The organism is Micromonospora sp. CPCC 205561 (assembly GCF_036906775.1).
Lineage (GTDB): Bacteria > Actinomycetota > Actinomycetes > Mycobacteriales > Micromonosporaceae > Micromonospora.
In genome coordinates this window covers 1-55,937 of record NZ_JBAKHV010000022.1, presented here as the reverse complement: position 1 = coordinate 55,937, position 55,937 = coordinate 1, and the positions used below count along the sequence as shown (strand labels likewise).

53 protein-coding genes and 2 pseudogenes (1 of these 55 running past the window's edge) are annotated in these 55,937 nt (G+C 75.5%); 29 read left to right on the top strand and 26 right to left on the bottom strand.

Annotated features, from left to right (window positions below; all coding sequences use genetic code 11):
- The 3 genes from V6V16_RS14165 to V6V16_RS14155 form a co-directional block, all read left to right on the top strand.
- Window positions 1–721: the 3' portion of an ABC transporter permease gene (locus V6V16_RS14165; protein WP_334562480.1), read on the top strand. Its footprint begins 17 nt before the window's first position; the window shows 721 of its 738 coding nt (coding positions 18–738); its start codon lies off the left edge, out of view; the stop codon is at window positions 719–721.
- A gap of 251 nt (window positions 722–972) precedes the next feature.
- Window positions 973–1,218, top strand: coding sequence for a DUF5988 family protein (locus V6V16_RS14160; RefSeq protein ID WP_334562479.1), 246 nt, complete (start codon window positions 973–975; stop codon window positions 1,216–1,218).
- Window positions 1,219–1,238: 20 nt separating this feature from the next.
- The gene (locus tag V6V16_RS14155; RefSeq protein WP_334562478.1) at window positions 1,239–1,619 is read left to right on the top strand and encodes a VOC family protein; all 381 of its coding nucleotides are present in this window, start codon (window positions 1,239–1,241) and stop codon (window positions 1,617–1,619) included.
- Between the two features lie 211 nt (window positions 1,620–1,830).
- Here the strand turns inward: V6V16_RS14155 and V6V16_RS14150 are convergent, their stop codons facing one another.
- The 7 genes from V6V16_RS14150 to V6V16_RS14120 form a co-directional block, all read right to left on the bottom strand.
- Window positions 1,831–3,561: a hypothetical protein gene (locus V6V16_RS14150; RefSeq protein WP_334562477.1), complete on the bottom strand. Its 1,731-nt coding sequence runs from the start codon at window positions 3,559–3,561 to the stop codon at window positions 1,831–1,833.
- Window positions 3,562–3,567: 6 nt separating this feature from the next.
- Entirely contained in the window at window positions 3,568–5,019 is a 1,452-nt protein-coding gene (locus V6V16_RS14145; RefSeq protein WP_334562476.1) for a VWA domain-containing protein, read from the bottom strand.
- A 32-nt stretch (window positions 5,020–5,051) separates the two neighbouring features.
- Window positions 5,052–7,259 carry a serine/threonine-protein kinase gene (locus V6V16_RS14140; protein ID WP_334562475.1) on the bottom strand — a complete coding sequence of 736 codons (2,208 nt, stop codon included), beginning with the start codon at window positions 7,257–7,259 and terminating at the stop codon, window positions 5,052–5,054.
- A complete protein-coding gene (locus V6V16_RS14135; protein WP_334562474.1) occupies window positions 7,256–8,125 on the bottom strand; it encodes a hypothetical protein in 870 nt (289 codons plus the stop codon). Before V6V16_RS14135 ends, V6V16_RS14140 begins: the two co-directional genes overlap by 4 nt.
- A gap of 13 nt (window positions 8,126–8,138) precedes the next feature.
- Entirely contained in the window at window positions 8,139–9,224 is a 1,086-nt protein-coding gene (locus V6V16_RS14130; protein ID WP_334562473.1) for a transporter substrate-binding domain-containing protein, read from the bottom strand.
- The gene (locus V6V16_RS14125) at window positions 9,221–10,630 is read right to left on the bottom strand and encodes a hypothetical protein (RefSeq protein WP_334562472.1); all 1,410 of its coding nucleotides are present in this window, start codon (window positions 10,628–10,630) and stop codon (window positions 9,221–9,223) included. Before V6V16_RS14125 ends, V6V16_RS14130 begins: the two co-directional genes overlap by 4 nt.
- A 246-nt stretch (window positions 10,631–10,876) precedes the next feature.
- On the bottom strand, window positions 10,877–12,115 hold the full coding sequence (locus tag V6V16_RS14120) for a PucR family transcriptional regulator (RefSeq protein ID WP_334562471.1): 1,239 nt from the start codon (window positions 12,113–12,115) through the stop codon (window positions 10,877–10,879).
- An 84-nt stretch (window positions 12,116–12,199) separates the two neighbouring features.
- Here V6V16_RS14120 and V6V16_RS14115 point away from each other — a divergent pair, with 84 nt between their 5' ends.
- The 4 genes from V6V16_RS14115 (at window position 12,200) to V6V16_RS14100 (ending at window position 17,852) form a co-directional block, all read left to right on the top strand.
- On the top strand, window positions 12,200–13,291 hold the full coding sequence (locus tag V6V16_RS14115) for a ferredoxin reductase (RefSeq protein WP_334562470.1): 1,092 nt from the start codon (window positions 12,200–12,202) through the stop codon (window positions 13,289–13,291).
- Between the two features lie 14 nt (window positions 13,292–13,305).
- A complete protein-coding gene (locus V6V16_RS14110; RefSeq protein WP_334562469.1) occupies window positions 13,306–14,448 on the top strand; it encodes a fatty acid desaturase family protein in 1,143 nt (380 codons plus the stop codon).
- A 255-nt stretch (window positions 14,449–14,703) separates the two neighbouring features.
- Window positions 14,704–15,876 carry an alanine--tRNA ligase-related protein gene (locus V6V16_RS14105; RefSeq protein ID WP_334562468.1) on the top strand — a complete coding sequence of 391 codons (1,173 nt, stop codon included), beginning with the start codon at window positions 14,704–14,706 and terminating at the stop codon, window positions 15,874–15,876.
- 158 nt (window positions 15,877–16,034) lie between these two features.
- Window positions 16,035–17,852, top strand: a complete 1,818-nt coding sequence (locus V6V16_RS14100; protein ID WP_334562467.1) for an acyl-CoA dehydrogenase — start codon at window positions 16,035–16,037, stop codon at window positions 17,850–17,852.
- 39 nt (window positions 17,853–17,891) lie between these two features.
- Here the strand turns inward: V6V16_RS14100 and V6V16_RS14095 are convergent, their stop codons facing one another.
- Window positions 17,892–19,583 carry a long-chain-fatty-acid--CoA ligase gene (locus V6V16_RS14095; RefSeq protein WP_334562466.1) on the bottom strand — a complete coding sequence of 564 codons (1,692 nt, stop codon included), beginning with the start codon at window positions 19,581–19,583 and terminating at the stop codon, window positions 17,892–17,894.
- Window positions 19,584–19,694: 111 nt separating this feature from the next.
- Between V6V16_RS14095 and V6V16_RS14090 the strand changes: the two genes are divergently transcribed.
- Window positions 19,695–21,323, top strand: coding sequence for a glycosyltransferase 87 family protein (locus V6V16_RS14090; protein ID WP_334562465.1), 1,629 nt, complete (start codon window positions 19,695–19,697; stop codon window positions 21,321–21,323).
- Window positions 21,324–21,390: 67 nt separating this feature from the next.
- On the opposite strand, the gene V6V16_RS14085 is transcribed toward V6V16_RS14090, so the two are convergent.
- Entirely contained in the window at window positions 21,391–22,104 is a 714-nt protein-coding gene (locus V6V16_RS14085; RefSeq protein WP_334562464.1) for a spermidine synthase, read from the bottom strand.
- A 292-nt stretch (window positions 22,105–22,396) separates the two neighbouring features.
- Between V6V16_RS14085 and V6V16_RS14080 the strand changes: the two genes are divergently transcribed.
- From V6V16_RS14080 to eccB, 3 genes and pseudogenes are all read left to right on the top strand, one after another.
- Window positions 22,397–23,284, top strand: a complete 888-nt coding sequence (locus V6V16_RS14080; protein ID WP_334562463.1) for a hypothetical protein — start codon at window positions 22,397–22,399, stop codon at window positions 23,282–23,284.
- 126 nt (window positions 23,285–23,410) lie between these two features.
- Window positions 23,411–23,671 (top strand): annotated as a pseudogene (locus tag V6V16_RS14075) (alcohol dehydrogenase catalytic domain-containing protein); the annotation flags it as partial.
- Between the two features lie 263 nt (window positions 23,672–23,934).
- On the top strand, window positions 23,935–25,320 hold the full coding sequence (gene eccB, locus V6V16_RS14070; RefSeq protein WP_334562462.1) for a type VII secretion protein EccB: 1,386 nt from the start codon (window positions 23,935–23,937) through the stop codon (window positions 25,318–25,320).
- A gap of 28 nt (window positions 25,321–25,348) precedes the next feature.
- Here the strand turns inward: eccB and V6V16_RS14065 are convergent, their stop codons facing one another.
- The 4 genes from V6V16_RS14065 to V6V16_RS14050 form a co-directional block, all read right to left on the bottom strand.
- Window positions 25,349–25,954 carry a class I SAM-dependent methyltransferase gene (locus V6V16_RS14065; RefSeq protein WP_334562461.1) on the bottom strand — a complete coding sequence of 202 codons (606 nt, stop codon included), beginning with the start codon at window positions 25,952–25,954 and terminating at the stop codon, window positions 25,349–25,351.
- A 125-nt stretch (window positions 25,955–26,079) separates the two neighbouring features.
- Window positions 26,080–26,946: a carbohydrate ABC transporter permease gene (locus V6V16_RS14060; protein WP_334562460.1), complete on the bottom strand. Its 867-nt coding sequence runs from the start codon at window positions 26,944–26,946 to the stop codon at window positions 26,080–26,082.
- Window positions 26,946–27,905: a carbohydrate ABC transporter permease gene (locus V6V16_RS14055; RefSeq protein ID WP_334562459.1), complete on the bottom strand. Its 960-nt coding sequence runs from the start codon at window positions 27,903–27,905 to the stop codon at window positions 26,946–26,948. The genes V6V16_RS14060 and V6V16_RS14055 overlap by 1 nt, the downstream gene beginning before the upstream one ends.
- Window positions 27,902–29,296, bottom strand: a complete 1,395-nt coding sequence (locus V6V16_RS14050; RefSeq protein ID WP_334562458.1) for an ABC transporter substrate-binding protein — start codon at window positions 29,294–29,296, stop codon at window positions 27,902–27,904. Before V6V16_RS14050 ends, V6V16_RS14055 begins: the two co-directional genes overlap by 4 nt.
- Window positions 29,297–29,412: 116 nt before the next feature.
- Between V6V16_RS14050 and V6V16_RS14045 the strand changes: the two genes are divergently transcribed.
- From V6V16_RS14045 to V6V16_RS14035, 3 genes are read left to right on the top strand one after another with little or no spacing between them, the layout of a single operon-like run.
- Window positions 29,413–30,453, top strand: a complete 1,041-nt coding sequence (locus tag V6V16_RS14045; protein WP_334562457.1) for a zinc-binding dehydrogenase — start codon at window positions 29,413–29,415, stop codon at window positions 30,451–30,453.
- Entirely contained in the window at window positions 30,450–31,268 is an 819-nt protein-coding gene (locus tag V6V16_RS14040; protein WP_334562456.1) for a sugar phosphate isomerase/epimerase family protein, read from the top strand. Before V6V16_RS14045 ends, V6V16_RS14040 begins: the two co-directional genes overlap by 4 nt.
- A complete protein-coding gene (locus tag V6V16_RS14035; protein WP_334562455.1) occupies window positions 31,265–32,662 on the top strand; it encodes an MGH1-like glycoside hydrolase domain-containing protein in 1,398 nt (465 codons plus the stop codon). Before V6V16_RS14040 ends, V6V16_RS14035 begins: the two co-directional genes overlap by 4 nt.
- 22 nt (window positions 32,663–32,684) lie before the next feature.
- Here V6V16_RS14035 and V6V16_RS14030 read toward each other — a convergent pair whose 3' ends face one another.
- From V6V16_RS14030 to V6V16_RS14020, 3 genes are read right to left on the bottom strand one after another with little or no spacing between them, the layout of a single operon-like run.
- Complete coding sequence (locus tag V6V16_RS14030; protein ID WP_334562454.1) at window positions 32,685–33,092, bottom strand: arsenate reductase ArsC; 408 nt, start codon at window positions 33,090–33,092, stop codon at window positions 32,685–32,687.
- 13 nt (window positions 33,093–33,105) lie between these two features.
- The gene (gene arsB, locus V6V16_RS14025) at window positions 33,106–34,215 is read right to left on the bottom strand and encodes an ACR3 family arsenite efflux transporter (RefSeq protein ID WP_334562453.1); all 1,110 of its coding nucleotides are present in this window, start codon (window positions 34,213–34,215) and stop codon (window positions 33,106–33,108) included.
- Between the two features lie 51 nt (window positions 34,216–34,266).
- On the bottom strand, window positions 34,267–34,641 hold the full coding sequence (locus V6V16_RS14020; RefSeq protein ID WP_334562452.1) for an ArsR/SmtB family transcription factor: 375 nt from the start codon (window positions 34,639–34,641) through the stop codon (window positions 34,267–34,269).
- A gap of 117 nt (window positions 34,642–34,758) precedes the next feature.
- Here V6V16_RS14020 and V6V16_RS14015 point away from each other — a divergent pair, with 117 nt between their 5' ends.
- The 5 genes from V6V16_RS14015 (at window position 34,759) to V6V16_RS13995 (ending at window position 39,282) form a co-directional block, all read left to right on the top strand.
- A complete protein-coding gene (locus tag V6V16_RS14015) occupies window positions 34,759–35,256 on the top strand; it encodes a GNAT family N-acetyltransferase (protein ID WP_334562451.1) in 498 nt (165 codons plus the stop codon).
- Window positions 35,257–35,324: 68 nt separating this feature from the next.
- The gene (locus V6V16_RS14010) at window positions 35,325–36,713 is read left to right on the top strand and encodes an NAD(P)-binding domain-containing protein (RefSeq protein ID WP_334562450.1); all 1,389 of its coding nucleotides are present in this window, start codon (window positions 35,325–35,327) and stop codon (window positions 36,711–36,713) included.
- 112 nt (window positions 36,714–36,825) lie between these two features.
- Window positions 36,826–37,212 carry a DUF2267 domain-containing protein gene (locus V6V16_RS14005; RefSeq protein WP_334562449.1) on the top strand — a complete coding sequence of 129 codons (387 nt, stop codon included), beginning with the start codon at window positions 36,826–36,828 and terminating at the stop codon, window positions 37,210–37,212.
- Window positions 37,213–37,473: 261 nt separating this feature from the next.
- On the top strand, window positions 37,474–38,235 hold the full coding sequence (locus V6V16_RS14000; protein WP_334562448.1) for a thioesterase II family protein: 762 nt from the start codon (window positions 37,474–37,476) through the stop codon (window positions 38,233–38,235).
- 93 nt (window positions 38,236–38,328) lie between these two features.
- Window positions 38,329–39,282, top strand: coding sequence for a TauD/TfdA family dioxygenase (locus V6V16_RS13995; protein ID WP_442934083.1), 954 nt, complete (start codon window positions 38,329–38,331; stop codon window positions 39,280–39,282).
- Between the two features lie 16 nt (window positions 39,283–39,298).
- On the opposite strand, the gene V6V16_RS13990 is transcribed toward V6V16_RS13995, so the two are convergent.
- Window positions 39,299–40,552 carry a hypothetical protein gene (locus tag V6V16_RS13990; protein WP_334562447.1) on the bottom strand — a complete coding sequence of 418 codons (1,254 nt, stop codon included), beginning with the start codon at window positions 40,550–40,552 and terminating at the stop codon, window positions 39,299–39,301.
- A gap of 133 nt (window positions 40,553–40,685) precedes the next feature.
- On the opposite strand from V6V16_RS13990, the gene V6V16_RS13985 reads away from it, so the two are divergent.
- Window positions 40,686–41,264, top strand: coding sequence for an AAA family ATPase (locus V6V16_RS13985; RefSeq protein ID WP_334562446.1), 579 nt, complete (start codon window positions 40,686–40,688; stop codon window positions 41,262–41,264).
- Here the strand turns inward: V6V16_RS13985 and prfH are convergent.
- The 5 genes from prfH to V6V16_RS13960 form a co-directional block, all read right to left on the bottom strand.
- Window positions 41,257–41,949 (bottom strand): peptide chain release factor H, encoded by a 693-nt coding sequence (gene prfH, locus V6V16_RS13980; protein ID WP_334562445.1) that lies wholly within the window; start codon window positions 41,947–41,949, stop codon window positions 41,257–41,259. The genes V6V16_RS13985 and prfH overlap by 8 nt on opposite strands.
- Complete coding sequence (locus tag V6V16_RS13975; protein WP_334562444.1) at window positions 41,946–43,121, bottom strand: RNA ligase RtcB family protein; 1,176 nt, start codon at window positions 43,119–43,121, stop codon at window positions 41,946–41,948. The genes prfH and V6V16_RS13975 overlap by 4 nt, the downstream gene beginning before the upstream one ends.
- Before the next feature lie 269 nt (window positions 43,122–43,390).
- The gene (locus V6V16_RS13970; RefSeq protein ID WP_334562443.1) at window positions 43,391–43,765 is read right to left on the bottom strand and encodes a bleomycin resistance protein; all 375 of its coding nucleotides are present in this window, start codon (window positions 43,763–43,765) and stop codon (window positions 43,391–43,393) included.
- A gap of 24 nt (window positions 43,766–43,789) precedes the next feature.
- Window positions 43,790–44,746 (bottom strand): class D beta-lactamase, encoded by a 957-nt coding sequence (gene blaOXA / locus V6V16_RS13965; RefSeq protein ID WP_334562442.1) that lies wholly within the window; start codon window positions 44,744–44,746, stop codon window positions 43,790–43,792.
- 94 nt (window positions 44,747–44,840) lie between these two features.
- The gene (locus V6V16_RS13960) at window positions 44,841–45,446 is read right to left on the bottom strand and encodes a DUF4291 domain-containing protein (RefSeq protein WP_334562441.1); all 606 of its coding nucleotides are present in this window, start codon (window positions 45,444–45,446) and stop codon (window positions 44,841–44,843) included.
- 87 nt (window positions 45,447–45,533) lie between these two features.
- Here V6V16_RS13960 and V6V16_RS13955 point away from each other — a divergent pair, with 87 nt between their 5' ends.
- Window positions 45,534–46,016: a type II toxin-antitoxin system PemK/MazF family toxin gene (locus V6V16_RS13955; RefSeq protein WP_334562440.1), complete on the top strand. Its 483-nt coding sequence runs from the start codon at window positions 45,534–45,536 to the stop codon at window positions 46,014–46,016.
- Between the two features lie 3 nt (window positions 46,017–46,019).
- Here the strand turns inward: V6V16_RS13955 and V6V16_RS13950 are convergent, their stop codons facing one another.
- Window positions 46,020–46,670: a flavodoxin family protein gene (locus V6V16_RS13950; RefSeq protein WP_334562439.1), complete on the bottom strand. Its 651-nt coding sequence runs from the start codon at window positions 46,668–46,670 to the stop codon at window positions 46,020–46,022.
- Between the two features lie 76 nt (window positions 46,671–46,746).
- Window positions 46,747–47,397 (bottom strand): GGDEF domain-containing protein, encoded by a 651-nt coding sequence (locus tag V6V16_RS13945; RefSeq protein WP_334562438.1) that lies wholly within the window; start codon window positions 47,395–47,397, stop codon window positions 46,747–46,749.
- A 261-nt stretch (window positions 47,398–47,658) separates the two neighbouring features.
- Here V6V16_RS13945 and V6V16_RS13940 point away from each other — a divergent pair, with 261 nt between their 5' ends.
- The 6 genes from V6V16_RS13940 to V6V16_RS13915 all read left to right on the top strand — a co-directional run bounded on the left by V6V16_RS13940 (window position 47,659) and on the right by V6V16_RS13915 (window position 53,101).
- Window positions 47,659–47,898 (top strand): DUF397 domain-containing protein, encoded by a 240-nt coding sequence (locus tag V6V16_RS13940; protein WP_334562437.1) that lies wholly within the window; start codon window positions 47,659–47,661, stop codon window positions 47,896–47,898.
- Between the two features lie 129 nt (window positions 47,899–48,027).
- Entirely contained in the window at window positions 48,028–48,915 is an 888-nt protein-coding gene (locus tag V6V16_RS13935) for a helix-turn-helix domain-containing protein (RefSeq protein ID WP_334562436.1), read from the top strand.
- Between the two features lie 107 nt (window positions 48,916–49,022).
- Window positions 49,023–49,871 (top strand): SAM-dependent methyltransferase, encoded by an 849-nt coding sequence (locus V6V16_RS13930; RefSeq protein ID WP_334562435.1) that lies wholly within the window; start codon window positions 49,023–49,025, stop codon window positions 49,869–49,871.
- Between the two features lie 325 nt (window positions 49,872–50,196).
- Window positions 50,197–51,252 (top strand): LacI family DNA-binding transcriptional regulator, encoded by a 1,056-nt coding sequence (locus V6V16_RS13925; RefSeq protein WP_334562434.1) that lies wholly within the window; start codon window positions 50,197–50,199, stop codon window positions 51,250–51,252.
- A gap of 2 nt (window positions 51,253–51,254) precedes the next feature.
- Window positions 51,255–51,458, top strand: a complete 204-nt coding sequence (locus V6V16_RS13920) for a hypothetical protein (protein ID WP_334562433.1) — start codon at window positions 51,255–51,257, stop codon at window positions 51,456–51,458.
- An 86-nt stretch (window positions 51,459–51,544) separates the two neighbouring features.
- A complete protein-coding gene (locus V6V16_RS13915) occupies window positions 51,545–53,101 on the top strand; it encodes a serine/threonine-protein kinase (RefSeq protein WP_334562432.1) in 1,557 nt (518 codons plus the stop codon).
- A 5-nt stretch (window positions 53,102–53,106) separates the two neighbouring features.
- On the opposite strand, the gene V6V16_RS13910 is transcribed toward V6V16_RS13915, so the two are convergent.
- Entirely contained in the window at window positions 53,107–53,934 is an 828-nt protein-coding gene (locus tag V6V16_RS13910) for an MOSC domain-containing protein (protein ID WP_334562431.1), read from the bottom strand.
- On the bottom strand, window positions 53,931–54,065 hold the full coding sequence (locus V6V16_RS13905) for a hypothetical protein (protein WP_334562430.1): 135 nt from the start codon (window positions 54,063–54,065) through the stop codon (window positions 53,931–53,933). Before V6V16_RS13905 ends, V6V16_RS13910 begins: the two co-directional genes overlap by 4 nt.
- 138 nt (window positions 54,066–54,203) lie before the next feature.
- Between V6V16_RS13905 and V6V16_RS13900 the strand changes: the two genes are divergently transcribed.
- A complete protein-coding gene (locus tag V6V16_RS13900) occupies window positions 54,204–55,016 on the top strand; it encodes a DedA family protein (RefSeq protein ID WP_334562429.1) in 813 nt (270 codons plus the stop codon).
- Between the two features lie 715 nt (window positions 55,017–55,731).
- A pseudogene (locus tag V6V16_RS13895) lies at window positions 55,732–55,937 on the top strand (hypothetical protein); the annotation flags it as partial.

Genomic DNA, 55,937 nt, shown 5'->3' with positions numbered 1-55,937 from the left:
ACTGATCGCCGTGGAGGCGAAGCTGTTCCTCCGGGAACCGGTGTCGTTGTTCTTCGTCTTCGCCCTGCCGATCGGCCTGATGCTCGTCTTCGGGCTGCCGCAGCGCGCCGGTACGGCCGCCGACACGGGGCAGCACGCCGAGCAGACCTTCCTGCCGTCGCTCGCGCTGGCCCTCACCATCGGCATGCTCGCGCTGTTCACCCTGCCGATGGCGCTCGGGATCTACCGGGAGCGCCGGGTGCTGCGCCGCCTGGCGACCACCCCGGTGCAGCCCGGCCTCCTGCTGGTGGCCCAGGTGGTGGTCAACCTCGTGATGGGCGTCCTCGGGGCGGTGGTCACCGCGATCGCCGTACGCTTCCTGCTGGATCAGCCGGCACCGGCCAACGTTCCCGGGTTCGTGCTGGCCTTCCTCCTCGGGGTGGCGTGCCTCTTCGCCGTCGGCCTGCTGATCGCGGCGCTGGCGCCGTCGGCCAGGGCGGCGCAGTCGATCGGGCCCGCGCTGTTCTTCCCGCTGCTCTTCCTGGCCGGCGCCTGGCTGCCGCGCGACCGGATGCCGGCCGCCCTGGCCGCCATCGCCGACTACTCGCCGCTGGGTGCCACTGTGGACACCCTCGGTGCGGCGTGGGCGGGCGCCAACCCCGAGCTGCCGCAGCTGATCGCCCTGGCGGTGACGGCCGTGGTCGGCTCCGCGGCGGCCACCCGGTTCTTCCGCTGGGAGTGAGCTGTCACACCTGTGTGGTCGGCACGGGGAGCATCGTCGCTGCCCAGGGCCATTCCTAGGGGTGGCCTAAGGGTGTTCGGTGAATGTGATCTGGATTACCTTCGGAGCAGAACGGGCGGCCGGTCACCGGACAAGGACGTTCGACCGTGAAGCGTCCGTTCACCCGGCAACGGGTGTCGTCAGGCCTGGTGGACGGGTGCCGCCGCGCGGCGGTTCGTCCGAGGTGTGCGGAATGCGACGGAGGTCGTGCCATGAAGGACGTTTCGCAAGCTGATCCGGTCGCCCGGGACGCCGCCGGCGTCATCGAGGTCGTCCTGGAGGGCGGCCCGGTCGATCTGCCGGCCGACCTGCGTAACCGCCGGGTGGCCAAGGCGGAGGAAAAGATCAAGGTCCTGCACTACGGCGGGTACGAGCACTTCGAGCGGGGCTCCACCCCCGGGGCGCTCGACCTTCCGGTGGTCTTCCGCTGGACCGGTCGGACCCGGATCGCCGAGTAGGGGAAGGGCGCAGCAGTTTCATGAGGGCACAGGACCACCGGCCGGGGCCGCATCTGACGGTCAGCGACACGAACGAGGCCATCGCCTTCTACACGGACGTCTTCGACGCCGTCGCGATCGAACGAGAGTGTCTGCTCGACGGGCGCGTCCTGCACGCCGAGCTGGCCGTCGGCGGCCACCGCCTGACCGTCAGCGAGTGGTACGAGGCGGGTGCGCCGTCGACGGCGGAGGGCCGCGACGACGTGTTGACCATCGAGCGGACGGACCCCGAGTCGGTGCTGCGGCGGGCGGTGGCCGCCGGTGCCCGCGTCGAGACGCCGGCTGATCCGTCGTGCCAGGTGACGCTGCGCGATCCCGCCGGCCTGTGCTGGGCCGTCGTCGGCCCACAGCGGGCGGCGTAGGCGCACAGCGGGGCGGCGTGGGCGCACCTCACGCTGCGGCGGTCCGAGCCGCGTGGAAGGCCCGCGCTCACCGGGCGCGGGCCCTCCCGGCGCCACCGTCGCCCCGCCGCGGCACCAAGGCCGGGCCGGACGGCGCAACCCGGCGCGCCATCCCCGCCGTTCTCCGGCGTCACCGCCCCGGGCGGAACGATGACCGTCGCGTTGCCCGCGGTCATCCCCGCGCCCGGGCCCGCTGGGCGTCGCGGGTGCGTACGGCGAAGAAGAGCGCCGCGGCCCGGCGGACGTCCCCCGGCCGCCGCGGATCCGTGGCGATCTCGTGCAGCAGGTCCCGGTGCGTCCGCTCCGCCGCCAGGGTGGTCAGCAGCGAGAAGCACTCCCGCGCGCCGTCCCGCCCGGCGGCACCCGCCGGGCCTTCGGACCAGTGGGTGAGCAGCGCCGCCAGCACGTCCGCCCGGAACGCGGGCGCGCCGACCCCGGCGGTGCCGGGGGCGGCGAGCAGGTGGCCGGCGGCGATCGCCCCCCGCGGCTGCGTCAGCCGCGCGCGCAGGAAGGCCGGCGCGACGGCGGCCCGACTGATCGCCTGCAACGCGACGAAGCGGGCGGAGCCGGTGTTCATCAGCGTCACCCACTCGTCGGGCCGCCAGTCGCGGGCCAGCGGCCCGGCCGCGAGGTATTCCACCAGGCTGGGCCAGACCGAGGTGAGGCCCTGCCGATCGGCCCGGAAGAGATCGGTGTCGAGCAGCACCTGCCGCACGCGCGCGGGCCAGTCGGGCAGCACCCGCGCCGGGGCAGCGGGGGCGTGGGTGGCCGACCAGTCGACGACCGCCGCCACCGGGTCGCCGCCGGCGACGGCGGCGGTCGCGGCCACCTCGACCAGGTCGGCGTGCCGGGCGCGGAGCCAGTCGGCGGTCGCGCCGCCCCCGGACGGATGGTGCCGCAGCTCCTCGCAGGCGGCGTCGAGGCTGTCCCGACCGCCGCGCAGCAGGGCGCGGACGAACTCGTCGAGCAGGGCGGCCGGGCCCGGCTGCGGCGCCGCGCCCGCCTGCCCGCTCTCCCAGACCAGCACGGCGACGGTGGCGGTGAGCGGGTTGTGCACCGGCCCGGTGATCCGCTGGGCGTGGGTCCAGTCCAGGAACCTGCGGGCGGTGGCGCCGTCGGCGAACCAGCGCGCCGCCAGCAGCGCCACGTCCGCGTCGGTGAAGTGCGCGAGGTGGTACGCCTGGTAGCCGTCGCTCAACACGGCCAGCTCGTCCTCGGCCAGGTGCCGCGTGGTCACCAGCAGCCGCCACGGCCTCGGCTCGGCCGCCCGGTCGCCGGCGCGGGCCAGCTCGGCGAGGCGGTTGAGGACGACGGCCCGCTCGTCGGGGTCGGCGACCGCGTCGAGCGCGTCGACGCAGACCAGCCACCGCCGGCCGGGGGCGGGCGGCTGCTCGACGTCGAGCGGGCCGTCCTCCCGGGGGTACGCCTCGGCGAGCGCGGCGGGCAGCGGCTGGCGTACCAGGGCGGCGGCCGGCAGGCTCACCAGCACCGGCCCGGGCGGGCAGCGCCGTCGCCGGCCGCGCGCGGCGAGCCAGGCCCGCGCCGAGCGGGCGCTCTCGTAGCGGATGAGCGCGGTCTTGCCGCTGCCCGGCTCCCCGATCAGCAGCACGTCGTCGACGCCGGTGAGCAGGTCCGCCGCGTCGACGCCGTCGTTGCTCGGGGCGAGCCGGGGCACCGCGCGGCGCGGCACGTACACCTCCGAGAGCGGCTTGACGTACCCCCCGAAGCGGTGCGGGTGGACGATGCCGGCGTCGACCTCGTCGCGCCACACCGGTCGCAGCGAGGCCCACCACCCGCGGCGGCCCCGCTCCTGGGAGTGGCGCCGCACGGCGACGATCGCGCCGGCGAGCGCCAGCGTGCCGCTGACGACGCCGGCGACCTTGTCGGAGAAGTCCAGGACCATCGGCGCTCAGGGCCGGCCGGCGCCGGGTCGGTCCGGCGTCAGGTGGTGGGCGCCGCAGCCCTCGCAGTACGCGCCGGTCTGCTCCTCGCCGCAGTGCCGCCAGGGCGCCGCCGGCCCGGTCGGCGCGGCCCGCTGCGCGGGCGGCTCCTGTGGGCCCCACCGCGACGTCTGGTGCGCCACGACCAGGGAGGACTGCGTGAGTCGGACGTCGACGTCGGGCTTGAGGCGGACCCGCCCGCCGGCGGCGTCCAGGACGTCCACGACGCGGGCGAGCAGGGCGATGTCGTCGCCACGGCCCGCGGAGTGGGCCAGCGCGACCGCGCGCCCGAGCTGCTCCTCGGCCTCGCCGGCCCGGCCCGCCCGGGCGGCCGCCAGCCCGCGCTGCACGGCCGCCGCGTAGTCCTGCTGCCGGGTGTAGTACGCGACGCTCTCGTTGATCTCGGAGTAGCAGAGCGCGTCCTCGGTCCACTCCACGGTCAGCGGCGCCTCGACCGCCCCGGCGTCGTCGCCGGCGTGGACGCTCAACCAGCCGATCCGCCGGCGCGCCCCCGGAGCCATCGCGTCGACCTCCAGGGCGACGTGGTAGTCCCGCTGGTCGTGCGGGCTCCACGCGCCGACCGGGTAGTCGGTGGTCAGCTCGCCGGCCGGCTCGCCGCGCCCGCTCAGGTCGGCGATCGCCGGGTGCACCTGCTTGACGAAGCGGACCCGGGTCAGCCCGGTGGTGCGGACCCGCAGCCGGACGTCGGCCACCCGTCGGGACATCGCGCGGGCCAGCACCCCGCGAAACTCGTCGGCGAGCCCGGCTAGGTCCTCCACCGGCACGACGGGGTTGGCGCCCAGCGCCTCCGCGATGCCCAGCAGCTCCGCCGCGTCCCAGTCGTGCACGCCGTCGGCGGAGCCGATGGCGCGGCAGTCGACGGTGAACCGGCCCACGCACTCGTCCACCGCCGCCTTCAGGTCGGCGGGGCGCTGGGACTCGTTGCGCCCGTCGGTGAGCAGGACGACGTGCCCGATCGCGTCGGGTCGGGTGCCGAGCAGCCGCCGCGCCAGCAGCAGCCACGTACCGATGGCGGTGCCGCCGTGCGGCGCCAGCTGCCGCACGGCGGCCCGGGCCGCGGCGCGGGTGCTCTCGTCGGCGACCGCCAGTCGCCGGTCGCCGGGGTAGACCATCGTCGCGTGGGCGGTGCCGGAGACCACCGCGAACGCGACCCCGTCGGGCAGCGCGTCGACGGCCGCGGCGGCGGCCTGCCGGGCGGCCCGCATCTTCGCCTGGGGCGCCCCCATGGAGCCGGAGGAGTCGAGCAGGATCACCTCGGCCAGGCCGTCGTGGCGTACGTCGGCGTCGGCCGGTTCCACGCCCCGGACGGTGGCGACCACGTCGAGGACCGCCCCGTCGGCGGGCACGTACTCGGTGTGGTGCACGCTGAGCCGCAGCGGCAGATCGTTGGCGGGGAGCACGGGGGACCTCTTTCCGTCGGGGCCGGCCGGGATCACCACCACGTCACCGGCCGGTACGCGTTGGCCAGCTCGACGAGGGCGATCCGTTCGCGCCGGTCGGCGGTGCGCCGGGCGCGCGAGCGGCACCGGTGCTCGAACGCGCGGCGCAGGGCGTCCTCGTCGAGCGGGTGGCCGAACAACCGCCGCCCGCCGTGCCGCCCCTCGGCCAGGTCGCAGTCGAGCGCGATCCGCAGGATGTGCGCCTCCACCTCCTCGCGTTCGCCGAACGGCGGCAGCTTGTTGACGATCGCGGCGGCGTCCAGCGCGGTGTCGAGCCGGTGCCCGTCGTCCGGCGCGTCGAGCAGGATCCGCACCGCGCGGGTCACCGCCGCCGTCGAGGCGCGGGAGGACTCCGGCACCCGCAGCAGGGCGTCGGCGGCGCTGCGCGCGTCGGCCGTCTCCAGCAGGCAGCGGGCCAGCCCGAACGCCGCGGCCACCACGCCCGGGTCGGTGTCCCAGACCCCCCGGTAGTGGTTCGCGGCCGTCCGTGGGTCGCCGTCGAGTTCGCAGGCCACCGCGTACGCCAGCCGGGTGGAGACCTCGCCGGGCAGCCAGCCGTAGACCTGCTCGAAGCGGCGCCGCGCGGTGCCGGCGTCCCGCCCCACCAGCGCCACCAGGCCGCGGTGCCACCACAGCGACCAGTCCCGCAGCTCCTCGGGGAAGTCGGCGAGCAACGAACCGGCCTCGGCCACCCGCCCGGCGGCGAGGTGGGCGCGGACCGTCCGGTAGGTGACCTGCGCGGTGCGCTCCGGGGCCGTCTTCAACAGCTCGATCAGCTCGGCCGGATCGGCGGTACCGAGGGAGGCGAGGAACCCGGCGGCCGGGTCGGAGCCGTCGACCAGGGGGACGGGCAGGCCGAGCATGATCTCCACGACGTCGAGGGCGTCGCGGTCGGTGTGCAGGGCGAACGCGCACGCGGACGGGCTGAACAGCGTGGAGCGGGTGGGTCGCGGCACGCCGTCGGTCGCCGAGCCGACCTGACGCCGCACGCCCCGTACCTGCTCGCGCATCTCGGCGGCGGAGCCGAACCGGTCGTCGGGTTCGGCGGCGGTGGCGCGGGCCACGAGGCGCAGGAACGGGTCGAGCCGCGCCGGTACGGGCAGCCGCAGCAGGTCCTGCCCCGGCGGGATCCTGGTGACCTCGATGGAGCGGGGCACCAGGGTCAGCGCGGCCAGGGTGCGGCCGAGGGTGTAGAGGTCCGAGCGCACGCTGGGGCCGGCCGGGCCGAGCCGTTCCACCTCGGGGGCCGTGAAGCCGGCGGTGCCCCAGGCCGGGCTGACCCGGTTGTCGATCCGGCGGGCCGCCCCGAAGTCGACCAGCTTGATCGGGTCGGCGGCACCCTGACCGCCGACGCGCATGACGTTCTCGGGCTTCAGGTCGCAGTAGAGCCAGCCCTGGTCGTGCAGGTACTCGAAGGCGTCGAGGATCTGCGCCGCGTAGCCGAGTGCCTGCGCCACGTCCACGGCGGAGGAGCCGCCGTCCGGGCCGGCGGTGCTGCGCGCCTCCTCCAGGGTGCCGCCGTTGACGTACTCCATCACCAGGTAGCCGGCGTCCCGGTCGGACTCGGGCCGCAGCGCGTGGGTGATGGTGACGATCCTCGGGTGGTTGAGCGCGATCAGCGCCTGCCGTTCGGCGACGAACGCCGCGATGGCCTCCCGGTCCTCCGGGTTGCGCTGCCCCTTCAGCACCCGCCAGGCGCCGTCCATGTCCTCGTCGCGGGCGAGGAACACCCAGCCGACCCCGCCGTTGCCCAGGCAGCCCTCGATCCGGTAGCGCCCGGCGCGCAGGTCGCCGTCGGCCAGGGGCGGGGTGAAGGAGTACCGGGTGCCGCAGGCCGGACAGAAGCCGGCCACCCGCGACAGCCGCCGGCGGCAGGTCGCCTCGGCGCAGTAGCGGGAGTGCTCGGGCACGACCGGCTGCGACACCACCGCCGTCAGCGGGTCGTGCGGCCGCGCGGTCGGCAGCACAGCCGGCCGCTCCCACGGCCGCGACGTCGTGCGCGGCGACCACCGCCCGGGGTCCGGATCGCGGACCGGCCCGGCCCCGGCGGCGTCCGCGCCCGCCCCGGCGCCCGCGTACGCGTCTGGTGCTCCGGGGTCGGCCCCCGCCCCGGCGCACTCGTGGCCCCACAGCCGGCAGAACCCGTCCGGGTCGACCGTGCCGGGGCAGTTGCGCTCCGCGCAGCCGCGACCCGCCGTCATCGCGTACCCCCGTTCACAGCCCGCTGGTAGGCCCGTACCGCCCGGCTCGCGTCGGGCACCGTGAAGGCGCCGGGACGCAGCGCGGCCAACGCCTCCCGGTAGGTCCGCTCGACCTCGGGGTCCTCGGCCAGGCCCTCGTCCGCGGCCTTCTGCCGGTACGCCTCCAGCCGCCCCGTCAGCTCCACGTGGCAGCCCCGGCGCAGCCGGCGCCGCGCGGTGTCGGTCCGTTCGACGGCCCTGTCGACCTCGACCTCCAGCGAGCCGTCGTCCCGTCGCGGCGGGACGTCGCCCCGCCACCACTGGCCGCGCCCGGCCACGTCGGCCGCGCCGAGCCGGTCCAGCACCACGTCGACCGAGAGCGGCGCCACGGGATCGGTGCCGTCGCCCAGCCCCTCGGCGGCGGCCTGCGCCGCGAGCTGGCGCAGCCGCTCCACCGAGGAGCGCAGCCGCCGGGCGCGGACCGCCAGCCGGTCCCGGCCGTACGTGTCGACGATCCGGCGGATGCGGGCCACGTGCTCGCGGGCCGCGACCAGGATCTCCTGGACGCTCATCGCCTCCACCCGCACCGGCTCGCCGGTGGCCGCGGTGAACCGGACCTCGCACGGGTCGCCCAGCAGCCGGGCCAGCGCCTCCTCGCCGACGCCCGTCGAACGGCCCACGCCGTCCAGGTCGTCCACGCGCCGGTCCAGGGCCAGCGAGAGGCAGCCGAGCCGGTGCAGCAGGTCCCGGGCCTCCTGGGCGGGCACCGCGGCCGCGCCGCCCGGCTGCCGGAAGGCGTCGGTGACCAGCTGCTGCGTGTCCAGCAGGTGCTCGCAGACCCAGGTGTGGGCGGCCAGGGTGGCGTCGAGGCGCTCCCGCGCGGACATCAGCGCGCCCCCGTCAGTCGGCCGGCCGGGTGGCACCCGGCGCGGGATCGGGGGGCGGCCAGGCCGTCGTCGCCGGCCCGGGCGACGGCATGCCCCGGTCCCGGTGCCCGGCGAGCCACCGGTCGTGGGCCTCCTGCCACACCTTCGCGGTGCCCGGCCGCGCCAGTACGTGGTTGACGAACGCGACCAGTTCCCGGCCGTCGGTCAGGCGGAACGCGAAGGCGTGCGGCTCGTCGGTGAACCAGGTGCAGTTCTCGTCCCGGTGGTACGCGCAGGACCGCCGCTCCGGCCGGGGCGGTTCGGTCACCAGGGTCGTGTCCGGGGCCATCTGGGTGAAGCCCAGCAGGATGTTGTCGTCGGTGCTGACGCCGTCCACCTGGCCCTGACGAAGCATCACCAGGCAGTCGATCGGGTGCGGGGCCTGCACCGGGACCGGTCGCCGGCCGCCCGCGGTGCGGTAGCCGGCGATCATCGCCAGTGAGGTGGTGTTCGCGGCGGCGCAGACCCGCCGGCCGCCGAGCTGCTCGATCCCCGCGAACTCGGGCGTGCCGTCGGCGTGCCTGCGCACCAGCACCGTCTGCCCGGAGTCGAGGTAGTCGTTGGAGAACAACACCCGCCTGGCGCGCTCGCAGGAGGCGGTCAGCGAGGTGGCGACGACGTCGATCTCGCCGTTCTCCAGCATCGTGAAGGCGCCCTGGCCGGGCGGTACCGCCTTGAAGGTGAGCCGGTCGCGCGGTTCGTCGCCGGGCCAGAGGGCGCGGGCCACGGCGAGCATCAGCTCGATGTTGAAGCCCTCGAACCGCTGGGTGCGGGCGTCCCAGTGGCTCATCGTGGCGTCCGACGGGTCGACGCCCGCGACCAGTGCGCCCTTGGCGACGATCCGGCCCGGGGGCGTCGGGGCCGGGGGGAGGCTGCGCCGCACCGGGCAGACCCCGCCGCTCGCGTCGGTGGTCGGCACCGTGGCCACCCCCGGCGGCCGGGGCGGGGGCGGGGAAGTGGGCCCCGCCGGCGCGCCGCACCCGGCCAGGCCCAGCAGGAGCGCGGCGAGCGACGCGGTGCGGCGCCGGGTGCGCGTCGGCGCCCGCCGGGAGGTCCTCACTGGTACTCCAGGTACCGCCGGCGCAGACCGGCGACCACACCGGCGGCGGCGAGCAGGGTGACCCAGGCGGCCCCGCCGCCCAGGTGGCGGCGCGACTCGGGCAGCTCGGCGACCATCCGGGAGACCTCCTCGTTGCGGGTGGTCAGTTCGCTCAGCAGGTGCTCCTCGGCGGCGACGAACGCCCGCCCGGCCGAGCCCTCGGCGAGTACGGTCTCCACCGCGCCGCGGAAGGCGTCCGGCGTCCTGCTCTGCCGGGCCGGCCAGACCGTCCGTTCGAGGGCGGTGCAGTCGATCCGGTCCTTCGCCTCCCCGCCCCCGCCGGGGCCGAGGCAGAGGTCACGGCCGTCGAAGTCCGCCTTGTGTCCGGCCGGGTCGACGCTCGCGCCGAGTCCCAGGTAGACGTCGGCCCGGCCGGCCAGCAGGCTGCCGAGCCGCTGCTGGGTGGCGCTCTGCGCGTCGATCGCCCGTTCCAGTTCGGGGAGCTCCCGTTCGGCGTGCGGCCAGTGCCACCACGACGAGGCCAGCATGGCCAGCACGGCCCCGGTGCACACCGAGGCGAGCAGCAGGCCCGCGTTCAGCCGGCGTCGGGTCCGCCGGCGCAGCCACACCTGCACCGCCACCAGGGCGGCGAGGGTGGCCAGCGGCACCAGGACGGACGCGGCCAGCCAGGGACGGGCGTCGGCGCGGGCGTCGAGCAGCAGCCTGGTGTCGTAGTTCCAGAGGGCCTGCGCCGCGGTGAGCAGCTCGGTGGACATGTAGTGCGACGCCTGGCGCGCGTAGGCCGAGGCGAGCACCGCGCGGGCGGCCGCGTGCTCCGAGCGGATCCCGCCCGTCGCCTGCGCGGCCGGGCAGGGGCTCCGGTTCCCCGGGGCCACCGCGGGGAGCGGGCCCGTCGCCCGCAGGGCGGCGCACACCACCTCCCTGTAGACCCGCAGCCGGGCGGCGATCGTCGCCAGCCGGGTGAGGCGGTCCGGGTCGCCGACGGCGTTGCCCATCGAGTCGGTCAGCGTGCGCTCCACCTCGTGCACGGACGCGTCGTAGGCGGTCACCAGCGAGGCGCGCCGGCTCTCCGCGGGCGGGAGCAGGAACACGGCGCTGGCGGCCACGTCGGCGTCGGCGAGGCCCTGGTAGATCTCCCGCGCGGTGGTGCTGGTGCCCACGGCGGTCGCCGCCGAGCGCTCGCCCAGGGTGGTGGCCGACGCGCGGGACTGGACCGCGACGGACCCGGTGGCGGCGAGCGCGGCGACGAGCACCGCGCCGCCGAGCACGATCAGCGCGGGTGTGCTCCGCAGCGCGCCGCGCAGCCCCTCCGTGCCGCGCAGCCGCCGCGCGCCCCCCGGGCGCAGCGGCCCGGACGCCGGGGTCGAGCGGTCGGCCCCGGGTTCGTCCCCCGTGTGCGACGCCATCCAGGTCCTTCCGCTCGCCGGGGCCCTGCCGGCGGCCTCCTGGCGGAAGGCGTCGCGGGACCGGAGGTGCCCGTCCGTCCCGCCACGTGGCCCGCGACCCGCCTCCCGGGTGGGTCGGCGGCCGGATCGGGTGATCGCGGGGCGGGGAGGAACCAGGGTGACATCTCCGCTCGCCCCGGGGCAGGCGTCTGTCCGGTATCCGACCTCAGCGTGATCGCGCGGACACGCACCGGGTGGGCGGGCCGCTCAGGCCGGCGGCCCGTCGGGCGCGACCCGGGGCGGGAAGGCCAGGGCGAGGGTGAGGTCGAGGACGGTCGCCGGATCGGTCAGGCGCTCGCCGTACAGCTCGCGGAGCTTGCCCATCCGGTAGCGGACCGTCTGCGGGTGCACGAAGAGGCTGGCGGCGACCTCGTCACGCCGGCCCTGGTGCAGCAGCCAGGAGCGCAGCGTCTCGGCGAGGCGGTCGGCGGTGCCGGGCGGCAGCGACGCCAGCGGCGCCAGGACCCGCGCCCGCAGGTCCGCGAGGCCTTCCGGGTCGGTGCTCAGCACCAGCTCGGCGAGGTGCTCCTCGGTGTCCAGGGCCGCTCCGTCCTCGCCGGGGCGCAGGCCGAGCGCGAGGGCCCGCACCGCCCGCTGGTAGGAGGAGGCGACCTGGACCCAGGGCCGGGCCGGGCCGAGCACCGCGCGGCGCCCGTGCAGCACCCGGGCGAGCTGCCGGCGCCGGTCGCCGTGCGTGTCGGGCACCAGCAGCACCGCCAGCTCCTCGCCCGTGCCGGCCGCCGGCGGGTCGTCGCCGCTCTCCAGGGTGTGCGGGTGCAGGCGGGCCAGCGCCGCCCGCAGGTTGGCCCGTGGCAGCAGGACGACGGTGAGGGTGTGCGGCGGCGGCCAGTCGGCCCGCTCGGCGCTGCGCAGCAGCGCCTCCTCGGGCTCGCCGGCGAGCAGCCGCTGGGAGAGCCGCTCCAGGTTGCGCCGCCGGGCCCGCCCGGCGCTGGCCAGTTCGTCGGCGTGGCCGGCGACGCTGGCCGCGGAGAGCTCGTCGATGTACGCGAACATCAGCTCGGCGAACTCGGCGACGGTGGCGGCGGACGACCCGCCCTGCACGGTGGTGGTGGACATCTCCCGCCAGGAGACCCGGGCCCCGACGCGGTACGCGGCGAGCAGGGCGTCCATGCTCCGGCCGGAGCGCGCCTCGCCGCTGCCGAGGGCGTACGCGGCCTCCAGCGCGCCGACGAGCGGGATGCTCGGGTCGCCCCCGTGCGAACGCCCGATGAGCTGGAGGAACGTGCCGAGGGCGAGCTGCACCGCCGTCTCGATCTTCTCGCGCATCTGGCCGGTCAGGGTGCCGGAGTAGCTCGGCACCTCGGCGGTGATGGCGGTGATGGTGCGCTCGGCGAGCAGGGGCAGCCGGTCGTGCAGCTCGCCGGCGACCCGGACGTCCAGTTCGAGGCGTGCCGCGCGGCGGGTGGCCTCCGAGCGCTCCGACACGTTTGTTCCCTCCGCACAAAAAGCCTCGTCCGGTTCACCTTCGTAGGTCAAGATTTTATGCCATTCTGCCGCGACCATCGAATCATGACCACCACCGTCCCGCACCCCTCCGGGAAGGCGGCCCTGCGGGGCCGGATCCTCCGGCTGGCCGCGTCGGTCACCACCCCGCTGCTGCCCGACGACTACCTCGACATGGTCGCCCCGCTGCGCTCCGGCGCCGACCTGCGCGGCCGGATCCTCGACGTGCGTCCCGAGACCGCCGACGCGGCGACGCTGGTGATCCGGCCCGGCCGCGACTGGCGCGGGCACGTCCCCGGGCAGTACGTCCGCCTCGGCGTCGACGTCGACGGCGTACGGCAGTGGCGGGCCTACTCGGTCACCTCGGCCCCGCGGCGCCGCGGCGGGCCGATCTCGATCACCGTGAAGGCGATCCCCGACGGGGTGGTCAGCAACCACCTCGTCCGCCGGGCGCGGCCCGGGACGCTGGTCCGGCTCGACCAGGCCCAGGGCGACTTCGTGCTGCCGGCCCGGCCACCGGCCCGGGTGCTCTTCGTGACCGCGGGCAGCGGCGTCACCCCCGTGATGGGGATGCTGCGCGCCGGCGTGCCGGCCGGCGTCGACGTCGTCGTGGTGCACTCGGCCCCCACCCCGGCCGACGTGATCTTCGGCGCCGAGCTGCGGGACCTCGCCGCGCGGGGCGCGCTCCGGCTGGTCGAGCGGCACACCGCCGTCGACGGCCTGCTCACCGTCGACGAGCTCGACCGGCTCGTCCCCGACCACCTGGACCGGGAGACCTGGGCCTGCGGTCCGGTCGGGCTGCTCGACGCGCTGGAGCAGCACTGGAGCGCCCAGGGGCACGGGGGGCGGCTGCACACCGAGCGGTTCCGGCCCACCGTCATCTCGCCCGGCGAGGGCGGCGCCGTCACCTTCGCCCGCTCGGCGGTGACCGTCGACGCGGACGGCGCCACCCCGCTGCTCGACGCCGGCGAGAGCGCCGGGGTGCTGATGCCGTCGGGCTGCCGGATGGGCATCTGCTTCGGCTGCGTCCTGCCGCTGCGTGAGGGCGCGGTTCGTGACCTGCGTAACGGGGAACTGACCACGGCGGTGCCCGGCGACGGCGTGCTCATCCAGACCTGCGTCTCGGCCGCGGCCGGCGCCTGCGACATCGACCACTGACCGGAGTACCTGACGTGACCATGATCCAGAACAAGCCCGTGAACCCGATCGCCCACCTCACCGCCGAGGACATCGAGATCATCGGCAAGGAGCTCGACGCGATCCGCGACCGGGTGGTCGCCGACCGGGGCGAGCGGGACGCCGCGTACATCCGGCGGGTCATCTCCACGCAGCGCAAGCTGGAGCTGGGCAGCCGCGTGGTGCTGCTCTTCTCCCTCTTCCCGCCGGCCTGGATCGTCGGCACCGCCGGCCTGACGGTGGCGAAGATCCTGGAGAACATGGAGGTCGGCCACAACGTCCTGCACGGCCAGTGGGACTGGATGCGGGACCCGAAGATCCACTCCACCACCTGGGAGTGGGACCACGTCTCGCCGGCCGACCAGTGGAAGCACTCGCACAACGAGCTGCACCACACGTACACGAACGTCCTCGGCAAGGACAACGACCTCGGCTACGGCATCATGCGGGTCGACGAGGACCAGCGCTGGCACCCGTTCCACCTGGGCCAGCCGCTGTGGAACTTCATCAACGCCTGCTTCTTCGAGTACGGCATCGCCGCGTACGACCTGGAGCTGGGCCGCAACCTGCGCGACGGCCGGCACAAGGACCCGCAGTTCCGGGCCCGGGCCCGGGCGGTGGGCCGCAAGATCCGCCGCCAGGTACTCAAGGACTACGTGCTGCACCCACTGCTCTCCGGACCCTCGTTCCTGCACACCCTGGCCGCCACCTTCACCGCCAACCTCCTGCGCAACCTGTGGAGCCACTCGGTGATCATGTGCGGGCACTTCCCGGAGGGCGTGGAGACCTTCTCGAAGCGCTCGATCGAGGGCGAGACCCGCGGCGAGTGGTACCTGCGGCAGATGCTCGGCTCGGCCAACATCAGCGGCAGCCGGCTGATGCACATCATGACCGGCAACCTGTCGTTCCAGATCGAGCACCACCTCTTCCCGGACCTGCCCAGCAACCGCTACCAGGAGATCGCCCCCGAGGTGCGGGCCCTGTTCGACCGGTACGGGCTGAAGTACACCACCGGCTCGCTGCCCCGGCAGGTCCTCTCCGCGTGGACGAAGGTCGTGCGGCTGTCGCTGCCGAACCGGAGGGCGCCCCGCCGGGCCGACGACCGCCCCGCGCCGGCCCTCGCCGCGTCCGGGGCCTGATCCGCCGCCGACGCCGCCGCCCGACGCGAAACGCGCTCGGCGGCGGCGTCGCCGTCCACGTACAGTAGGGGGCATGGAGATCAGGCACTTCTTCGCCGCCGCGGCCGCGCGAGCTTCGCGCTCGTCGGTCGCCGCCGCCTGACCCACCACATCCCGCCGGCGACCGGAAACGGTCCGCCGGCCTCTCCGTCCCGGCAGTCCACCGGCGCCCGGTGGCTGGCCCTTTCCGGTCGTCCACCCGGAGAGGCCACCGCCATGACGTACGACCCGATCAGCCGCACCTTCCTCGACTTCTTCCGCGAGCGCGGCCACGAGCCCGTGCCCGACTGCTCGCTGATCCCGCCGCCGGGCGACCCGGTGCTCTTCACCACCTCCGGGATGCACCCGCTGACCCCCTACCTGGAGGGGCGCCCGCACCCGCTGGGCCGGCGGCTGGTGAACGTGCAGCGCTGCCTGCGCACCACCGACCTGGACGAGGTCGGCGACGCGACCCACCTGACCATGTTCCGGATGCTGGGCTCCTGGTCGCTCGGCGACTACGACCTGCCGCGCAGCCTGCGCTGGGGATACGAGCTGCTGCGCGACGGCTTCGGCATCGCCCACGACCGGCTGCACGTGACGGTCTTCGGCGGCGACGACCGGACCGGCCCCGACGAGCCGTCCCTGCGCGTCTGGGGGGAGCTGGGGCTGCCCGTGGAGCTGACCGCGGAGGAGAACTGGTGGTCCAACGGCCCGACCGGGCCCTGCGGACCCGACACGGAGATCTTCGTCTGGACCGGCGACGGCCCGCCGCGGGGCACCCCGGGCACCGACGACGGGTGGATGGAGGTCTGGAACCACGTGGGGATGCGCTATCACCGGCATCCCGACGGCCGCCTGTCGCCGCTGCGGCAACCCAACGTGGACACCGGGATGGGCCTGGAACGGCTGGAGATCGTGCTGCGCGGGCAGCGCTCGGTCTTCGAGGGCGAGGGGCTGCGCCCCTGGGTGGACGGCGTCCGGGCGACGTGGGGCCCGGGCGACGAGCCGCGGCGCGTGGTCGCCGACCACCTGCGCTCGGGCGTGGTGGTCGTCGGCGACGGCGTACGGCCCTCGAACACCGGCCGCGGCTACGTGTTGCGCCGGCTGCTGCGTCGCTCGCTCACCACCCTCTGGCGCGACGACCCGTCCCGCAGCCTCGCCGATCTGCCCACCGGGCCGGTGCGGCACACCCTCGACGCGTTCCGGCAGCGGGTCACCGCCGAGGAGGTGCGCGACGTGTTCACCGGCGAGGAGCGGCGGTTCCGGGAGCTGCTGCGGCGCGGACGGCCGCTGGTCTCCCGACGCCGCGCGCGCGGGCCGCTGACCGACGACGACTACCGGGACCTGCACGAGACCCACGGGCTGCCCCGCGACTTCGTCGACGGCCTGCTCGGCGACCCGGCCTGAGCCGCGCCTGCCGCGCCCGCCCGTCGCGCCGCGCCCGCCGCGAACCGGGGGCGCGACGGGTGGTGCCCGGCCGGTCCGATCAGTCAGGATGACCTGCGCGAGGGGCGTCGCCGGGCCGCGCCGCGGCAGACGGCGGGCCCACCGGCGGAAGGAGACCCGTGTCGTCCACCCTGCTCTCCCGTCGTGACCTGCGCTTCCTGCTCTACGACTGGCTGGAGGTGACCCGGCTGACCGGGCGGGCACGCTACGCCGAACACTCCCGGGAGACCTTCGACGCCGCGCTGGACCTCGCCGAGCAGGTGGCCGCCGAGCGGTTCGCCCCGCACAACCGGGCCGCCGATCTCGCCGAGCCCACCTTCGACGGTCGCCGGGTGCACACCATCCCGCAGGTCAAGCAGGCCCTCGACGTCTTCGCCGAGACCGGGCTGCTCGGCGCCGGGATGGACGCGTCGGTCGGCGGGATGCAGCTGCCGCACGTCGTGCGTACCGCCTGCTCCGCATTCTTCCAGGCGGCCAACGTGGGCACCTCGGCGTACCCGTTCCTCACGCTCGGCAACGCCAACCTGCTGCTGGCGCACGGCAGCGCCGAGCAGGTCGACACCTGGGTCCGGCCGATGGTGCAGGGGCGGTTCTTCGGCACCATGTGCCTCTCCGAGCCGCAGGCCGGCAGTTCGCTGGCCGACATCACCACCCGCGCCGAGCCGCAGGACGACGGGACGTACCGGCTGCACGGCACCAAGATGTGGATCTCCGGCGGCGACCACGAGCTCTCCGAGAACATCGTCCACCTGGTGCTCGCCCGGATTCCCGGCGGCCCGCCGGGGGTGAAGGGGATCTCGCTCTTCATCGTCCCGAAGGTGCTGCTGACCGACGACGGCGCGCTCGGCGCGCGCAACGACGTCGTCCTGGTCGGCCTCAACCACAAGATGGGCTACCGGGGCACCACCAACACGCTGCTGAACTTCGGCGAGGGCGTGCACCGCCCCGGCGGACGCCCCGGCGCCGTCGGCTACCTGGTCGGCGAGCCGCACCGGGGTCTGGCGCAGATGTTCCACATGATGAACGAGGCCCGGATCGGGGTGGGCGCCGGCGCCACCGCCCTCGGCTACACCGGCTACCTGAAGTCCCTCGCGTACGCCCGCCAGCGACCGCAGGGCCGCCCGGTGGCGGGCAAGGACCCGGCCGCGCCGCAGGTGCCGATCGTGTCCCACCCCGACGTGCGACGGATGCTGCTGGCGCAGAAGAGCTACGTGGAGGGCGCCCTGGCGCTGATCCTCTACTGCGGACGGCTGCTCGACGAGGAGAAGACGGCGCCCGGGGCGGCGGAGCGGGAGCGGGCCCGCCTGCTGCTGGACGTGCTCACCCCGATCGCGAAGAGCTGGCCGTCGCAGTGGTGCCTGGCCGCCAACGACCTGGCCATCCAGGTGCACGGCGGCTACGGCTACACCCGGGACTACGACGTCGAGCAGCACTGGCGGGACAACCGGCTCAACCCGATCCACGAGGGCACCCACGGCATCCAGGCGCTGGACCTGCTGGGCCGCAAGGTGACCATGCGCGGCGGGGCCGGGCTGGCGCTGCTGGTCGAGACGGTCCGGGCCACCGTGGACCGGGCCTGGAAGGTCGGGGGCGAGGCCGCCGAGCTGGCCGCCGCCCTCGGCGCCGCACTGGACCGGGTCGCCCTGGTCACCCGGCGGCTGTGGGACACCGGCGACCCGCAGGTGGCGCTGGCCAACGCCAGCGTCTACCTGGAGGCGGTCGGCCACGTGGTGGTCGCCTGGATGTGGCTGGAGCAGCTGCTGGTCGTCGAGGCGGCCGGCGGCCCGGCCGACGGCCCGGACGCCGACCTGCACGCCGGCAAGCGGCAGGCCGCCCGGTACTTCTTCCGCCACGAGCTGCCCCGCACCGCCGCGCAGTTCGACCTGCTGGAGAGCCTCGACCGGACCACCCTGGAGATGCGCGACGAGTGGTTCTGATCCCCACCGCCCCCGGGCGGCGCACGGCGGCGGTGGACGTCAGCCGTCGGCGAGCAGCCGGTCGCGGACCTCGCGGCGCAGGACCTTGCCGATCTGGGAGCGCGGCAGCTCCTCGACCACGAACACGCGGCGGGGCACCTTGTACCCGGTGAGGTGCCCCCGGCACGCCTCGCGGACGCCCGCCTCGTCGACGTCGGCGCCCTCCTCCGCGACGACCGCCGCCACCACCTCCTCGCCGCCGCGCGCGCCGGGCAGCCCGACCACCGCGGCGTCCCGGACGCCGGGCACCCGGCGCAGCGCGTCCTCGACCTCGGACGGGTAGACGTTGAACCCGCCGGTGATGATCAGCTCCTTGATCCGGTCGACCACGGTGACGAAGCCGTCGGCGTCGGTCACCACGATGTCCCCGGTGCGCAGCCAGCCGCCGGGCAGCAGCGCCGTCGCCGTCTCCACCGGGCGGTTCCAGTAGCCGGCGAACACCTGCGGCCCCCGGATCAGCAGCTCCCCGGCCTCGCCCGGGGCGCGCTCGCGCGCCGGGTCCTCCGGGTCGACGACGCGGACGTCGGTGGAGGGGAACGGCACGCCGACCGTGCCCGGCCGGCGGGCGGGGGAGACCGGGTTGCCCAGCGCCACGGGCGAGGTCTCCGTCATGCCGTAGCCCTCGACGAGCAGCCCGCCGGTGACCGACTCCCAGAGCTCGACCGTCGCCCCCGGCAGCGCCATGGCGCCGGAGATCGCGTACCGCGCCGAGGAGAGGTCCACCCCGCGTTCCCGGGCGGCCGTGGCCAGCCTCTCGTAGATCGGCGGGACGGCGGGCAGGAAGGTCGGCGGGCGGCGGCGCACCGCGTCCAGGGTCTGCTCCACGTCGAAGCGGGGGAAGAGCACCAGGGTCGCGCCGATGCCCACCGCGAAGGTGAGGCAGAGCGTCAGCCCGTACGCGTGGAACAGCGGCAGCACGGCGTACACCGTCTCCTCGCCGTCGCGCAGGCCCGGCACCCAGGCGCGGCCCTGTGCCGCGTTGGCCCGCAGGTTGCGGTGGGTCAGGACGGCACCCTTCGGCGTGCCGGTGGTGCCGCCCGTGTACTGCAACAACGCGGTGTCGTCGGGGCCGGGGGCGGGGTGCTCGGCGGCGAGCGGGGACGCCTCGGCGACCAGCCGCTCCCACGACGGGGCACAGGGCGCGGGGCCGGTCATCGCCGCCCGGCTGGCCCGCGCCCGGGCCAGCGGCAGCCGCAGCGCCCAGCGCTTGTGCCGGGGCAGCGCCCGGGTGAGGTCCACCGCGACCACCGTCTCGATCGCCGTCGCCGTGGCGGCGCCCCGCACGAGGGTGGCGACCTTGTCCCACACCACCGCGACCCGGGCGCCGTGGTCGGCGAGCTGGGTGGTGAACTCCCCGGCCGTGTAGAGCGGGTTGTGCTCCACCACGACCGCGCCGAGCCGCAGCACGGCGTAGAAGGCGACGACGTGCTGCGGGCAGTTGGGCAGCACGAGGGCCACCCGGTCGCCGCGCTCGACGCCGAGCCGGCGCAGCGCCTCCGCCGCCCGGCCCACCTGGTCGACGAGGTCCGCGTACGTGGTGGTGGCGCCGTAGAAGTCCAGCGCGACCCGGGGGCCGAACCGGCGGGCGGCGTCGCGCAGCAGGTCGACGAGGGACTCGTCGGACGGCGCCACGGTGGCCGGCACGTCCGGGGCGTAGCTGCGCAGCCAGGGACGCTCCGCACTCGGCTCCATCGCTCTCCTCCGTACGTGGGCGCGCCGTCCTTGCCGTCCCACCGTACCTACGGTCGCGTAGGTACCGGCGGGTTCCCCCCGCCCGGCCGCCGACCGCCGTAGACTCCGACGGTGCGGGATCGACGGGTCGTGGCGCTGTGGTCCGCGTTCGTCCTGCTCGCCGCCGGGTCGTCGGCGCTCGTCACGCTCCGCCCGGACCGCCTCTCCGACCTGCACATCTACCGCGGCGCGCTGCTGCACCTGCACGCCGGCCACCCGCTCTACGAGTTCGTCGCCGCGAACGGCGGTCCCTTCACCTACCCGCCCTTCGCGGCGCTCGTGCTCTGGCCGGTCGCGGCCGTCGCCGAGGGGGTGGTCCAGGGAGCCTGGCTGGTGCTGACCTGCCTCGCGGTGGTCGCCATCGCGGTGCCGGTGGGCCGCGTGCTGGCCGGCGGGCCCCGGCGACACCTGGTCGTGCCGGCCGTGGCCTGTGCCCTGATGCTCTCCGCGCCGGTGCAGAGCAACCTGCGCTTCGGTCAGGTCAGCGTCTTCATCGTGCTGCTCGCGCTGCTGGACGGCATGGGCGTCCCACCGCCCCGGCTGCGCGGGGTGCTCGTCGGGGTGGCCGCCGCGATCAAACTGACCCCGCTGCTCTTCGTCGTCTACTTCCTCGCCACGGGTCGCTACCGGGACGCCGGGCGGGCCGCGCTCACGTTCCTGGCCTGCGCCGCGCTCGGCGCGGTGGTCCTCCCGGCGGAGAGCTGGACGTACTGGACCGAGGCGGTGCGCAGGACCTCCCGCATCGGCGACCTCGCGTCGCTGGGCAACCAGTCGGTGCACGGCATGCTGCTGCGGCTCGGCCTCGACCAGGCGTCGTTGCCGCCGCTGTGGGCGGGCCTGGTGGCCGTCGTCTGCGCGGTGGCCCTGCTGCGGGCCCGGCACCTGGCGGCGCACGGGCGGCCCGGCCACGCCGCCGTCCTGGTCGGGTGCGCCACCGTCGCCGCGTCCCCGGTGTCCTGGACGCACCACCAGATCTGGCCGGTGCTGGCGGCGATGCTGCTGATCGGGGCCGACGGCGTCGCCCGGCGGGTCGCGGGCGCGGCCCTGCTGGTGACCATGGCGGTTTCGCTGGGGGTGGCGCTGCGGCCGATCTCGACCAGCCCCGGGGTGCAGTTCCTCTTCGAGAACGCCCGGGCGCTTGGCGTCGGCGTGCTCTGCCTCGCCGGGTTCGGCGGGGCGGCACTCGCCGTGACCGGCGCGCAGCGGCGCGTCCCGGCGGCCCGCGGTCGGCTGCGGGTGGGCACGACCGCCGCGCTGGCCGTCGCGTTCTTCGCCGTGCAGCCGCTGCCGGCCGGCGCCGATCCCACCTTCAAGGCGTACGCGCTCTCCGACGTGGCCAACCCGCGCTACTTCTTCGTCTGCCGGGGCGCCGCCGAGTGCGCCGCGTACGGCACCGACGCGCCGGTGACCTTCGGCACCCGCAGGGAGAAGACCAAGGTGCGGGTCAACGGGGTGGTGTCACCCGCCGTCGCCCGGCTGGAATACCACTCCGCTCCCGGCGGGGCGCCCCGGGTCATCCCGCTGTTGGCGCCCCACCCGGGGCCGCGGACGTTCTCGTTCCGCGCGGCGACCATGGCCCACGGCCGGCTGGTCGCCTACGCCGCCGACGGGCGGGCGATCGCCAGCTACGACGAGGAGCTGGCCGCGGCGCTCGACGTCACCGCCGACCGGCGTGACGGTGCACCGCCTGCCGCCCGTTGACCCCGGCGCCGCGACGACGACCGCGACCAGTGCCACGGTGCCGCCGGGGCAGCCCGCGCGGAGCCGGTCAGCGCCGGGCGACGTAGACGGTGTTGGCCGACTCGCCGCCGGTCAGCGGGTTGGCGAACGGCACGACGTGGGCCCGCGCGGCACGGAACACGGTGGCGAGGACCGCCTCGAAGTCGGGGTCGGGCGGGTCGTCCGACCAGAGGGCGAACACCCCCTCCGGGTGCAGGTGGGTGGCGAGCCGGCGCAGCCCGTCGGGGGTGTAGAAGGCGGCATGGCCGGGATGCAGCACGTTGCGCGGCGAGTGGTCCACGTCGAGCAGCACGGCGTGGAACCGGCGCTCCGGCGCCTGCGGGTCGAACCCGCTGCCGTCGGCGACGGCGGCGAAGAAGTCCGCCCGTACGAACCGGGTCCGCGGGTCGGCCGCCAGCCCGGCGGCGAAGGGCAGCAGTTCCCGCCGGTGCCAGTCGATGACGTCCTCGACGGCCTCCACCACCAGCAGCGAGCCCACCCGGTCGTCCTCCAGCGCGGTGCGCGCGGTGTAGCCGAGGCCGAGCCCGCCGACGACCACGTCGAGCCCGGTACCGGTCAGCGGCGCGAGCCCCAGCCGGGCCAGCTCGATCTCCGCGACGGGGAAGAGGCTGGACATCAGGTACTCGTCGTCGAGCTTGACCTCGTACACCTCGACGCCGAGCGACGGGTCGCGGCGCCGGCGCAGGCTGATGAGGCCGATCGGGGTCTCCCGCCAGGCCAGTTCCTCGAATCGCAGGCTCACAGGCCCGGATGCTACCCGGCGGCCGCCCCGCCGCCGGGCCGGCGCTCCCGGACGTGGCCCGGAACGACCGGATCTGGCGGCGGGCCGGCGTCTTGCGGCGCACGGCGGCGCGGGACTGACTTTCCCAGCGGTCCGGCGGCACGAAGCGGCCCGTCCGGGGGATCACGGATGGCCTGCGTTCTGATTGCCTGGATCCGTGGCATGCCCTCTCTGCGGGACCAGCGGTCAGCGCACCGAGATCTCGCCCGGTAACTACCGATGCCACGGCACGGTGATGCGTGAGGTGCCGACGGTGACCGCGACGGGCGTTGCCATGATCAGTCAGCCGACGCGGTGCGACACGACCTACCGCGAGGCACCGGCGGGCGGCGCGCCGCCGGCGTGCGACTGCGGTGGCGCCGTCGTCGGGTGGTGCGGGCCGTGCGGGCGGGCCGTGTGTGCGCGGTGCTCGGCGACGAGGGCGCCCCGCCAGTGCGTCACCTGCACGGACGCGGCGCTGGAGGCGGCCGGCGCGGCGCAGCACGGGCAGCTCGCCGGGCTGTCGACGATCGCGGATCCGGTGGAGCGGTTGTTGCGCGCGGCCCGGGTCGTCTACCGGCCATCCGGCCGTGCCGCCCCGGAGCCCGCGCCGGTGGGCCCGCCGGACGACGCGGTCACGCGACGCTGGCGTCAGCGGTACTCGGACCTGCACCGGGCCTGCCCCGAGCTCGTGACCGGCACGCCCGACGAGTACCGGGATCCGGTGGCGACCCTGCGGTCGTTCCGCGGCCCCGATCCGGTGCCGTGGGACTCCGCGTTGGTCGGCCGCTGGTTCGCGCGGCGGATGGCCGCTGCCGGTGCCGGACCGACCGGGACGCTGGAACTCGGCCGGATGGGCTTCTCGCCGCTTCGCGGGCGGATCGCGGTCACCACCCGCCGGATGCCCGCGTGGGTGCTGGCCAACGGCGCGACGTATCGGGAGCCCGCCCGGGAGGATCCCCGCTTCGGCTGGCGGGGCGGGACGACGGACACCGCCTACGTACTGGGCGACGGCCGCGTCCTGCGGGTAGGTCGGCGCAGGTCGTTGGGGAAGCGGACGGGCGGCATGCTGCGGCCGGTGGCTTGGAACGTCGCGACCGAGCCGTGCGGGCTCAACCTGAAGGCGTTGGCCGAACTCGGCGTGCTGCTCGAAAGCGGCTGAGGGCCCGGCGTCCGGGGTCCCGCGCCTCGGCCACCTGCGCGCTCATCGCTGCGCCGTGGCCGGGTATGCGAGCCCGTCCAGGGCCGTCGACCGGGGGCCGGGCAGGGAGGACGCACAGCGGCGGACATGCTGGCCGGACGGCTGCACCTGGCGGAGCGGGTGCTGCGGATGGAGTCGGTGCCGGTGCCCGAGCCACGCAGCGGGCGGGTGCGGATCAGGGTCGAGGCGGCGGGGGTCCGCCTCTCCGACGTGCACCTGATCGACGGCACCCTCACGCCGCTGTACCTGCCGGGGGACGTGGTGACGCTGGGGCACGAGGTGGCCGGCGTCGTCGACGCCCTCGGCGACGACGTCGAGAGCTGGCAGCCCGGCCAGCGGGTGCTGTTGCAGGCGGTGCTCGGCCACTACGGCTCCGAGGCCGAGCACGTGGAGCAACTGGTGTCCCTCGCCCGGCAGCGGCGGCTGGACCTGAGCGGGTCGGTCAGCGACGTGCTGCCGCCGGCCGGGGCGGAGGAGACGGTGCGGCGGGTGCACACCAGGCAGGGGCAGCCCGATCCGGCTGATCCTGCGCCCCTGAAGCGACGCAGGGTCCTCGGGGCATCGACGGAACGCTTATCCTGTGCCCCGACCGCCACACCGGAAGGGACCTCATGCCGTCGCGGCAGGACCAGCTGCACTCGTACCAGTTCACCGTCCAGCGGGCCGTCGCCGCCCTGGTCATGCGGGAGACCGACCCGGCGCTGTCGCCGTTTCGGCGGCTGGCGGGGGCGGCTCTGGCCAGCGTCCTGGTCGCGGCCATCGGGGTGGGCGGCTTCGCCCTCTACGGGCTCCTCGCCGGCGGCGGCAAGACGTGGCGCGACCCGGGGGCGGTGATCGTCGAGAAGGAGTCGGGCGCCCGGTTCGTCTACCGGGAGCAGAAGCTGCACCCGGTGCTCAACTACGCGTCGGCCCTGCTGATCATCGGAGCGGAGCGGCCCAAGACCGTGCTGGTCTCCCGCCGCTCGATCGACGGGGTGCCACGCGGCCTGCCGCTGGGCATCGCCGACGCCCCCGACTCGCTGCCCGCCAGGGGCCGGCTCTCCACCGCGCCGTGGACGGTCTGCTCCGTGGCCGCCACCGACGCGGACCGGCCGGCGCCCCGCTCGGCGCTGCTGGTCGGGGTGGCGCCCGACGGCGGGCGGGCCCTGGGTGAGGACGCGCTGCTGCTGCGCCATCCCGACGGCGGGCTGCACCTGGTCTGGCACCAGCGGCGCTACCCGGTACGCGACCCGAACCGGGTGCTGGCCGCCCTGGCGGCGACCCGGGCCCGGGCGGTGCCGGCGGCCCCGGCCCTGCTCAACAGCCTGCCCGTCGGCGTCGATCTCGCCCCGCTGGCCCTGCCCGGCGAGGGGGAGCGCTCCGCGCGGGTGGCCGGGGCGCGGATCGGCGACGTCTACCTGGTGCGCAACTCCGGCGGGGGCCGGCAGTACGCCGTCGCGCTGCGCGAGGGACTGGCCGGCATCACCGAGTTGCAGGCCGGTCTGCTGCTGGCCCGCACCGGCCAGGGCGAGCCGGCGCCGATGACGCTCGGGCGGTTCGCCGCGCTGCCCAAGCTGCCCGACCTCACCCCGGCCGGGCCGAGCGCCCCACCGGCCGCGCCGCCCCGGCTGGCCACCGGCGACGGGTCGGCGCTCTGCGTCCGGGTGGGGGACGACGGCGGCGTCGCCGAGGTCCGGCTCGGTGCCCGGCTGCCCGACCTGGCCGCGGCGCCGCGTACCGCCCCGGCCGCCGGCGGCGCGGTCCGCGCCGACCACGTCGTGGTGCAGCCGGGCCGCGGCGCGGTGGTCGAGGCGGTCGCCGCGCCGGGTGCCTCCGGTGGCGCGGTCTCCGTGGTCACCGACCTGGGCAGGCGGTACGTCCTGGCCGGGGGAGAGGTGCTCGGGATGCTCGGCTACCGCGACGTCCGGCCGGTGCGGCTGCCGGCGGGACTGGTCGCCCTGGTGCCCGCCGGCGCCACGCTCGACCCGGCCGCCGCGCGGGTCGTCGTGCCCGCCTGAGCCGGCGCGGCCGGTCGCGCGGCGTCGCTCAGGCGGCGGGGCGGCGCAGCACCGTGACGGCGAACTCCGCGTCGTCGCGCCACGGGCGCAGGTCCCAGGTGGCGAAGCGGTGCTCCAGCCGCAGGCCGGCGGCGACCGCGTCGGCGTCGAAGCCGGCCAGCGGGTAGCCCCGGTCGGTGCCGAAGCCGACGGCCAGCACGCCGTCGGGACTCAGGTGGGCGGCGACGCGGCGCAGCACCTCCCGCTCGGTGCCGGGGGCGACGAAGGCCAGCACGTTGCCGGCCACGACCGCCGCGTCGAACGGCTCCGCCTCGCCGGCCGCGGCCAGGTCCAGCTCGGCCAGGTCGGCGACCAGCCAGCGCGGGCCCGGGTGATCGGCGCGGGCGGCCTCGACCAGCGCCGGGTCGGCATCCACCCCGACGACGCTGTGGCCCCGGGCGGCCAGCGCCGCGCCCACCCGGCCGGTGCCGCAGCCGGCGTCGAGGATCCGGGAACCGGGCGCGACCAGGGCGTCCACCAGTCGCGCCTCGCCGGCCAGGTCGGCCCCCTCGGCGGCCAGCCGGCGGAACCGGTCGATGTACCACTGCGAGTGCTCCGGACCGGTCTCGGTCTCCCAGCGGGTCGGGTTTCCCATCCCGCCACCGTAGCCCGATCCGGACGCCCGCGCGGCGCAGGGGCGTACCGCCGGGGACGGGCCGACCGGCGGGCGGCACCGAGGTGGGTGCGGGGGAGGCCGGGCGCCGGCCTCCCCCGCACCTCTCAGCCCTTCTCCGCGCCGCTGGTGAGCCCTTCGGTGAGGAGGCGCTCGCTGGCGAAGAAGAGGATCACGATGGGCAGGGTGAGGATCACCGAGCCGGCCATCAGCACCGTCTTGGGCACCTCGACCCCGTCCGCGAGCTGCGCCAGCCCCAGCGACACCGTCCACCGGTGCGGCTTGTCGACCAGGAAGAGCAGGGCGAAGAGGAACTCGTTCCAGGCGATCATGAAGTCGTACAGGGCGACGGCCATGATGGACGGCGCCGCGAGGGGGAGGCTGACCCGGCGGATGATGCCGAGCCGACCGGCCCCGTCGATGGCGGCCGACTCCTCCAGGCTGACCGGGATGGTCTCGAAGTAGTTGCGCAGCATGTAGACCGAGACCGGCAGGGTCTGTGAGATGTAGACCAGCACCAGGCCGAACAGCGAGCCGCGCAGCCCGGCCCGGCTGAAGACCACGAAGAGCGGGATCGCGATGACGATCGACGGGAAGAGGTAGACCGCCAGGAAGAGGAAGTCGACCTGCCGCCGGCCGAAGAACCGCAGTCGGGCGACCGCGTACGCGCCGGGGATCGCCACGACCAGCGTCAGCAGCGTCGCCGCGACAGCCACCAGGCCGCTGTTGCGCATGAAGGTGAGGAAGCCCTGGCCGCCGTCGTCGACGGATCGGACCACCTCGGCGTACGTGTCGAAGGTCAGTTCCCCGAGACCCACCACCAGCGCCCCGGGGTCGAGCAGCAGCCGCTCGATGGGGCGCACCGAGAGCACCAGCATGTAGTAGAAGGGAAAGACGGTGACCAGCAGGAACGCGGCGATCACCAGCCGGCGCAGCCAGCGCAGGCCCACCGTCTCTATCCGGTCGCGGTCCATCAGCCGTCCCTCCGTCCGAAGAAGCGCAGGTAGATCAGCACGAACCCGATGAGCACCACGGCGAGCACGACCGCCTGCGCCGCCGCCGCGCCGATGTCGGTACGGGCGGTGAGGAACTCGTAGACCCGGATGCTGACCACCTCGGTGCCGGCGGCCCCGCCGGTGAGCAGGTAGACGTCGTCGAACTTGTTGAACGTCATGATGAACCGCAGCACGCCCAGCAGGCCGATGACCGGCAGCAGCTGCGGCAGCAGGATGTGCCGGAACCGCTGGGAGGGGGTGGCCCCGTCGACCCGGGCGGCCTCCTCGAGCTCGCCGGGGACCGCCTGGAGCCGGGCGAGCAGGAACAGGAAGGCGAAGGGGAAGTAGCGCCACGCCTCGAACGCGACGACCGTGGCCAGTGCCGTCGAATCCTGGGACAGGAACGGCACCGGGGTGTCCCAGCCGAGCAGACGCCGCCCCCAGTCGTTGACGATGCCGAGCTGCGGGTCGAGCATCACCTGCCAGACGAAGGTGACCGCGACCACCGGCGCCACGTACGGCAGCAGCATCGAGGCGCGCACCAGGGTGCGGCCCCGGAACGGCCGGCGTACGACCAGCGCCGCCACCAGGCCGAGCACGATGGAGCCGGCGGTGCTCGCGACGCTGTAGACCAGCGTGGTCCAGAGCGTCTCGGCGAAGCCGGGGGTGTTGAGCACCCGCTCGATGTTGTCCGTGGTGAACTCGCCGAAGAGCCCGGTGCGGCGCAGCGTGGCCAGGCGTACCCGCTGGAAGGCCAGCACGACGGTCCAGATCACCGGTATGCCGATCACGGCGACCACGACGAGCAGGGTGGGGGCGACCAGCGCGAGCCCGGCCCGGGACTCGCGGCGGCGCAGGGTCAGGGGCCTGCGCCGGCGGGCCGGGGCCGGCCGCTCCCGGGCGGGGGAGCGGCCGGTGCCCGGTGGGGCGGTGGTCAATTGACGCCCGCCTTGATGGCCTCCACGTCCTTCTTCGCCCGCCCGGCCGCCGCGGCGGCGTCGGACTTGCCCGCGACGACGTCGTTGAGGGCCTTGGGCACCGGCAGTTCGCCGAGGATCGCGCCGACCAGCTTGCCCTGGCCCTGGGTCAGGCCCCAACGCTGGAAGGTGTCGGGGCTGCGACGCAGGGCGGCGAGGACCTCGTCGCCGTAGACCTCGGCGAGCGGCTTCTTGGCGTCGACCCCGGCCTGGCTGGTGTTCCAGGCGGTGAGGAACTTCTCCGGTTCCTGCGCGGTGCCCTTGCGGACGGGGAAGCGCCCCTCGGGGGACATGCCGAACCAGCGCGGGTAGGCGTCGCCGAGCATGTGCTCCACGAAGGACTTCGCCGGGTCGGCGGCGGCGCCGTCGAGCACCGCCCAGGAGCTGATCTCGCCGTACTGGGCCGGCTCGGTGCCGTTGGGCCCCTTGACCGCGGTGACGAAGCCGCTGTTCTTCGCGAGGAACGTCGGGTCGCCCTGGCACTGCGGGCAGGTCGGCTTGGCGTCGTTGCGCAGACCGGCCAGCTCGTCGAGGATGAACGGCGACCAGACCAGCATGGCGGCCTTGCCGGCGAAGTAGGTGGCCCGGGTGGTGTCCACGTCCTGCGCGCCCCGCACCGAGCTGGTGCGCATCAGGTCGCCGTAGAACCGGAACGCCTCGACGCACTGCGGGGAGTCCAGCGTCACGGCGCCGGAGTCGTCGGTCAGCTGGCAGCCGTTGGCCAGGGCCAGGTGCTCGAAGGTCTGCTGGGTGAACACGTCGCCGGGCGCGGTGGCGGCGGTGATGCCCGCGACGCCGCCGGTGTTGAGCTTCGCCGCGGCGGCGGTGATCTTCTCGTACGTGTCGGGGGCGGGCAGCCCAGCGGCGGCGAACAGGTCCTTGCGGTAGACCAGCAGCTGGCCCCAGCCGTCGCTGGGCACCGCGAGCCGCTTGCCGTCGTCCTCGGTCAGCTCCAGGGCGCGCGGCGAGAACGTCTGCCGGCCGAGCTTCTCGACGACCTCCGCGTTCGCCGAGGGGTGCAGCAGTTCGTTGCCGGCGAGGGTTCGGACGCCGGCGAGCGACACCGAACCCACCACGTCGGGCAGTTCGCCGGCGGCGGCGCTGGAGGCGATCAGGGAGGGGAACTGGTCCTCGTTGACGGTGACCAGGTCGACGGCGATGCCGGTGCTGGCGGTGAACTCCGCGACGATGGCCTTGGTGGCGGTGACCCGGTCGGCCACGTCCTCCAGGCTCCATACGGTGATCTTGTTGCTGTCGCTGCCGGATTCCTCGCCCCCGCAGGCCAGCAGGGCGGACCCGGTTACTGCCATGATCAGGGCGGCGGCGAGGATCCGCATCGGAGGTGCTGACATCGATGGCACTCCTCTCGAAGGGTGTAGATAGGATTCAACGCCCCCGATTGATCAATTACAAGACATATACCGATTTTCTGCCTACACTGGAGCCCAGTGCTACCGGGATGTGACGCATGGTCAACTGGGTTGTCTCTCTCGCCGGGCCCCGACGGATCAGCCTGGAGCCCTGCCCCGCGGATCCGCTCGGCCCGGGCCGCGTCCGGGTCCGCACCCGCTACTCCGGCATCTCGGCCGGCACGGAGCTCACCCTCTACCGCGGCAGCAACCCCCGGCTGAGCAAGGACTGGGACGACACCAGCCGGATGTTCGTGCCCCGGCAGGCCGCCGTGCCGTACCCGCTGGTGGGCTTCGGCTACGAGGAGGTCGGCGAGATCGTCGAGGTCGCGCCCGACGTGGCCGACCGGCTCGCGGGGCAGCTCGTCTGGGGCATCTGGGGCCACCGCGCCGAGGCGGTCGTGCCCGCCGACGCGGTGCATCCGCTGCCCGCCGGGCTGGACCCCCTGGCGGCGGTCTTCGCCCGGCCCGGGGCGATCGCCCTCACCGCCGTACTCGCCGGCGACCTGCACCTGGGCGACTGGGTGGCGGTCTTCGGCCAGGGCGTCATCGGGCTGCTCGCCACCCGGCTCGCCGTCCTCTCCGGCGCGCGGGTGGTCGCCGTCGACCGGGTGCCCGCCCGGCTGGCGCACGCGGGTCGCCTCGGTGCCCGGGTCGTCGTCGACGCGGAGCGCGAGTCCGCCGCGGCCGTCCTGCGCACGGCCACCGGCGGCCGGGGCGCCGACGTCTGCCTGGAGCTCTCGGGGGCGTACCCGGCGCTGCACGAGGCGATCCGTGCCACCGCCCACGCCGGCCGCGTCGTGGCCGCCGGCTTCTACCAGGGGCAGGCCGACGGGCTCGGCCTGGGGGAGGAGTTCCACCACAACCGGATCCAGCTGGTGGCGGCCCAGGTCTCCGGGCCGACCCCGGCACCCGGCATGGCCGGCCGGTGGACCGGGGCCCGCGTCGCACACACCTTCATGGACCTGGTGGCGGAGGGCAGCGTCGACCCGCTGCCGCTGGTGAGCCACGTCGTCGACGCGAGCGCGGTGGCCGACGCGCTCGCGCTGCTCGACCGCGGTGACGGTGACGTCCTCCAAGTGGTGCTGAGGTTCCCATGACGATTCCACTGGCCTGTCAGGAGCAACTCCTGCCCGGCGCCGACCTGATCCAGAAGTACGCGCTCGCCACCGCGCTCGGCTACGACGCGATCGAGCTGCGCGGCCGGGGCGACCTCGGTCTCGCCCGCCGGCTGCCCGAGCTGCGCCGGGCCCGCGCCGCCGGCGTGGCCATGCCCACCGTCTGCGTGGAGATGGACCACTTCATCGGCGACTTCGACCCGGAACGTTCCCGCGACGCCGTACGGAACCTGCGCTCGCAGCTCTCGGTGATCGCCGAGCTCGGCGGCGTCGGCGCGATGACCCCGGCGGCCTGGGGGATGTTCTCCCGGCGGCTGCCGCCGTTCGAGCCGCCCCGCCCGCCGGCCGATGACCGGCAGGTGCTCGTCGACGCCCTGGGCGAGCTGGGCGAGCACGCCCGCGCCGAGGGGGTCGCCCTGTTCCTGGAACCGCTCAACCGGTACGAGGACCACATGGTCAACCGGCTCGCCGACGCGGTCGCCCTCTGCGCGGCCGTCGGGCTGCCCTCGGTGCGGGTGGTGGCGGACACCTTTCACATGAACATCGAGGAGGACGACGTGCACCGGGCCCTGCGGGCCGCCGCGCCCTACCTCGGGCACGTGCAGGTCAGCGACTCCAACCGGCACCAGCCCGGCGCCGGCCACCTCGACTGGCCGGCGCTGGTCCGCACCCTGTTGGAGATCGACTACCGGGGCTGGCTGGCCCTGGAGTGCCGGCTTCGCGGCGATCCCGTCCGGGCCCTGCACCAGGCGGCCACCGTGCTGCGGCACGCGCTGCCCCGGCAGGCGGCGGCATGAGCACGCACACCGCCGACGGCCGGCGCACCGACACCGCCGGCGGCGGGGCCCGCGACGCGGGGGCGCTGCGCCGGCTCGCCGCGGCCACCCTGCACGCCAACTGGGAGCACGACCACACCGTGCCGTCGCGCACCCTCTACCCCCACCAGTGGAGCTGGGACTCCGCGTTCGTCGCCATCGGCTGGTCCCACATTCGCCCGGACCGCGCCTGGCGGGAGCTGACCAGCCTGTTCCGGGCCCAGTGGGCCGCCGGGCGGGTGCCGCACATCGTGTTCAACCCGGCGCTGCCCGTCGGCTCCTACTTCCCCGGGCCCGAGTTCTGGCACTCGGCGGCGGCCGAGGGCGCCCCGGCCGCCGCCACCTCGGGGCTGGTCCAGCCGCCGGTGCACGCGCCCGCCGCGTGGCTGGCGTACCGGCGCTCCCCGTCGCCGGCCGGGCTGGCGGCGCTGCGGTGGCTCTATCCCCGGCTGGTGGCCCAGCAGCGCTACCTCGCGACCCGCCGCGACGTCGGCGGGGGAGGGCTGGCCTGCGTCGTGCACCCGTGGGAGTCCGGGCTGGACAACAGCCCCGCCTGGGACGCGCCGATGGCGGCGGTGCCCGCCGACGCGGCCGTCATGCGCGCGTACCGCCGGCACGACACCGCGCACGCCGACGCCGCGCACCGCCCCACGGACCTCGACTACGCGCGCTACGTCGCGCTCGTGGCGTCCTACCGCGAGCACCGCTACCGCGACGGCGCCCTGGCGGACCGGCACCCGTTCCTGCTGGAGTGCCCGCTGTTCAACGCCGCGACGGGCGCCGCCGAGCACGCCCTGGCCCGGATCGCGCCGCTGGTCGGCGCCGACCCGGGCCCGCACCGCGAGCGCGCGGCACGGATCACCGAGGCGCTGGTGCGCCGGCTGTACGACCCGGTGACCGGCACCTTCCACCCCCGGGACCTGCGCACCGACCGGCTCGTGCCGGCCCGCACGGTGCTCGGCCTGACCCCGCTCGTCCTGCCCGACCTGCCCGCGCGGCAGGTGTCGGCGCTGGTCGCCGAGGCGAGCTCGCCGCGCTTCGGGCTGGCCGCCCGGATGGCGCGACCGCTGCCCAGCCACGACCGCACCGCGCCGGACTTCGAGCCGCTGCGCTACTGGCGCGGGCCGAGCTGGATGAACATCAACTGGTTGGTACGGCGGGGACTGCTGCGCCACGGCCGCCCCGACCTGGCGGCCGGCCTGCGCGACTCGATGATCGAGCTGGTGGCCCGCTCCGGCTGCCACGAGTACTTCCATCCCGACACCGGGGCCGGGCTCGGCTCGCCGGCGTTCAGCTGGACCGCCGCGCTGCTGCTCGACGTCCTCGCCGACGAGCCGCCCGGCGCAGCCGGAAAGGCGCCCGGGGCGGCCGGCTGAGCGCTGCGCGGGCGCGCCCGCGTCAGCCGGCCGGGATCAGCTCACGCAGCAACCGCTCCACCCGCCGGCGGATCTCGTCGCGGATCGGGCGGACCGCGTCGACGTCCCTGCCGGCCGGGTCCGCCAGCTTCCAGTCCTCGTAGCGCCTGCCGGGGAAGACCGGGCAGGCGTCGCCGCAGCCCATCGTGACGATGACGTCGGAGGACTCCGCGGTGGCGTACTCCAGCAGCCTCGGGGTCTGGTCGGTGATGTCCACGCCGACCTCGCGCATCGCCTCGACGGCGGCCGGGTTGACGGTTGCGGCGGGGGCCGAGCCGGCGGAGCGCACCTCGACGGCGTCGCCGGCGAGGTGGCGCAGCCAGCCGGCGGCCATCTGGGAACGGCCGGCGTTGTGCACGCAGACGAAGAGGACGGTGGGTCGGTCGGTCACGGAATGCTCCCTCTCAACGGGGGACGGAGGTGGTCGGTCGGCCCTCGGCCGGCGACGGGAAGAACCGGCGGCGCGCCCGGAGCGAGACGTGGACCAGGGCGACCAGGACCGGCACCTCGATCAACGGTCCGACCACGCCCGCCAGCGCCTGCCCGGAGGCCACCCCGAAGGTGCCGATCGCGACGGCGATGGCGAGCTCGAAGTTGTTGCCGGCGGCGGTGAAGGCGAGCGTCGTGGTACGCGCGTAGCCGAGGCCGACGGCCCGGCCCAGCGCGTACGACCCCGCCCACATGAGCGCGAAGTAGACCAGCAGCGGAAGGGCGATCCGGGCCACGTCCAGCGGTCGGTCGGTGATCGCCTCGCCCTGCAGGGCGAACAGGATGACGATGGTGAAGAGCAGGCCGTAGAGCGCCGTCGGGCCGATCCTCGGCAGGAACCGGCGCTCGTACCAGTCGCGGCCCCGGGCCCGCTCGCCGAGGCGGCGGGTGAGGTAGCCGGCGAGCAGCGGGACGCCGAGGAAGATCAGCACGTTGCGGGAGATGTCCCAGCCCGAGACGGCCAGGTCGGCGCCCTCCAGACCCAGCCAGCCCGGCAGGACCCCGAGGTAGAACCAGCCGAGCACACCGAAGGCGAGCACCTGGAACGCCGAGTTGATCGCGACCAGCACGGCGGCGGCCTCGCGGTCGCCGCAGGCCAGGTCGTTCCAGATGACCACCATGGCGATGCAGCGGGCCAGCCCGACGATGATCAGGCCGGTGCGGTACTCCGGCTGGTCGGGCAGGAAGGCCCAGGCCAGCGCGAACATCAGCGCGGGCCCGACGAGCCAGTTCAGCGCCAGGGAGGAGATCAGCAGTCGTCGGTCGCCGGTGACGGCGTCCAGGCGGTCGTAGCGGACCTTGGCCAGCACCGGGTACATCATCACCAGCAGGCCGAGGGCGATCGGCAGCGAGACGCCGCCGACCCGCACCGCGTCCAGGGCGGTGTCCAGGCCGGGCACCAGCCGCCCGAGCAGGAGGCCGGCGGCCATCGCGAGGCCGATCCAGACCGGCAGGAACCGGTCGAGGCGGGACAGTCGTCCCACCACGGCCGTCGTGGCCGGCTCGGCCCGGGTGCTGGTACTCACGGTGCTCCTGTCGCAGGTGGGGGTCGGTCGTCGGCGCGTGGAGGCGGCAGGCTAGCCGCGGGTCGGCTCGACGGTCAGCAGGGCGGCCAGCTGACGCAGGGCGGCGGGCCGGGCCCGGTAGTAGACCCAGGTGCCCCGGCGTTCGGCGTCGACCAGGCCGGCCTCGCGCAGCGTACGGAGGTGGTGCGAGATCGTCGGGCCGGTCAGGTCGAAGGCCGGCGTGAGGTCGCAGACGCAGATCTCGCCGCCGTCCGCCGAGGCGATCATCGACATCAGTTGCAGCCGGACCGGGTCGCCGAGGGCCTTGAACGCCGGTGCCAGCGCGGCCGCCGTCTCGGCCGGTACGCGCCGCCGGGCCAGCGGCGGACAGCACGGGGCGTCGGCGCTCAGGTCGACGAGGCCGAGGGGTGCCGCTTGCTTCGACATGGCCCAAGGTTGACATCTATCTAATCAACGTGCAAGTCTCCGCTTCGACGGATGTCAAGACAGTCCGTCCGCCGGTGCGGCCGCCGCCCCGGCGCCGAGCCCGAACGGAGCACGCCGATGACCGAGGTCGCCGTCCGGCCGATGCGCGCCGGTGATGCCGCCGCGGTGCTGCGGATCTACCAGGTGGGCCTCGACGGCGGGGACGCGAGCTTCGAGACCGTGGCCCCGCGATGGGCCGCGTTCGACGCCGGCAGGCTGCCCGCGCACCGGTTCGTGGCCGTCGACGCCGCCGGCACGGTGTGCGGCTGGACCGCCGTCTCGCCGGTCTCCACCCGGCCGGTCTACGCCGGCGTGGTCGAGCACTCCGTCTACGTCGACCCGGCCGCCCGGGGACGCGGGGTCGCCCGCCTGCTGCTCGGCGCGCTGATCGCCGCCACCGAGGCCGCCGGCATCTGGACCATCCAGTCCGGCGTCTTCCCGGAGAACGCCGCCAGCCTCGCGGTGCACGAGCGGGTCGGCTTCCGGGTCGTCGGCGTGCGGGAGCGGGTCGGTCGGCACCACGGCCGCTGGCGTGACGTGGTGCTGCTGGAGCGGCGCAGCCGCGTCGTCGACTGAGCGGATCGCCGGGGTCCCGGCCCCGCCCGGGCCTCTGTTTCGAAGAACATCCAGACAAGGAGATCGCAATGGACAACCTTCCCGTGGTGGTCGTCGGCGCCGGGCCGGTCGGGCTCGCCGCCGCCGCGCACCTGCACGAGCGTGGCCTCGCGTTCACCGTCCTGGAGGCCGGCGGCGACGCCGGCGCCGCGGTCCGCGAGTGGTCGCACGTGCGCGTCTTCTCGCCGTGGCGCTACAACCTGGACGCCGCCGCCCGCCGCCTGCTCGACCAGGCCGGCTGGGTGGCCCCCGACCCGGACGCCCTGCCGACCGGGGGAGAGCTGGCCGCCGACTATCTCCAGCCCCTCGCCGACCTGCCGCAGCTCAAGCCCCACCTACGCTACGGCGCCCGGGTGACCGCGGTCAGCCGCGCGGGCCTGGACCGGCTGCGCACCGCCGGCCGGGACCGCACCCCGTTCCTGCTCCGGCTCGCCGACGGCGAGGAACTCCTCGCCCGGGCCGTCGTCGACGCCTCCGGCACCTGGGGTACGCCGAACGTGCTCGGCGCGTCCGGCCTGCCGGCGCGTGGGGAGGCCGAGGTCGCCGCCCACCTGGAGCACGCGCTGCCCGACGTGCTGGGCGCGGACCGGGACCGGTTCGCCGGGCGGCACACGCTGGTCGTCGGCGCCGGGCACTCCGCCGCCAACACGCTGCTCCTCCTGGCCGACCTCGCCGCCGCCGCGCCGGGCACGACCGTGACCTGGGCGATCCGCTCGACGAACCCGGCGCGCAGCTACGGCGGCGGGGACGCCGACGCGCTGCCCGCCCGGGGCGCCCTGGGCCGCCGGCTGCGCGCGCACGTCGACGCCGGCCGGATCCGACTGCTCACGGGCTCCTCGGTGTACGCCCTCACCCCGGCCGACGGCCGGGTCGCTGTCGTCGTGCGGAGCACGGACGGCGCCGAGCGGTCGGTCGTGGTCGACCGGATCGTGGCCGCCACCGGCTTCCGCCCCGACCACTCCATCGCCGCCGAGCTGCGGCTGGACCTCGACCCGGTGCTCGGCGCCACCCGGGCGCTCGCCCCGCTGATCGACCCCAACGAACACTCCTGCGGCACCGTCCCGCCGCACGGGGTGGACGAACTCGCCCATCCCGAGGCCGGCTACTACGCCGTCGGCGCGAAGAGCTACGGCCGGGCCCCGACGTTCCTCATGGCCACCGGCTACGAGCAGGTCCGCTCGGTGGTGGCCGCCCTCGCCGGGGACTGGGACGCCGCCCGCGACGTCCGGCTCGAGCTGCCGGCGACCGGCGTGTGCAGCAGCGACGCCGCCGTCGACGCCGACTGCTGCGGCAGCGGGCCGGCCGGCCGCGGCCTCGCCACCGGTGTCCCCGGCGGCCTGCCCGCCGCCCCGGTGGGCCGGGTCGGCCTCGACGTCGTGCCCGCCGAGGGCTCGGCGGGTGGCTGCTGCGCGAGCTGACGCCCGCCGACGGGGCGCGGGTCCGGCGGGCGGCCTTCCCGCCCGCCGGGGGAGGTCGTTTGCCGGCACGGGGGGCGGGTATGCGCGGGGCCGGTGACGACAGGAGGCTGCCGTGCGGTTCCCCCTCTTCGTCGACGCGGTGTCGCGCCGTTCCGGGCTGCCCGCCGCCCAGGCCGCCACGATCGCCCGCGCCGTGCTCCAGACCATGGTGGAACGGATGAGCGGCGGTGCGGCCGGTCCCCTCCCCGGCGAGCTCGACGGCTACCTGGCGGGGTCCGGCGTCGACGGTCCGCCGTCGGCGTCCGGCCCGGCGGAGTTCGTGCGCCGGGTGGGGGAGCGCGCCGGCACGGACGAGGCCACGGCCCGAACGGGGACGGGCGCCGTCTTCGCCACCCTGCGGGCGGCGGTCACCGTCGACGAGTTCCGCGAGATGGTGGCCCGGCTGCCCCGCGACTTCGACGGCATGACCCAGCCGATCCCCCGGCCGGACGAGGCCTGACCGGCCGTCGCGGCACCGCCCGGTCACCGCGGCGGGTAGGGACCTCGGCGCGCGGGCATCGGCCCTTATGCTGCTCTCATCGTGAATCTATAGGCAGATCATGAGGCCGCTCGCGGAGACTCGCGGGTGGCCCGATCGCGGCCGGCCGCCAGCACCGGAAGGCGTCGCACCCCACGGTGCCGTCCGGTGCTGGCGGGCCGCGCCACCCCCCCCGGCCCAGCGCCACCGGCACTGGACCGACCCCTCTCTGAAAGGCGCGCGGTGACCTGGTTCCTCTCCGCCGGCGGCCCGCATCCGGCGCCGGTCCAGCTGTTCTGCCTCCCCTACGCGGGCGGGGGCGCCAGTGTCTTCCGCAGCTGGCAGGAGGGGCTCGGGGCGGACGTGGAGGTGCTGCCGGTGCAGTTGCCGGGCCGCGAGAACCGGATCAGCGAGGACCCGGTGTTCGACGTCGCCGACGTCGCCCGCGCCATCGGCGACCGGGCCCGCGGCCCGTACGCGATCTACGGCCACTCGATGGGCGGCCGGGTCGGCTTCGAGGTGGTGCGCGAGCTGCGTCGCGCCGGGTGCCCGCTGCCGCTGCGCCTCTACGTCGGCGGTGCCCGCGCCCCGCACCTCAGCGGGCCGAGCCACTTCGACGGATTGTCCCGGATGGACGACGAGCAGTTGCTGCACCGGCTGGTGGCCGGCGGCGGGCTACCGGCGGGGCTGCTCGACTATCCCGAGCTGGTCGAGTTGCTGCTGCCCCTGCTGCGCGCCGACTTCGACCGGGTGGACGGCTACCGCTACGTCCCCGGCGAGCCGCTGCCGATGCCGATCGTGGCGTTCAGCGGACGCGACGACCAGAGCGTGACCCGGGAGCAGAGCGAGGGCTGGCGGGAGCACTCCGCGGCCGGCTTCACCCTGCACGAGCTCGACGGCGGGCACTTCTTCCTCAACGAGCGGCTGCCCGAGCTGCTCGCCGCGATCGGGGCCGACCTGACCGCCGCCCTCGCCGACGCGTCCGCGCGCCGGCACCGCGGGTGACTGGCCCCACCGGCGGGGCCGCGCCGGCCGGCACCCATCGCCTTCCCCGCGACCCCCGCGCCGGGACGGCGGGCGACGACAGGAGCAGAGAACATGAGTGACGGGATCGCCACCCCGCCGATGGTCGTCGAGAACGACGGCCGCGAGCTGACCGAGCTGATCGCCGCCCGCCGCGCGGAACTGCGCGCCCGCCTGGTCGAGCACGGCGCCCTGCTGTTCCGCGGCTTCGACGTGGGTGGCGTCGAGGGCTTCGACCGGGCGGTACGGGCGCTCTCCGGCGAGCCGCTGGTCTACACCGAGCGTTCGTCGCCCCGGCACGCCATCGCCGGGCGGGTCTACACCTCGACCGACTACCCGCCGAACGAGGAGATCTTCCTGCACAACGAGAACTCGTACCAGGCCCGCTGGCCGCTGACGCTGTTCTTCTACTGCATCACCCCGCCGCACACCCAGGGCGCCACCCCGCTCGCCGACGTCCGCCGCGTGTACGCCGAGATCGACCCGGCGGTACGCGAGGAGTTCGCCCGTCGACGCTGGATGGTGGTGCGCAACTTCCACCCCGACTTCGGCACCCCGTGGCAGCACGTGTTCGGCACCGACGACCGCGCCGAGGTCGAGGCGTACGCGGCGGCGAACCGGATCGAGGTGCAGTGGCGGGGCTCCGACGGGCTGCGTACCCGCGCGGTGCGCGACGCCGTGCACCGCCGGCCCGGCTCGGACACCCCGCGCTGGTTCAACCACGCCACGTTCTTCCACGTGAGCACCCTGGCCAAGGACCTCCAGGAGGGACTGCTGGCCATGTTCGGCACCGACGGGCTGCCCGCGAACACCTACTACGGCGACGGCGTCGAGATTCCCGCCGAGGTCGTCGAGCACCTGCGGGGCGCCTACCGGGCGGCCAGCGTCCGCTTCGACTACCAGCGCGACGACGTGCTGGTGGTGGACAACATGACCGCCGCGCACGGCCGGGAGCCGTTCACCGGCCCCCGCAAGATCGCTGTCGCGATGGCCGAACCGCACGCCCCCGGAGCCCTCGCCGGGCGCTGACGGCCCGCCCCCGCGGTCACTCGCCGTACCGGTCCGCGACGTCGACCTCCGGCAGCTCCTCCGGCTCCGCGACCCAGGCGGAGAAGACCGGCACGCCGTGCCACGGGCCGGGCGCGCCGCCGGTGCGCGCTTCGGTGGCGACCGCCACGACGGCGTACGGGTGGCCGAAGCGCAGCTCGGCGACCCGGGCCACCCCCTCCGGCGGCAGGCTGGCGAGGGTGGCGAAGCCGGTGACGGCGGCCGCCTCGAAGCCGTAGCGGCCGTAGCGGGCCACCGCCGCCTGCGCCGCCTCGAACTCCGCCCCGGGGGCGTCCAGCAGCTCGCCGAAGACCCGAGCGACGGCCGGGAATCCCGATTCGGGCGCGGTCAGCTCGTGCCGGCTGCGGGCCGACCAGCAGGGCAGCACCGCCGTGGCCCGCTCCTGTCGGCCGTCCGGCGCGTAGGTGCGGGTCGGCTCCTCCCGCAGCGTCCAGAGCGGGCCGTCGCCAAGCGGGACGTCGAACAGGGAACGCCGCCCCTGCGGCAGGTCGTCCTCCGGCGTGCCGGCGGCGACGGCGGCCGTCTCGTGGGCGGCGGCGAGGACGTCCCCGGCCGCCACGTCGGGTGCCGCCGCGACGGAGACCACCAGCAGCCCGGCGGCACCCTCGGCCCGGGCGGTGGCGGCGTGCACGGCCACGGTGCCGGCCCGCGCGGTGTCGGCGAGCCAGCAGCGGTGGCCGTGCTCCGGGCTGCGCAGGACCCGACCCAGCCGCCCGGCCCACCCGCTGGCCGGCCCGAGCGCGCCGGCCGGCGCCACCTCGAACGGCTGCGCCCACGAGATCCGGGTCGCCAGGGCACTGGCCAGGACCAGTAGCACCCGGGGCGTGACCGTCAGCGGGAACGCCTCGATGAGGCCGAGGGTGTGCTCGCGGGCCCACGCGTCGAGGCCGGCCTGCGCCGGCAGCGGCCCGGTCGCGGTGGCCTCGGGCAGGCCGGCGCGCCAGCCGTCGAGCCCGGCCGTCGCGATCCCCGGCCGCTGCCAGAACGCGGTCGCCGAGGGCACCAGGGGGTGTGGGGCCGACAGCAGGGAACGGGCCGCGTGCGCGGCGGCCTCCGCGTCGGTGCCGAGCGACTCCTCCAGCGCCGCACGGGCCGGGCCGGTGGCCGCCGGCGCGGCGAGCGCCAGCAGAAGCCAGGCGCCGAGCGGGGAGGCGACGTGGTGCCCGGCGCCGGTCACGGTGTGCAGGCGGTCGGCGTAGCGGGCCACGGCGGCGCTGATGTCGGTCGTCACCGCTTCACTGTGCCCCCTCGGCGTCGCGCCGTCACCCCCACCGCCGGTCCCGCCGCCCCCGGCCGGCGGACGGACGTAGCATCGTGGGCGCCCCCCCGCCCGCCCGGCCTCGGGCCGATCCAGGAGGCCCGTGATGACCCCCGACCGTCCGGCCGCCGCGTCCGTGCCACGGCTGATCGTGCTCAACGGACCGCCCGGGTGCGGCAAGTCGACGCTGGCCCGCAGGTACGTCGAGGACCACCCGCTCGCGCTCGACCTCGACATCGACCGGATCCGCGAGCTCATCGGGCGGTGGCGCGACCAGGCCGGTCCCGCCGGCCTCCTCGCCCGCGCCGTCGCGCTGGCGGCGGCCCGTACCCACCTGGGCGGCGGCCACGACGTGATCGTCCCGCAGTTCCTGGGCCGCCCCGAGTTCATCGAACAGGCCGAGCGCGTGGCACACGACACCGGCGCCGGGTTCCACGAGATCGTGCTGCTCGACAGCAAGGAGAACGCGTTGCGGCGGTTCGCCGAACGCGGCCGCACCTCCGCGGACCCGGCGCACCTCGACGCACAGCGCATGCTCGACCGGCAGGGCGGCACCACCGAGCTGGCGGCGATGTACGACCGGCTGGTCACGCTCGTCGCCGCCCGGCCCGGGACCAGGGTGGTGCGCACCGAGTACGGCAGGGTGGACGACGCCTACCGGGAACTCCTCGCCTGCCTCACCTAGCGTTCGGCCCGTTCGCGTCACGCGACCGGTCGCCCCGGCGCGTCCGCTGCCTCGGGGCCGGCTCCCGCCCCGACGGTTCCGGGCGTTCGACGCGGCTGGGGTCGCCGCGGACGAGTTCGTCGTGGATGCGCCACCGGGCGGTGACGGCGGCCCGCTCGGCGGTCTCGTCGTCGTGTGCGATCCGTCGGCGCAGCAGCTGGAGGGCGAGGCGGCGGTTCAGGCTGAACTGCCGTTCGGTGTCGACCACGACGACGATGCCCGACGGCCGGTGGGTCGCCCGTACCGCCGTGCTGGCCTTGTTCCGGTGCTGACCCCCGGGGCCACCGGTACGGCACGCCACGACGTCGACGTCCGCCTCCGCGAACGCCGTGGCCGGGCTGTCGAGCTGGCACGGTCGGGCGACGACGTACCAGTTCTTCCGGCCGGTGCTCGCCCGGTTGGGACTGGGGGCCTGCCAGCACAGGGTGCCGGTCCACGAGGGGACGAACGCCTCGGCGTCGCCGCCGGAGATCCGGATCAGGACGGATCGGTAGGTGTCCGGACGGTCGCCGGGCACGGTCTGGACCCGGTGGGTCGTCACGCCCCCTCGGGCGGCCTCGGCTTCCAGGCGGTGCAGCAGCCGGGCCAGCGCCCAGGCACACTCCCGCGGGCCCCGCCCGGCGGACATGAGCAGGTGCGGGCTCATGACCGGCCCCGCCCGCGGCGGTCGTCGCGGCGTTCGGGCCGGCTGGCGGGCGCGGCGTCGGGAGTCTTGTAGGTGACCAGGGGGACCGTGCTGGCCACGGGCGTGGCCAGGTCGTGGTCGACGAGATCCGTGATCACGCGTTCGATGCGCTTGTAGGCCGAGGGCGCCTCCTCGAAGAGCAGTTGGCGGTCGCCGCACACCACCAGCGAACCCACCGGGGTGCGCCGCAGCTCCTCGACGGTGTGCTTGGCCCGGCTGCGACGCAGGGCGTCGGCGCGGGACATCTTGCGGCCCGCGCCGTGCGCCACCGAGTGGTTGGCGTCCGGACCGGCGTGCGCGGCAACGAGGTAGGAGGCGGTGCCCCGGGTGCCGGCGACGAGCACGTCGCGGCCGTCGCCCGGCGCCGCGCCCTTGCGGTGCAGGTAGATCCCGTCGTGGATTTCCACCAGGTTGTGGCACTGGTCGACGACGGGCGCGGTGGGCTCGGCCCCCAGGGCGTGGGCGACCCGGGCGGCCAGCAGCCGCCGGTTGAGCGAGCCCCACCGTACGGCGTCGTCGTGCGCCGCCAGGTAGGCGGCGGGATCAGGGGCGGGACCCGCGCCGTGGAGCTCGGTGTGCGCCCGCAGGATCCGCTCGCCCAGGCCCCGGGAGCCGGTGTGCACGATGAGCACGAGGTCGCCGGCGTCGAGCCCGAGACGGCTCGCGTGCGCCGGTTCGAGGACCGTGGCCACGCGCGCCAGCTCGACGAAGTGGTTGCCCCGACCGACCGTCCCGAGTCCGTCGACGTGACCGGCGGGGACGTCGCCCGCCAGGACGGCCCAGGCGGGGTCGTCGGTGTCCCGCTCGGGGTCGAGCGGGCGGTCGAGGTCGGGGAACCGGGCGGCGAGCCGCTCCGGCACGGCACGCTTGAGCCTGACGGGGAACACGGCGATGCCGCAGCCGATGTCGGAGCCCACCAGGAACGGGTACAACACGGTCGACGCCATGGCGGCGCCGACGGGAGCGCCCTTGCCCGGGTGCAGGTCCGGCATGGCGGCGACATGGATCATGCCGGGGAGGGCGGCCACCTGCCGGCACTGCGTCAGGGCCTCGGATTCGATCCAGCTCGTGGGGGAGGCGAACACGGTGACGGTGGCCGGGGTGGACTGCGGCGGGGACTGGTGCTGAGACAAGGACGCTCGCTTCTCGCTGAAACGGGAATGGACGGACGGCACCACGACACCGGGTCGGTGCCGCGCGCCTCGGCGATGGGGATGCTGCCCGTCAGAACGTCATGGACGACACCATCGCGGAGCCGCCCGGCTGCGGCAACCGACTTCTCCGCCGCGCCGGCGAGCTGCCCCGCGCCCCTGCCGGTTCCGTCCCGTGGCCCCGGACCGTCGCGAAGCCGGCGGCGTTGGTGGGTGGTGCGGCAGGTGCGCCGTCCTCGACCGGGAACGCCTCACGCCCGGTCGAGGTGGCGGAACAGGTGCAGCCGGTGGCCGTCCGGATCCGCGACGGTGAACTGCCGGTATCCCCACCCGGTGTCCCGGGGCGGCTCGACCACGGTCGCGTTCCGCCGGGCGTACGCGGCGTGCAGCGCGTCGGGATCGGTGACCATGACGAAGCACTCCGCCGGGGTGAACCCGCCCGGGCAGCGCCGCAGGTAGATGTTCACCTCGGCGACCTCGCCCCGGAACACCGAGGCGAACTCCTCGCCCGTGCGGCCGCCGAGGGTGAAGCCGAGCGTGTCGACGTAGTAGCGGACCGACGCCGACACGTCGCGTACGGGCAGCGTCGGGATGATCTTGTGGAATCCGGTGTCGGCGTCGGCCATCGGGGCTCCTCCGTGGGCGGACGGTCAGGGGGCGGGCAGCGCGCCTAGGCGGTGCAGCAGCTGCCGGCCCAACGGCAGGCGTTTGCCGGCGTCGCCGTCCGTGCGGACGTCCACGTTCAGCGCGAAGCAGTACAGCCGCTCGCCGCGCTCGACCCAGCCGACCCACCATCCGGTGCCGGGATCGGTGGCATCCGTCTGGCCGGTCTTGCCGTGGAGGGCGTAACCGGCGGTGCGCTCCAGCCGTAGGATGTCCCGGACGGTGGCCTGGTGCCCCCGGTGGGCCGGCAGCTCGCCCCGGGCCAGCCGGGCCAGCCACCGCGCCTGCTCGTCGGCCGAGATCTCCAGCGGCCCGTCCAGCCAGAACCGGTCCACGGCCGGCCCGACCTGGCCGTTGCCGTAGCCGAGCCGGCGCAGCCACTCCCGCTCCCGGTCCGGCCCGATGCGGCGGGCCAGCTCCTGGAACACCGGCACGTTGGAGACCCGGACCGCGTCGCGCAGCCCCATGTCCCGCTCCCAGGCGGCGACGCGCTGCGGCCGGCCGCCGTAGGGCACCTTCTCCCGCTCGTCGCGCACCACGCCGGTCTCCAGCGCGATGAGACTGTGCGGGATCTTGAACGTCGAGGCGGGGACGGACCGCCGCTCGGCCCGTTCCCGGTCGACCATGACGACGCGCCCGGCCGTCACGTCGTACATCACGAAGGTGCCCCGGAGGCCGGCCTGCCGGAACAGGCCCGCCAGGTCGTCGCGGACCTGGACCGTCGGCGCGGCGGGCGTCGGGGACGGACCCGTGGCGGCGGTGCCGGACGCGGCGCCGGCGGGCGGGGGCTCCGGGGGCCCGCCGCCGGCGCAACCGGCGGGGGCGGCCAGCAGGACCAGGGCGACGGCCGCCGCGCCCACGGTCCGTGGGCGGGCGCGGGTCCCGGCCGGGCCGACCGCCGTCGGCTCCGCGGCCAGGCTCCGCGTCCGCCCCTCGAAGATCACCCGCCACCGTCCCCGTCCGTGCCGGCACCGACGCCCCCAGTCAAACACGCGCCAGGGCGTACGGGCGTCCCGGCCATCCGCGCCGTCGCCCGGCTCACGGCACCGCCGTCGCGCCGATCACGGCGGCCACGTCGGGCGGCAGCGGGTACGGGCGCTCCGGGGGCAGCAGCGCCTCGGCGGCGGTGTCGTCGCCGGCGTCGAGCGCGGCGCGCACCGCGTGGGCGGTCGGCGTCACGTCGGCGATGCGGACCAGCCATTCGTCGACGTACCGGCGCACCGCCTCGCCGCCGAGCCCGACCTGGAGGGACCGGTGCGGCAGCGGGGCCAGGCGCAGCGTCCGTTCCGGGTCCCACTGCACCCGCACCGGGCTGACCCGCAGCCGCCGCGACCAGGCCTCCCGGTCGGGGTGGAGGGCCCGGTCGAAGCTGCTCGGGCACGAGTTGACCAGCGCCCACTCGAAGCCGGCGCGGGTGATCTCGACGGCCAGCACCCGCTCCTGACCGGGCTTCCCGCCCCACCCGCAGCGGTACATCATCCAGCGGAACGAGGGCTTGATCCAGGTCATCCGCTCCCGCCTGAACGGCGGCACGAAGCGGCCGGCGGCCAGCGCCGGGCGGGCGATCCACGGCGGGTACGCCTGGTACACGGTCACGGTGTCGGCGGTGAAGCGGGCGCGGACCTGGTGGGCGGGGACCGACATCGGCCGATCATGAGGGATCGACCGGGCCCGGTCCACCGGATTGTCCCGACCGGGGCCGGCGGGCCGGTGGGGGATAGGCTGCCGGTCGTGGCAGGTCTTCTCAGGAGTGTGGCGGCCCGCATCGGCGGCGTCCTCCCGTCACCGCGCCGGCCCGGGCCCGGCCCCGCGCGGGTCGCCCGGCCCCGCCAGGTCGCCGCGCTGCAACGTCGGCAGCTGGCGTACGCCCCCGAACCCGACGGGCACGCCGACCCGGGCGAGATCGTGTGGACCTGGGTGCCGTACGAGGACGACCCGCGCCAGGGCAAGGACCGCCCGGTGCTGGTGGTGGGCCGGCACAGCCGGACCCTGTACGGGCTGATGCTCTCCAGCCAGGGCGAGCGCGACGGTCAGCGGCACTGGCTCTCCCTCGGCCCCGGCGGGTGGGACCGGGACAACCGGCCGAGCTGGGTGCGGCTGGACCGCGTACTGACCATGCGGGAGGACAGCATCCGCCGGGAGGGCGCCGTGCTGGACCGCGCCCGCTTCGACCGGGTCGGGCAGGCGCTGCGCGCCGGCTACGGCTGGCGCTGAGCGTCAGGACGGCTCGCGGCTCGGGCCGACCGACGCGGCGTGCGAGTCCGGCGGCGGGTACGGCCGCTCGGCCAGCACCCGCGCCAGGTGCGCGCTGTTGACCGCCAGCGCCTCCGTGGTGCGCCCGGTGGTGTCGGGCTTGGGCCGCGCGTCGACGTAGTCGACCTTGTGCAGCGCCTCGCCGACCCAGTAGGTGGCGCCGGCCGCGGGGCAGGTGAACCCCACCTCGTTGAGGGCCTGCTGCACCTGGCCGATGGTGTGGTGCGCGCCGTCCTCGTTGCCGACCACAGCGACCGAGCCGATCTTGCCGTAGGTGAGCAGCCGCCCCTCGGCGTCGGTCTCCGAGAGCTCGGCGTCGAGCCGTTCGAGGACCATCTTGCAGACCGCCGACGGCTGGCCGAGCCAGATCGGCGTCGCGACGACGAGGATCCGCGCGGCCATCAGCATGGACCGGATCGCCGGCCAGCCGTCGCCGTCGCCCTCGTCGACGGAGACCCCGAAGCGCACGTCGTGGTCGACGACCCGGACCAGGTCGCCCGCCACGCCCTGCTCGGCGAGGGCGTCGAGCACCTCGCGCCCGAGCACCTCGGCGCTCGACGGGGCGGGGGAGCGCTTGAGGGTGCAGTTCAGGACCAGGGCCCGGATGTCCGCCACGGTGGCTCCTCTCGACCGGCGCCGTGCTGACCCGCCGGCATACCCGGCAACCGACGCGGGACACGTCCGGGCGCGCTCAGAGCTCCGCCAGGTGGGCGGTGTCGACCAGCTGGCGGGGCTGGCGGGCCACGCCGAGGCTCTTGGCCCGGTACATCGCGGCGTCGGCCCGGCCGAGCGCCTCGGTGAGCTGCCCCGGCCCGGTGACCGGGGCGAGCCCGACGGAGGCGGTCACCCGGACGCTGAGCCCGCCCAGCGGGATCGGTGCCGCGAGGCTCTCGCAGAGCCGCCGGGTGGCGTGCTCGATCCAGCGCCGGTCGACCGTCGGGGTGGTCAGCAGGCCGGCGAACTCGTCGCCGCCGAGCCGCGCGACCAGGTTGTCGCCGGCGAAGGCGGCGAGCCGCTCGGCGACGCTGACCAGCACCTGGTCGCCGGCGGCGTGCCCGTAGCGGTCGTTGATCTGCTTGAAGTCGTCCAGGTCGAGGATCACCGCGATCAGCGGCTCCCCGGCCGCGTCGGTGAGCAGCGTGCCGGCCAGCCGGTAGAAGGCCCGCCGGTTGGGCAGGCCGGTGAGGGGGTCGTGGCTGGCGGCGTGCCGTTCGGCGGCGAGTTCGGCCTGCAGGTGTCGGATCTCCACCTCGGCCTCGATCGCCCGCCGCCGGAGCTGCCAGGAGGTGACGAGGGCCCCCGCGGCGCAGATGCCGGACGCGATGGTCAACGGATCCGGCACGGGACCTCCCATCACCACGATGTCTCCGGTTCCCGCGCGCGGTGCACCCCGCCCCGTGCCGGGTCGTGTCCTCCCTGGTGGCAGCCCAGGTTTGGTAACTCTGCGTGAACGGATGGGTACCGATCACGTGCGTTATCATGCTCGCTGTCCGATGCAGATGCAATAGCAGATGCACGTGCAGGAAAGCCTCTCGTCGATACCGTGCGCCCCTCACCGGCCCGCCGCGCGGCCTCGGCGAGGGCTCGCGAGAGAAAGACGTCAATGCAACAGCCTCCGAACGGCGTTCCCACCAACCAGTTGCCCCCGCTCCACTGGCAGAAGAGCCGCCGGAGCAACCCCAGCGGCAACTGCGTCGAGCTGGCCGAACTGCCCGGCGGCGCCGGCATCGCCCTGCGGAACTCCCGGCATCCCGAGGGGCCGGCGCTGATCTACACGGTGGACGAGATCGCCGCCTTCGTGCTCGGCGCCCGCGACGGCGACTTCGACGATCTGATCGCCTGAGCGTCGTCCCGCCGACGGGACCAGTTCTCCGCACCGAGGGAGTACGCCTCACTCACGGTTCATGGCATGCTTACACGTCGGCCGCGCGGGGGCACCTGGCCGGCACGATCCGGCATGCGGAGGTCGGCAGTGACGAGCGTTCCCGCCGAGGGCGGTTCGGCCACCGGCCCGACCGTGCTGCGCATGCTGCTCGGCGCCCAGCTGCGCCGGCTGCGCGAGTCCAGCGGGGTGACCCGCGAGGGCGCCGGCTGGGAGATCCGCGCCTCCGAGTCGAAGATCAGCCGGATGGAGCTGGGCCGGGTCGGCTTCAAGGAGCGTGACGTCGCCGACCTGCTCACCCTCTACGGCGTGACCGCGGCCGAGGAGCGGGAGGCCCTGCTCAAGCTCGCCCGCGACGCCAACAGCCCCGGCTGGTGGCACCGCTACGGCGACGTGCTGCCGAGCTGGTTCCAGTCGTACCTCGGCCTGGAGGCCGCCGCCGCGCTCATCCGCAGCTACGAGGTCCAGTTCGTCCCCGGCCTGCTCCAGACCCGGGAGTACGCCCGCGCGGTGGTGATGCTCGGTCACGGGCGGGCCGCGCCGGCCGAGATCGAGCGCCGGGTGGCGTTGCGGATGCAGCGCCAGCGGCTGCTGTACCGCCCGGACCCGCCGCAGCTCTGGGCGGTGGTGGACGAGGCCGCGCTGCGCCGACCGATCGGCGGGCCGGAGGTGATGCGCGGCCAGGTGGCGGCGTTGATCGAGGCGACCAAGTCGCCGAACATCCGGCTCCAGGTGATCCCGTTCGCCGCCGGCGGGCACGCGGCCGCGGGTGGGGCGTTCACCATCCTGCGCTTCGGCGACCAGGAGCTGCCCGACATCGTCTACATCGAACAGCTGACCAGCGCCCTCTACCTGGACAAGCGCGACGATCTCGACTACTACGCGGTGGCGATGGAACGGCTCTGCGTGGAGGCCGATCCGCCGGAGCGTACGCCGGAGATCCTCGGCGGGATCCTGGACGAGCTCTACCCGCGCTGACCGACGGCGGGTCTCGCCCCGACGGCGCTACGGCTACCATGGTCGCCGACCGACGACAGTGGACGGACGCCACCGGTCGTTGCTGGCGCAGAGTCGTGGAGGCTGCCTTGACCACCGATGCCGCGGGAACGACTTCCGGCTCCGCCAGCCCGAGTGACCGCATCGACACCTCGGTCGCCCACCCGGCGCGCCGGTACAACTACTGGCTCGGCGGCAAGGACAACTTCCAGGCCGACCGGGACTCGGGCGACATGGTGGCGGCGTCCTTCCCGACCATCCGCACCGCCGCCCTGGAGAACCGCCGGTTCCTCCAGCGCGCCGTGCGCCACCTCGCCCGCGACGCGGGCATCCGCCAGTTCCTCGACGTCGGCACCGGCATCCCGACCGCCGACAACACCCACGAGGTCGCCCAGGCGATCGCCCCCGAGTCGCGGGTCGTCTACGTCGACAACGACCCGATCGTGCTCGCGCACGCCCGGGCCCTGCTCAGCAGCTCGCCCGAGGGCGCCACGGCCTACATCGACGCCGACCTGCGCGACCCGGAGCGGATCCTTGGCCACCCCGATCTGCTGCGCACCATCGACCTGTCCCGCCCGGTGGGGTTGATGCTGGTGGCGATCCTGCACTTCGTCGGCGACGACGACGACCCGTACGCCGTGGTCACCCGGCTGCTCGACGCGCTGCCGCCGGGCAGCTACCTGGCGGCCTCGCACGCCACCCACGACTACCTGCCCCCGCACGTGGCGCAGGAGGCGAAGGCCGCCGCCCGGGGTGACGGCCCGCACGGCCTGATCAACCTGCGCACGCTGGGGGAGTTCACCCGGTTCTTCGACGGGCTGGAGCTGATCGAGCCGGGCGTCACCTCGGTCGCCGAGTGGCGCGCCGAGGACGCGCCGCAGCCCCGCCCGACGCCGCCCGAGGTCAGCATGTACGGCGCGGTGGCCCGCAAGCGCTGACCCGCCCTGCCCGCGGGCCGGCCACCTCCGCCGGCCCGCCTCGCCGGCCTGTCCGCGCCGGCCCGTCCTCCGCTGTTGCCGGCCCCGACCGCCTCTGCCGGCCCGCCTCGCCGACCTGTCTGCGCCTCCTGCCGCCCCGACGGTCGGGGCCGGTCCGGTGCCGCGGGGATGGAGGAGCCGCGTCGGCGGTCCCGGCCCGGTGCTCACCGCCGGCCCGGCGCCGGGCGGCCTCGGTGCGGGTCCGCGCGCTACGGCGTTGACGACTCCGAGCCCCTCCGGCTAGCCTCTGCATCGATCCAGTCTGAATCGATGCAGAGGAGGCGCGGTGAAGCCGACACTCCAGGACGTCGCGGACGCGGTCGGCGTCTCCCGCAGCACCGTCTCCAACGCCTACAGCCGGCCCGACCAGCTCTCCGCCGCCCTGCGCCAGCGGATCATGCAGGCCGCGCGGCAGCTCGGCTACCCGGGCCCCAACCCCACCGCCCGATCGCTGCGGCGGGGCTACGTCGGCGCCGTCGGGGTGCTGTTCGAGTCGCGGCTGTCGTACGCCTTCACCGACCCCTTCGCCATCCGCTTCCTGGCCGGCGTCGCGGAGGCCGCCGAGCGGTACGGCACCAGCCTGCTGCTCGTGCCGCTGCCGGCCGACGAGGCGGCCGCGCGGCGGGCCGTGGAGGACGCGGCCGTCGACGGCTTCTGCGTCTACTGCGTGGGCGACGAGGGCTGGGTCGTCGACGTGCTGCGCGAGCGGGGCCTGCCCGTCGTCACCACCGCGCCCCGCGAGGACGCCGGCCCGGACGACCGCTACGTCGGCATCGACGAGCGCGCCGCCGCCCGGGACGTCGCCGAACACGTGGTTGGCCTGGGGCACCGGCGGGTCGCGCTGCTCGGCGACGCCGTCCGGCCCGGCGCGGCGCCGGGCGCGCTCCGCCTCGCCGACGTGGCCGACGTGGCCCACCCCACCACCCGGGCGCGGCTCGCCGGGTTCGCCGACGCCTTCGCCGAGGTCGGCGTCGCCTGGTCGGAGCTGACCCTGCTCGCCGCCGCCGACAACAGCCGCGCCGCCGGCGCCGCGGCCGTCGCCGCCGCGCTAGCCGCGCCCGAGCCCCCCACGGCCGTGCTCGCCGGCTCGGACGTGCTCGCCCTCGGCGTCCTCGACGCCCTCGCGGAGGCCGGCGGTCCGCCGGTCTCGGTCACCGGCTTCGACGACATCGCCGAGGCAGCCTCGGCGGGCCTCACCACCGTGCGGCAACCCGCGGAGGAGAAGGGGCGCATCGCCGCCCGGCTCCTGCTCGACTCGCCCGCCGACCCGGCGGCCGGACACGTCCTGCTGCCCACCACACTCGTCGTCCGGTCGTCCACCGGACCCGCCCCAAGGAGCTGAGCATGGAACAGCCCACCGGTTTCCTCCTCGCCGTCGACGCGGTGCACCGGCACGTCAACTCCGCCCGGCCCGGCGCCCCGGTCCGCGCGGAGCGGCCCCGCGCCGCGCGCCTCACCCCCGCCCGGCTGGCCGCCGCCGCTCTCCTGCGCCGGCTCGCCGACCGGATCCAGCCGCCGCCGGTCGCCGCGGTGCCGCGCTGCTCCTGACCCCGCCGGGTCGGCCGTCGCGGGCGCGAGCCTGCGGCGGCCCCGCACTGGCCGGTACCCCCGCCGGCAGGGCAGACTGAACGGCTATGTCGCCGTTCACGCCCGCCCTGCGGCTGCACGACCGCTACATCCTGCGCGAACGCATCGGCCTCGGCGGGATGTCCGAGGTGTGGCGCGCCGACGACGAGGTGCTGCACCGCCCCGTCGCGGTCAAGGCCCTCACCCGCGAGTTCGCCACCGACCCGCACCTGCGGGCCACGATCCAGCGCGAGGCGCGCGCCGCCGCGCGGCTGACCCACCCGCACGTCACCCAGGTGTACGACTACGGCGAGGCGACGCTGCCCGGCGGTGCGGTCGTGCCGTACCTGGTGATGGAGCTGGTGCGGGGGGCGAACCTCGCCGACCGGCTCGCCGCCGGCCCGCTGCCCTGGCCGGAGGCGGTGCGGACGGCCGGTCAGATCGCCGCCGCGCTCGCCGCCGCCCACCGCATCGGCGTCGTACACCGCGACGTCAAGCCCGGCAACGTCATGCTCACCGAGACCGGCGCGAAGGTGCTCGACTTCGGCATCGCCGCGCTCGCCGGCCCGCACCACCCCCTCGCCGGGCAGACCGGCGAGCTGCTGATGGGTACGCCCGCCTACTTCGCACCGGAACGGATGCGACCCGGGCCGCCGAACCCGGCCAGCGACGTCTACGCCCTCGGGGCGCTGCTCTACCGCACCCTCACCGGCCGGGCCCCGCTGTCCGTGCGGAGCTGGGAGGACGCGCTGGAGGTGCACGCCGGGCACCCCCCGGTTCCGCCACCGCGCGTCGCCGGGCTGCCGGCCGACGTCGCCGAGCTGACCCTGGCCTGCCTCGCCACCGATCCGGCCCGCCGGCCGACCGCGGCCCAGCTGGCCGCCCGCCTCGGCGCGGGCGCGCCGGCCGAGGCGACCCGTTTCGGCGCCGACCCGCCCGCCGCCGTACCGCCGGCCCCGCGCGACGCCGCGGCGCATCCGGCCACGCTGGTGGAGCGCTCGCTGCCGTCCCCCGGCCGCGAACCCGCCGGCGCCGGACGTGCGGGAGTGTCGTATCCCGGCCAGACGGGCGGGCGGACCCCGGTGGCCGCCCGAGCCGGCCGCCCGGCCCCCACCGGCGGCCCGGGGACGTCACGGGACCGTTCGCTCACCGTGCTGGTCGCCGCCGGCGTCGCACTGCTCGTCGGGCTCGTCGGGATGGTGGTCCTGGACGACGGCGGGAAACCGTCGCCGTCGGTGGCCTCCTCCGCCGCCGGCACGCCGGCCGGGACCCCGCCCTCCGCCAGGCCGACGCCACCGTCCCCGACGACGGCCGCGCCACCGACCACCGCCCGACCCCAACCGGTCGGGTTCCGGCAGGTCGCCGCCGAGTTCCTCGCGGTGCTCGCCTGGGCGCAGGCCCGGGGCGAGATCGACCGCAAGACGGTCGAGGGACTGCGGGACAGGCTCGCGGACCTCGGCCGGGACCGGGAGAAGGACCGGGCCAAGCGGGTCGAGCAGCTGCGCAAGCGCGTCGCCGAGGCGGCCGAGGAGGGACAGCTCCCGCCCGAGACCGCGGAGCGGCTCGACGCCCTGCTGGACCGCGTCGACACCGCCCCGTCCGGCGACGACGAGGACGACGACTGAGCGGTTCAGCCCAGCTCGACCGGGGAGCCCTCGGCCGCCCGGCCGCCCCGCACCACCAGCGCGTACGCGCCCACGCACGGCTGCGGACCCAGCTGCGGCACCGGCGCGACCCGGTTGAGGCGGGCCGGGACGCGCAGCGCCTCGGGCTGCGGGGGCAGCGACCCGTGCGCCAGGGTCGGCACCGCGCAGCGTGGGGTCGGGGCGAGTACGCGCAGCACGAACTCGGGGCCGATCCGCAGCTCCCGGTCGACCCAGTCGTTCTCGGCGAAGCCGTCCGCGTCGACGTCGAGCACGAGGTTGGGCCGGTAGCGGGCCACCTCGACGGTGCCGCCGGGCAGCTCGGTCGCCAGCCGGGTCAGGGTGGCGGTGGTGACCAGGTGCACGGGAGCGAAGTCGAAGAAGGTGCCGGGGGCCGCCGCGCCGAGCGGGTTGGCCGCCACCGCCACCTCGGCGGTGATGCCGGCGGCGAGCACCGCGTCCGGGTCGGCGCGCTCCAGGGTGGCCCCGGCGGGCGGCCGGTCGATCAGGGCCACCGGGTGGCCGAGCGCCCGGGACAGCACGTCGTCGACGTCGGCGTCCACGCTGGACACGACGCGCCCGTCGGGCAGCGTGATCCGTACCGGGTCGGGTGCCGCGCCGGCCGCGCCGAACGCGAGCAGGCCACGCCAGATCCGCGGGTGCTTCGCGCTGGCCAGCCGCCCGGTGTCCCGGTGCCGCAGGGCCAGCCGCCGGTCGCCGGCCACCCCCGCCGGCCCGACGTCGGCGGCGCGCAACCGCTGGCCCAGCATCGACTTCACCGGATACCGCCACAGCTGCGCCACCCGTCCGGTCATCGGGCCGCCCCCGCCGGGACGGCCGCGCTCCGGGCCGGCGGGGCCGCGTCGTGGGGCTGGAGGGGCACCGCGCCCCGGACCCGGGCGGCGGTGCCGCGCGGCGGGGAGGCGATCGTGGTGCGGGACGTCACAGGGGCACCCTAGTGCAGCGGGCCGCGCCCGGTCGGGCGGTGCGTCGGCGTCCTCTGTGGTCATCCGTCCCCGCCCTCCGGCGGGAACCGGGGCGGCCCCGTGGCGGGCTCTCAGGAACGGTTCGTAGCGTGGGGGCCATGATTCGTACCGCGCACGCCCTGCTCGCCTCCGGCTCCGCCACCGGGGAGGCCGCGCCGCCCGAGGACGGCCTGGTCGGCTTCGTCACCGGCCTGGTCGAGCGGCTCGGCGGTCCCGGCGCGGGTCTGGCCGTGGCCCTGGAGAACCTCTTCCCGCCGATCCCCAGCGAGGTGATCCTGCCGCTGGCCGGGTTCGTCGCGGGCCAGGGCCGGATGAGCGTGGTCAGCGCCATCTTCTGGACCACGCTCGGCTCACTGCTCGGCGCCCTCGCGCTCTACTGGATCGGCGCCGCACTCGGCCGGGAGCGGATCCGGGCGATCGTGGCGCGGCTGCCGCTGGTGAAGCTCAGCGACGTCGACCGCACCGAGGAGTGGTTCCTGCGGCACGGCGTCAAGGCCGTCTTCTTCGGGCGGATGATCCCGATCTTCCGCAGCCTGATCTCCATTCCGGCCGGCGTCGAGCGGATGCCCGTGTGGACCTTCGTGGTCTACACCACCCTCGGCAGCCTGATCTGGAACAGCGCCTTCGTGATGGCCGGCTACCTGCTCGGTGACAACTGGCACCTGGTCGAGGGTTACGTCGGCGTGTTGCAGAACGTGGTCATCGTCGCCTGCGTGGCGGGCGCCGGCTGGTTCGTGGTCTCCCGCGTCATCCGGGCCCGGCGCGGCGCGCCCGAGGACGTCGTAGCCGCCGAGCCCGTCCCGCCGGCCCCGCTGCCGTACGCGCCGGACCCGACGGGGCGGGGCACCATCTACCGCAGCGCCCACTCCGACGGGCCGTGGGGCGGCCGGGACCGCGACGGGGTGCGCTGAGCGGTGCCCGGCCGCGACGGCGGGGTTGCGGGGTTGCGTCGTGCCGTGGGCGGCCCTGTTCGGGGCCGGTGGCGGGGTTGCGGTTGCGTCGTGGTGGGGGTGTGGCCCGCCGTGTCCGGCTGCGGGCGGTCAGGCTTGATCCCTGCGCCGGGCACGGCGGGGCACACCCCGTCGGTGGTCGCGCGACGTCCGCCAGCCCGGTTCCTGGCGTGATCTCGGTACGGGATCGCCCTCCAGGGACTGTCGTGCCCATGTTTCGACCCGTCGCCTCCGGGCTTCTCGTGATCTCTGTCCGGTCTGGTGGCGGCTGTCCGGTTCGGCCCGGGGCGGGTGGGCTGACGGGGTACCGTCGTGCGGTTTGTCCGGTTCGGGTTGTGACCGGGGGCATGGTGGGGGCGGAATGGTGGCGGGGGTGGGGGCGTTACACCCTGCGTACGACCGAGGCAGGGCCCGCCGGTGGGTGGGTGTGCCTGCCGGGGCCGGCGGAATGTTGGCGGGCCGGTGGTCGTTGCACAGGGTCCGGCCGACGTGAGGGCGTTTCCCCCGCCCCGCCGGTACGGCCCTTCCGGTCGAGACGGCCGATCTGATCTTTTGCCTCCGGCGCGGCATGCCGGAGATTCCCCTGAGTTCACGGGCGCCGACGGTGCTCGCACCCGCGCGAAAGCCGATCCCCCTTCCGGCGTGCGGGTGCCGACCCCCGAATGGAGCATCTCTGATGAACACGATCATGCGTAAGAGCGTTCTGGGTCTTGCTGGTCTGGCGTTCGCCGGTGGTGTGGCCGCCGGCCCGCTGACCGACACCCACTCCACCGACACCACCACTCCCACCACGGTCGCCGTGGCCGTGCAGGCCGACAAGCCGGACATGGGCAAGTTGGTGCCGCACGGTGTGCAGGGTGCGCAGTCGCGTGTCGAGTTGTC

What these genes read in the sequence shown, in the direction of transcription:
- V6V16_RS14160 (WP_334562479.1), top strand. Translation starts at nt 973, where the DNA reads ATGAAGGACGTTTCGCAAGCTGATCCGGTCGCCCGGGACGCCGCCGGC.
- V6V16_RS14155 (WP_334562478.1), top strand. Translation starts at nt 1,239, where the DNA reads ATGAGGGCACAGGACCACCGGCCGGGGCCGCATCTGACGGTCAGCGAC.
- V6V16_RS14150 (WP_334562477.1), bottom strand. Translation starts at nt 3,561, where the DNA reads ATGGTCCTGGACTTCTCCGACAAGGTCGCCGGCGTCGTCAGCGGCACG.
- V6V16_RS14140 (WP_334562475.1), bottom strand. Translation starts at nt 7,259, where the DNA reads ATGACGGCGGGTCGCGGCTGCGCGGAGCGCAACTGCCCCGGCACGGTC.
- V6V16_RS14135 (WP_334562474.1), bottom strand. Translation starts at nt 8,125, where the DNA reads ATGTCCGCGCGGGAGCGCCTCGACGCCACCCTGGCCGCCCACACCTGG.
- V6V16_RS14125 (WP_334562472.1), bottom strand. Translation starts at nt 10,630, where the DNA reads ATGGCGTCGCACACGGGGGACGAACCCGGGGCCGACCGCTCGACCCCG.
- V6V16_RS14115 (WP_334562470.1), top strand. Translation starts at nt 12,200, where the DNA reads ATGACCACCACCGTCCCGCACCCCTCCGGGAAGGCGGCCCTGCGGGGC.
- V6V16_RS14105 (WP_334562468.1), top strand. Translation starts at nt 14,704, where the DNA reads ATGACGTACGACCCGATCAGCCGCACCTTCCTCGACTTCTTCCGCGAG.
- V6V16_RS14095 (WP_334562466.1), bottom strand. Translation starts at nt 19,583, where the DNA reads ATGGAGCCGAGTGCGGAGCGTCCCTGGCTGCGCAGCTACGCCCCGGAC.
- eccB (WP_334562462.1), top strand. Translation starts at nt 23,935, where the DNA reads ATGCCGTCGCGGCAGGACCAGCTGCACTCGTACCAGTTCACCGTCCAG.
- V6V16_RS14065 (WP_334562461.1), bottom strand. Translation starts at nt 25,954, where the DNA reads ATGGGAAACCCGACCCGCTGGGAGACCGAGACCGGTCCGGAGCACTCG.
- V6V16_RS14060 (WP_334562460.1), bottom strand. Translation starts at nt 26,946, where the DNA reads ATGGACCGCGACCGGATAGAGACGGTGGGCCTGCGCTGGCTGCGCCGG.
- V6V16_RS14050 (WP_334562458.1), bottom strand. Translation starts at nt 29,296, where the DNA reads ATGTCAGCACCTCCGATGCGGATCCTCGCCGCCGCCCTGATCATGGCA.
- V6V16_RS14045 (WP_334562457.1), top strand. Translation starts at nt 29,413, where the DNA reads ATGGTCAACTGGGTTGTCTCTCTCGCCGGGCCCCGACGGATCAGCCTG.
- V6V16_RS14040 (WP_334562456.1), top strand. Translation starts at nt 30,450, where the DNA reads ATGACGATTCCACTGGCCTGTCAGGAGCAACTCCTGCCCGGCGCCGAC.
- V6V16_RS14035 (WP_334562455.1), top strand. Translation starts at nt 31,265, where the DNA reads ATGAGCACGCACACCGCCGACGGCCGGCGCACCGACACCGCCGGCGGC.
- V6V16_RS14020 (WP_334562452.1), bottom strand. Translation starts at nt 34,641, where the DNA reads ATGTCGAAGCAAGCGGCACCCCTCGGCCTCGTCGACCTGAGCGCCGAC.
- V6V16_RS14015 (WP_334562451.1), top strand. Translation starts at nt 34,759, where the DNA reads ATGACCGAGGTCGCCGTCCGGCCGATGCGCGCCGGTGATGCCGCCGCG.
- V6V16_RS14010 (WP_334562450.1), top strand. Translation starts at nt 35,325, where the DNA reads ATGGACAACCTTCCCGTGGTGGTCGTCGGCGCCGGGCCGGTCGGGCTC.
- V6V16_RS13995 (WP_442934083.1), top strand. Translation starts at nt 38,329, where the DNA reads ATGAGTGACGGGATCGCCACCCCGCCGATGGTCGTCGAGAACGACGGC.
- V6V16_RS13985 (WP_334562446.1), top strand. Translation starts at nt 40,686, where the DNA reads ATGACCCCCGACCGTCCGGCCGCCGCGTCCGTGCCACGGCTGATCGTG.
- prfH (WP_334562445.1), bottom strand. Translation starts at nt 41,949, where the DNA reads ATGAGCCCGCACCTGCTCATGTCCGCCGGGCGGGGCCCGCGGGAGTGT.
- V6V16_RS13970 (WP_334562443.1), bottom strand. Translation starts at nt 43,765, where the DNA reads ATGGCCGACGCCGACACCGGATTCCACAAGATCATCCCGACGCTGCCC.
- V6V16_RS13960 (WP_334562441.1), bottom strand. Translation starts at nt 45,446, where the DNA reads ATGTCGGTCCCCGCCCACCAGGTCCGCGCCCGCTTCACCGCCGACACC.
- V6V16_RS13940 (WP_334562437.1), top strand. Translation starts at nt 47,659, where the DNA reads ATGCAACAGCCTCCGAACGGCGTTCCCACCAACCAGTTGCCCCCGCTC.
- V6V16_RS13920 (WP_334562433.1), top strand. Translation starts at nt 51,255, where the DNA reads ATGGAACAGCCCACCGGTTTCCTCCTCGCCGTCGACGCGGTGCACCGG.
- V6V16_RS13915 (WP_334562432.1), top strand. Translation starts at nt 51,545, where the DNA reads ATGTCGCCGTTCACGCCCGCCCTGCGGCTGCACGACCGCTACATCCTG.
- V6V16_RS13910 (WP_334562431.1), bottom strand. Translation starts at nt 53,934, where the DNA reads ATGACCGGACGGGTGGCGCAGCTGTGGCGGTATCCGGTGAAGTCGATG.
- V6V16_RS13900 (WP_334562429.1), top strand. Translation starts at nt 54,204, where the DNA reads ATGATTCGTACCGCGCACGCCCTGCTCGCCTCCGGCTCCGCCACCGGG.